This window comes from Nitrospira sp. (genome assembly GCA_024998565.1).
Taxonomy (GTDB): domain Bacteria; phylum Nitrospirota; class Nitrospiria; order Nitrospirales; family Nitrospiraceae; genus Nitrospira_A.
Map to the genome: position 1 here is coordinate 57672 of JACOEM010000013.1, position 57671 is coordinate 115342.

Below are 57671 nucleotides of genomic sequence, written 5' to 3' on the forward strand. Positions count from 1 at the left end.
GGCCGGCACGCGATGAGTCTGGCGCACGGACTCATCGGTCGTTGGAGGAACCCCGACAGCCATGTCGGACCGTCTTGCGCCGGACGGGACGGGAAACGCGGGCCCGGACGCCTCGACCGCTTGAGGAGTCGCCATCGTTTCAAACGGAATGAGGGCGATTGTGCGGACCGGATACTTTTCCAACTGCGACGAGGCTTTGGACGTCACTTTCGTCCCGCTGCAGCCCGCCAGAAGCAGCAACGCCATCGGAATCCATAGCGCCCGCACAGACCAGCCTCTCACGTCCAGGCCCCGAAGTTCTTGATCACTTGAAGTCCGACCGCTTGGCTTTTTTCAGGATGAAACTGACAGGCGACGACATTGTCTTTCCACACGGCAGATGCAAAGGACCGCCCGTACTCGGTCACGGTGGCGATCACCGAGGACTCAACCGGCTCAACGTAGTAGGAATGTACAAAATAACAATAGCTACCGGTCGCGATGCCTGCAAACGGAGGGGCGGATTGCACGATTTGAATCTCGTTCCACCCCATATGCGGCACTTTCAGCGGGGGCTCCAGCACAATTTTTTTCACCCGCCCCGGTATGATGCCGAGACCTTTGTGCACCCCGAACTCTTCACTCTCCGTGAACAGCAATTGCAGTCCCAGGCAGATGCCCAGAAAAGGTTTTCCGGATTGAACGGCGGCATGAATCGGCGCGATCAATTCATACCGTTCCAGATTCGCCATGCAATCCCCGAAGGCTCCCACGCCGGGCAATACCACGTGACTGGCATCCGCAATGACGCGAGCCTCGCGCGTGACCACCGCCTGATGTCCCATCGCCTCAAAGGCCTTGGAGACACTCCGCAAATTACCCATGCCGTAATCGATGATGGCAATCATATATCGCGTTCGGAGACGGCCCGTGGGGACTCGGTGGACGACGGATAGGCCGGCAGACACTGCCCCGCTCGCACCACCGCTGTTACCTAGAGGCTTCCCTTCGTGGAGAGGACGGCCCCAGACAAACGCTCTTCCAACGCGGTGGCTTGATCCAACGCTCGGGCCAACGCCTTGAAGATAGCTTCCATAATGTGGTGCGGATTGCGTCCGTACTGGAGATTCACATGCAGATTCAGCCCACCGTGGGTCACAAAGGCCTGGAAAAAATCCTCAAAGAGGCCCAGGTCGAATGTCTTGATCTTTCGATCCGGCAAATTGACGTTGTACACCAGATAAGGGCGCCCGCTGAGATCCACCGTCACCTGGGCGAGGGTTTCATCCAGCGGGACCGAGGCGAATCCGAATCGCTTGATCCCCGCCTTTTCACCCAAGGCCTGATTCAGCGCCTTGCCCATGACGATCCCGACGTCTTCTACCGTATGATGTTCGTCGATGTCGATATCGCCCTTGGCCTGGACCGTCAGGTCAAAGAACCCATGCTTGGCAAGCAGATCCAGCATGTGGTCGAAGAACCGGATGGAGGTCTCGACCTTGCCCTGGCCGGTGCCGTCCAGAGTCCATTCGACGCGGATGTCCGTTTCCTTCGTAGCACGGTGAAGCGAGGCCTGCCTGGGAACACCGTTCTTTTTCATGCGAACCTGCTTTGGGCTGATTTGGCGTGCGCATCGAAGCCCTCGATATGCGCCAGTCGGACGATATGATCCTTGGCTTTCGTCAACTCTTCCTTGGTGTAATGCACGATGTTGCTCACCTTCACGTAATCGTTGACCGACAACGGCGAAAAGAAGCGGGCCGTCGCCCCGGTCGGCAACACATGGTTCGGACCGGCGACGTAATCCGCCACCGCAGGCGGTGTATACCGGCCCAGAAACAGGGCCCCGGCGTGCCGAACCTGTTCCAAATAATCGAACGGCCGGTCGACCGAGAGGGTAAGATGCTCGGGCGCGATCGCATTCGCCACCTCAATGGCTTCATCCATGGTAGGAACGACGAATGCCACAAAATGTCGGGCAATCGACTTCGCCGCAATTTTCTCTCGTTGCAAGCCTTTCAACTGCACCTGAATCAGGCGCACCACTTCTTTGGCCAACGACGCGGAGGTCGTCACGAGGTAGACCTGCGCATCTTCGTCATGCTCCGCCTCGCAGAGCAGATCCGCCGCCACATGTGCCGGCTTGGCGTCATCATCCGCCACCACGAGCAACTCACTGGGACCGGCCACCATATCGATACCGACGGTGCCATAGAGCAGTCGCTTGGCCGTAGCGACGAAAATATTGCCGGGCCCCACAATTTTATCGACTTTGGCGATGGTCTTCGTCCCGAACGCCATCGCGCCGATGGCCTGCACACCGCCGACGCGGTAGATTTCATCCACACCGGCAATATCCGCGGCTACCAACAGATAGGGATTGATCTCGCCTTTTGGGGTCGGGGTACACATCACGATACGCCGAACACCCGCCACTTTTGCAGGAATCGCGCACATCAATACCGACGAGGGATACACGGCCTTGCCGCCCGGCACATACACGCCGACGGCGTCCAGGGACGTGACCATCTGACCGAGTGTGGCGTTCTGTTCCTGGTACATCCAGGTTTTGGTGCGCTGACGCTCATGGAATTGCCGGACACGTTCCGCGGCATAGCGGAGGGAATCCCCCTCATCCTTGCGAATGTGGTAGTAGGCCTCTTTGATGTCTTCGGGAGCGACACGCATGTGATCGAGCTTCAAGGACAGCCGATCGAACTTTTTCGTATACCGGAGGACTGCACGATCCCCGCCCCGCTCCACGGCCTTCAGAATCGTGCGCACGCTCTTCTCCACGCCTGCGCCTTGACTGCGCGAGCGGGTTACGATTTTTCGCAACGCCTTGTCATACGCCCGATCGGTGCTCGCCAGAATGGTCATATCATCTGTCCCGCCGCTTCGACACCGGCCACGAACTGAGAGACTTACGTTTATGCGCGCACTGCAGCCCCGCGGCCATCTTCCACCGCTACAGCAGCGCGCAGCCGCTCGATCAACACCTTGAGCGGCTCATGTTTCAATTTGAGGCTGGCCCGGTTCACAATCAACCTGGCGGTCGAGTGCGTGATCACCTCAACCTCCGCCAAGTCATGCGCCTTAAGCGTACTGCCCGTTTCAACCAAATCGACAATTCGATCGGCTAATCCGACAATCGGCGCGAGTTCGATAGAACCGTACAGTTTCACAATTTCGACCGGCACCCCACGCTGATTGAAATACCGTTCGGTGACGTTGGGGTACTTCGTCGCCACACGAATCTTCGACGACCACCGGTCCGGCGAGGGCTGCCCCTGCAGTGCGGCGACCGAGATTCTACACGCTCCGACCTTCAAATCCAACGGCTCATAGACGTCGCTCCCCTGCTCCAGCAACACATCTTTACCGACCACCCCGACATCCGCCGCTCCGTGCTCGACATAGGTGGGCACATCGGTCGGCCTGACGATCAGGAAAGTGGCATCGTTGGACGAACAGGCAAACACCAACTTACGACTCTCCGTCGACAGGCCGGGACTGTAGTAGCCGGCTTGTTTCAGCAGATGCAGCACCGGCCCCAACAACTTGCCCTTGGACAGCGCAATGGTCAGGCCCTGCGACTTCTTGCTGCGTGATTTCGTCGCCCCCACGGTCACTTCCCCTTTCTTCGCTCCACGCTGGCGCCTAATGCTCTGAACTTCTCCTCGAGACGCTCGTAGCCTCGATCGAGATGGTAGACTCGCGAGACTTCCGTCGTGCCCTCGGCGGCGAGCCCGGCCACGATCAATCCGGCGCTGGCGCGAAGGTCCGAGGCCATGACCGGTGCGCCCGTCAACCGCTCTTTCCCTGTAATGACGACCCGGTTTCCTTCGACTCGAATATCCGCGCCCATACGGCGCAACTCCTCCACATGCATGAACCGGCTTTCGAAAATCGTTTCTGTGACGACGCTGGTCCCTTCGGCCACAGACATGAGCGCGACAAACTGCGCCTGCATATCGGTGGGAAATCCAGGATGCGGACTGGTCCGGACATTCGTCCCCTTCAGCCGTCCGGTGACCTTGAGGCGAATCCGTTCCTTTTCCTCGATCAACTCCACGCCACTTTCCCGCAGTTTGACCAACAGCGGCTCCATGTGCTTAGGTCGACAGCAATCCACCACCACCTCACCACCGGTAATGGCTCCGGCGACAAGATAGGTACCCGCCTCAATCCGGTCGGGAATCACGGCATGATCCGCGCCGTGCAGCTCCGTCACACCATCAATCGTAATCATGTCCGTGCCCGCCCCGCTGATGCGCGCGCCACGCTTGACGAGAAAGGCGGCCAGATCGGTAATTTCAGGTTCTTTCGCCGCGTTTTCGAGCACTGTAGTTCCCTCGGCCAGGACGGCTGCCATCATGAGGTTCTCAGTGCCGGTCACGCTGGGCGTATCGAAGTAGATGCGAGCTCCTCTCAAACGACGCGCCGTCGCCTTGATATAGCCGTGCTCGATTTCGACGGTCGCGCCCATTTTTTCCAAGCCCGCGAGGTGGAAGTTGACCGGGCGAGACCCTATCGCACAACCGCCAGGGAGCGACACCTTCGCTTCACCCAATCTGGCCACGAGGGGGCCCAGCACTAAAACAGACGCCCGCATGGTTCGAACAAGATCGTACGGCGCTTCGGTGGAAGCAATCGCCTGAGCCTCCACAATCGTATGATTCGCCTCTTGCGCGACGGAAATGCCCAGCATGCCGAGCAACTTTCCCATCGTAAGCACATCGACGACCCGAGGCATATTCGAGAGCACACATTCGCCGCCTCCAAGAATGGTCGATGCGAGAATGGGCAATGCCGCGTTTTTCGCCCCGCTAGTGCGGACTTCTCCTCGTAGCGGCCTGCCGCCCTGGATGATGATCTGGTCCATGAGAATTACGAAGACGATCCGCCCGTTGCCGCTAGCATGCCTAGTTGACGATCAAGGGACTCGACCTCTCCTCCTTCTTCTCGAAGCAAACCACGCGGTCAATGCCACCTTCGTCCCGCAGAACATCGTAGGTGCGAAACCATCCGCTTTTCTCGGCTTCGCGACAGACCGACGCCGCCTGACCGAGGCCCACTTCCATCAGCAGCACCCCCCCGGACTTCAAATAGACGGGCGCTTGCTGCAGAAGCCGACGATGTACATCCATTCCATCAGGCCCGCCGGCTAACGCCAAACGCGGCTCGAAACATCGTACCTCCGGCTGGAGCGTCACCAGATCGAAGTCGGCGATATAGGGCGGATTCGACACAACCACGTCCACCTGACTCGCCCACCCACGTTCGGCCAACGGTGCCAGCAGATCTCCCTGTACACATTCAATTCGCGCATCGAGTCCGTGTTGTTCCATATTGGCCCGCGCCACAGCCAACGCGTCACCCGAGGCATCGATCGCCAGCACTCGCGCATCAGCTAGGGCCGAGGCCACAGACACAGCCAGGCAACCGGACCCGGTTCCCACATCTACCACAACCGCCGCGGGATTCTGCCTGCATCGACGGATCGTCCCCTGAACCAATAAGACACTCTCTGGCCGCGGGATAAGGACAGCGGAGGTGACACGAAACTCCCGGCCGCAAAACTCCTGCGTGCCCAGCAGATACTGCAGCGGCTCACGGTTGGCGCGCCGTGCAACCAACTCTTGCACGTTCGCATAATCCACGGCCGACACAGGACGCTCACCCTGTACCCTTTGCATGAGCGGGGAAAGATGCAGCACATGCTCCAGCAGCCAGGCTGCCTCCAATGCAGGCTCCTCGATACCGGCCACGTGCAGACTCCGCTGAGCTTCAGCCAGCGCAGAACGGATGCTTCCTGCGGGGCTAGCGGCGATGCCGAGTTGATCCATACTCATTTCGTTTCCAGGGAAGCCAAATGTTCATAGTGTGCGCGTAGCGCCTGAACAATCTCTTCCAGATCCCCGGCCAAGACTTGATCGAGTTTGTGCACCGTCAGTCCGATGCGATGATCCGTCACACGGTTTTGAGGGAAATTGTACGTGCGGATCTTTTCGCTTCGGTCGCCCGTTCCCACCTGCGATTTACGGTTTTGTGCGATTTCCGCTTCCTGTTTTTCACGCTCGGCTTCGACAATCCGCGCCCGCAAATTCCGCATGGCTTTCGTTCGATTCTTGAGCTGCGACCGCTCATCCTGGCAGCTGACGACCACGCCGGTCGGGATGTGGGTAATCCGGACCGCCGAATAGGTCGTATTGACACTCTGCCCGCCCGCTCCCGACGAACAAAACGTGTCGATACGCAAATCCTTCGGGTCGATATGCACGTCGACCTCATCCACCTCCGGCATGACCGCCACCGTCACCGTCGAGGTATGAATTCTTCCGCTGGCTTCAGTGGTCGGCACGCGCTGCACGCGGTGCACTCCACTTTCGTACCGGAGTCGACCGTACGCACCCTTTCCTTCGAGTAGCGCAATCACTTCTCGATACCCACCGATGCCGGTCTCAGACGCATCCACGACTTCTAATTTGAGCCGGTTGCGCTCAGCATACTTCAGGTACATCCGGAACAAATCTCCGGCAAACAGTGCCGCCTCGTCCCCGCCCGTTCCCGCCCGGATTTCCAGAAACATGTTCTTCTCATCACGGGGATCCTTCGGAGTGAGAAAATCTTTGGCGCGATGTTCGAAATCCAGCACCTGCTGCTTCAGATGGTCGCTCTCCTCCGCAAATAGCTGCTTCATGTCTGCCCCTGTTGAGGCGTCCTGGAGCATGGCGGATACGTCCTCCAACTGCTTCTTTGCCTCGCAATAGGCGACAAATTGCAGCGCTGGCTCTTCCAACTCTGTCCGTTCCTTGTTCAGCTTGTGGATCATCCCAGGCTGATTCAGGACAGACGGATCCATGAGCTGATTAGTCAGCTCTTGGAAGCGCGCAGCCATGCCTTCCCACTTCTTGATCAGCCCGTCTTCCATATCCCGCCCATTCCGGCCGTAGCCCGCTTGACCCCAAAAAACAAGAGACCCTGCCCCAAAAGGAAGCAGGGTCTCCATGATGTCCTGACTGAGGCCTACTTATCTTTCTTGGCGTACTTCTTCTTGAACCGTTCGACCCGTCCTTCGGTATCGACGATTTTCTGGGTTCCCGTAAAGAAGGGATGGCACCCGGCACAGATGTCGACCTTGATGTCCCCAATGGTGGATCGCGTCTTGAACGTGTTCCCGCAAGCACAATGCACAGTCGCTTCACGGTAGACTGGATGAATTCCCTTTTGCATGCGTGCTCCTCTACTACCCTTGATTCGTTGACTCGCCCGGTCCTGCTCGCCAGGGTGCACGACTTTACACTGGAGTGGCCCGCACTGGCAAGCGGAAGCCTAACGATTCATGGATTGCAAGAATTCCTGATTGGTTTTGGTCCCGCCGATCTTGTCCATTAAGAACTCCATCGCTTCCATCGTCCCTAATGGGCTCAGCACCTTTCGCAGGATCCACATCTTGTTCAAGCGGTCGCGGTCGACCAGCAACTCTTCCTTGCGGGTCCCGGACTGACTGATATCAATCGCCGGGAACAAGCGCTTGTCGGCCAGGCGACGATCCAAGTGCACTTCCATATTACCAGTTCCCTTGAATTCTTCGAAAATCACGTCGTCCATGCGACTGCCGGTATCAATCAGCGCGGTCGCCATGATCGTTAAGCTTCCGCCGTTTTCAATATTTCTGGCGGCACCGAAGAATCGTTTCGGACGCTGCAATGCATTCGAATCCAAACCGCCCGAGAGCACCTTTCCGCTGGGAGGAGCAATCGTATTATATGCTCTGGCCAACCGGGTGATGCTATCGAGGAGGATGACGACATCCTTCTTGTGCTCGACCAGCCGCTTCGCCTTTTCCAGCACCATTTCCGCAACCTGAGCATGGCGCTGTGCCGGTTCGTCGAATGTAGAGCTGATCACTTCGGCTTTCACCTGCCGCTGCCAATCTGTGACTTCTTCAGGTCGCTCATCAATTAACAGGACGATCAGCGTGACTTCCTTATGATTCTTCAGAATCGCGCGGGCGATCGCCTGCAGTAACATGGTTTTTCCGGTGCGCGGCGCGGCGACAATCAGACCACGCTGCCCCTTGCCGATCGGGGTCGTGAGATCCATGACACGCGTGCAATACTCTTCCCGGTCGAATTCGAGATTGAGGCGCTCTTCAGGATAGAGGGGGGTCAGGTTATCGAACAGGATCTTGTCACGCGCAACTTCAGGATCTTCATAATTAACCTTCTCAACCTTGAGCAAGGCAAAATAACGCTCGCTCTCCTTGGGCGGACGTATTTGCCCCGACACAATATCTCCCGTCCGGAGGTTGAATCGGCGAATCTGCGAAGGGGAGATATAGATATCGTCAGGCCCCGGGAGATAGTTCGAGTCAGGTGCGCGCAGAAACCCAAACCCATCCGGCAGGGTCTCCAGCACTCCTTCACCAAACACCACACCGTTTTTCTCAGTCTGTGCTTGGAGAATGGCAAATATGAGCTCCTGCTTTCGCAGGTTTGCCGCCCCCTCAATCTTCAGATCCCGCGCCACCTCATTCAGGTCGGCAATCGACTTCTGTTTGAGTTCCGCGAGATGCATAACTTCCCCTTTAACCTGTGTCATACCTCTTCCCTATCGGGCTCTCAACCCGACAGCTCCCCAAAATGAGAAAAACGATTTAATGGTCATGAACGAATTCACGGAAGTGATTGTCTAGATGTCGACCTGCTGGTTGTCTGCGGCAGGATAATTCGATGAAGGTGTTGTCGATTTAGATTTTGCGGAAATGAAAACAACCCACTATTGCACAACTGATGCTGCACTACCCTTGGGAATTTATGATTGAGATGGGTCTCGGAAGCTGATGCACAGAAGGTAAAGCAATTTGTACAAATCGCGAAGTTGAAGTGATTCTAGCGCCGACACCGAACATTGTCAATACATTAACGCCTGATCCGTCGTTCGTCGAACAACAACACACCTTCTTGCTCACTCCGCAACGCCCCGATCGCCACATACAGGTCTTCTCATACGTCAAACCGAAGTGTGGTTGGGCACCTCGGTTGCAGGCCGTGGAGTGATATGTTAAAGATCGCGCGGAGAAATTTTCATGGCCAAATCAGACAACGACACACCGGATCGCATATTCACGCTGGCCGAAGCCAACGAACTCCTTCCTCAACTCAATCAGCGATTTGCCGCCGTACGTCGAGCCAAGACCGTTATTGCGAGCACCAAGGAAGAGGTCAGTAAGGCCAGCGCGCAGGCCGCCTCAGGGGGCGGAAGCCCCGTTGGAGCGCTTTACATTCGAGCCCTCCACGAGATCAGCGGAAGCCTACAGGCGATTCACGAACTCGGCGTGGTCATCAAAGACGTCGACCTCGGACTATGTGACTTTCCATATAAGCTCGAAGGTCGTGTAGTCTATCTGTGCTGGAAGTTCGGTGAAGATGAAATTCGATGGTGGCACGAAACTTCCTGTGGATACAAAGATCGCCACCCGCTTGACGAAAGCTCTAGATAGCAAAGGACAGCACACTCCATGACATTCGTTATCCTTGGCTTCGATGGGCCCGACGGCCAAGCAAAACGCAAAATTCACCGCACCGCTCATCTGGCCGGACTGGAGCCATTGAACCGCGCAGGGCGAGTGCTCTTAGCGGGCCCGTTCACTGATCAGGCAGGGAGTCTGATCATCATAGAGGCAGATTCTCTCGAAGAAGCCAAGCGGATCGCCCAAGAAGACCCCTACACAGTGCACGGAATTTTCGAACGCGTGGAAGTCCATCCCTTCCAACAGGTACTTCCCGCTTCACAATCGCACACGTAATCAACGTTCTTCAGGAACGCGAGGTCAGTTACTCGCAGCAAAAGTAAGCACCTACGTCCCACTAACACTGGGTAGCGTCCTGCATATTCCTCAGATTGACAACCCGAAAGATCGCCACCTATAATGCGCACTTAGCGCCGTTTGTGAAGGCCGAATCACTCTAGTTCAAAAGACCTAACGGCCGTCTCCCGCGCTGGCCCTAAATTTTCCCAAAGTGGGCCTTCTGCCGTGTTGCAGAGAAACATCGAGAAAGCATAGAGTGACTTGACCCCACGCTTTAACCGAGGGTGCCCCTTCTCCAAGTTGTTAACCCCAAAAAAGAGAGCAGGTTCGAATGACTCAGTATCGCGTGTTACCAGGCCCAGAGCACTTCTTGCCACCAGCAGCAGCCTCCATGGGGATCTATCTCCCCAACCCAGGCGAGGCCCATATCAACGGTGTCATCGTTCCTGAAGAAAAAGCCTATGAAGAAGCGGCTCGCCAGTTCCTGATGGCGCAGGTACCGACCATTTTCCCGGGTCCATTAGTCTTGTGGGCCTGGAACGAAAAGGCCGCCAAGAAGGCCGCTGCCGTCAGAAAGCTATATGAAATTTTAAAGGAATGCGTTCAGCCCGGACAGAAACCGATGCTGATCCCGATGCCGGACTATCGCCCCAAGTATCCGAAAATCAATCCCGAAGTAGAAATTAATCCCAACCACCCGAACCTGACCATCTGGCATAACAAGATCGACTGCTGCATGTTCATCGGGGTGCACTGCCATCAGGCGAATCTGTCGCTAAAGATCATTCGGGGCGGAACGTCCTGCTATACCGTCGCAATGTGCGCTCAAGCGGGGCATGAAGATGCGATGCTCTCCTTTAGGGATGCTTCTGTGGAGAAAATCCTCAAGCTCGGCGAGTGGATCCGAAAACTCAAGGGCACGGTCAAACCAAGGCTGACCACAGCAAAGACCAGCGCGTCAAACTAAGTGGCTTCAAGCACTTCTAACGATTAAAAGGAGGCCGAGTCCATGGCGGAAATAAAATCCCACATCGGGACACAAAATAAGAAGGGCCAGACATATACAGATGCGTGGAAGATGATGCACGAGGCCCCGCGAAACCCGTCTTTTTACACCGGTAGCGAGGTCATTAAAGAGGCTCTGCGTCGCGCAAGCTGCGACGTCATGATTGCCTACCCCATCACCCCTCAAAGTGAAGCTGCTGCCTTGATCGGTGAATTGTTTGCCGAAGGCTACATCGGGGACTATTTCCGAGGAGAGAGCGAGTTTGCCGTTATGTCCCAATGCGCCGGCGCGGCCTTTGGCGGCGCACGGGTGTTCACTACGACCGCGGGACCCGGCACCATGCGTGCGATGGAAAACTTTCCAATGTGGGCAGGTGCTCGTCTGCCGATTCAAATGATCGTCACGTGTCGTGGCATCAACTCCCCGTTGTCGATTCAGCCAGATACCATTGAGATTTCCTACCTCTTAAATACGGGCATGCTGGTTTGGCACGCGGAAACGGCACAAGATTTTTTCGATTGGATCCTTAAAGGCTTCATGGTATCGGAAGAGCCGGAAGTGCATTTGCCTCTGGCGCTATGCTGTGACGGCTTCTTTGTGACCCACACGAAAGACGTCGTGAACCTCACCCCAGCTGATATGTGCCTGCCACCTTACGATCCTTACCGCTCACCCGTGCCTTGCATGGACATGGAATGTCCTCCGGTCCGGATGATGCGCGATCCGTTCATCATGAAAAGCAACTACATCAGCTATGCCACCCATGCTTCCTGGCAGCAGGAAATCTGGGCAGCAGTGGAACGTTCGCGCAAACATACCATCAAATGGATCAATGGCCTGATTGACACGGAAAACACTGATGCAGAGGTCGTGATTGTTGCGTCAGGCACGGCCGTCTCGCAGGGGCGGGAAGCCATTCGCCTGCTTGAGGACGAGGGTGTGCGTTGCGGATTAGTGAAGGTCAAGTCACTCCGTCCCTGGCCCGGCGAGGAAATTCGCGAAGCCACCAAGAATGCGAAACACATTTTTGTCCCAGAGTTTAACGTGACAGGCTGGTTGGCGAAAGAAATCAAGGCCACCATCCCCAACAGCGAGCGTGTTCATGCCGGCCCGCATGTGTGTGGCGGAATGACGATGCCACCTGAAATCATTGCCTCAGAGATCAAAACGGCTCTAGGCTTGCGCTCCGAGTCACTCGCCGGAAGAGGTAGCTGATAGTAACTGAGCTGCGTAACCGTCCATTAAGCCATTATTACGGAATAGACAAGCCTTGAGGAGGTATACATGAGCAAAGAGCGAATCAAAATTTCGCCGGACCTATATGACATCATGCCGTCGGACTATCAGGACCTCGTTCAAAGCGCGACCTATGGGAAAGAGGATCGTGGCTGGAAAGATATTGGAACATCGAAGGAACTGATTGAGCAGCATTCATTGTGCGCCGGCTGCCCTGAATCCATGGCCTTCCGCTATATCTTGGCCTCGCTCCCCAATCCTGAGGATACAGTGATGGTTGGCTCCACAGGCTGTACCAGCCTCGTGTTCCCCATGGTGGCTGTGCACAACATCCACTCACTCTTTGGCAATCAGAATGCCATTGCATCGGGACTCAAGCGAGCACTGAGTGTGCGATTCCCGGATCGTGTGAAAGACGTGGTTGTTTTAGCAGGCGATGGCGCGACGGTGGATATCGGCCTCGACATGACATTGCAGGCCTGGTTTCGCCAGGAAAAGTTCACCACCATCTGTTTTGACAACGAACTATATGCCAATACCGGTGGACAAGAGAGCGGCCTGATGCAAAAGGGCTTCGTTGCCAAGATGGCCCCGGTTGGAAAACTGTTCGACAAAGTCCGTTTGCCTGAAATTGCCAGAGAGTCCGGCTGTCACTATGTCGTCAACTGCACAGTGAGCAAACCGTCGCTTGTGGAAAAGGTGATCCGGAATTCCGTCCTTATCGCGCGTGAGATTGGCCCCACGTACATCCAGCTGTACACGCCGTGCATCCTTGAAATCGGCAAGAACAGCATGGAAGGTCTCCAGGAAATGCGTGACTCTGAAAAGCCAACTGAGCGATTTGCTTATAAAGAGTATGTCAGCGAGCCGGCGAAGCAGTTCCTGGCTGAACTGGCCGCTAAAGACAAGGAACGCAAAGCCGCCGCAAAACAGTTAGCGGGAAAAGCTTAAGGAATCGGAGGTCGCTCATGATCAAGAAGAGACTCAATATTCGCATGTCCGGGTTGGGTGGGCAGGGCGCCGTGACGGCAGCCCACGTAATGGCCATGGCCGCCAACCGAGACGGAAAGTTTTCCATTTCGAATCCATTTTTTGGCGCCGAGAAACGAATGGCTCCCGCTGAAAGTTACTGTCGGATCGGCATTGAGCGGATCTATGACCGCGGTGAGTTGGTATTTCCCGACGTCATTGAAGTGTTTCATCCTCAGGTTATTACAATGGGCAAGAGCTACACCATGCCCTTCTACTCCGGGGTCAAAGAGGGGGGGGTCGTCATCATCAACTCAGCCCAGCCTCTCTTGTCAGAAGAAGATATCAATCGCCTCAAGGACCTGAACGTGGCCTTGTTCTACATTGCGGGAACCGAGCTCGCGATCGAAGTCGCTGGCACCGAGCTCTCGACCAATATGTCGATGATCGGTTCGGTCGCAGGTATTACCAAATGCGTCTCCATGGAAGCTCTCGACGGCGCCTTGCAGGAACGCTTTGGCAAGAAGTTCGTGGCATCCGGTGGTACCGCCTCCCTGGACGAAGCGATCAAAAAGAAGTTTGCCAAGAAAGAAATGCTATTAGCGAAGAACCTGGCAACCGTCAAGCGAGCCTACGAAATCGCAAGCGAATGGGCTGACAAGAACAAGGTCGAGTTGCGGGTTGGCAATCCTGCCGTTGCAGCTTAACGAGAGAGAAGGAACCACGTCGCATGTATAACGTAGCGCAAGTGATCGACGAGAAGTGCGTGGCCAAGAAGGGCTGCCGCCTCTGCATCATGTATTGCCCGGAAGCCAACTGCTTGGACCTTAACTCGACAAAAATGGTGGCAGAAGTCACCATCGATCGTTGTAAGGGATGCGAACTCTGCGTCGTTGTCTGTAACGCCGCCAAACACGAGGCAATCGAGATGCAGGCAGTCAGCGCCACTGGGCAGCTGATGAGCCACAAGGGCGAGTCCGCAGGCCTCGGACAAGCCTACCAAGGGTAGCGAGTCGCGTTGTTACAAGGCCCCATAGCGTTCCACGCTATGGGGCTTTTTCTTGAACTGAGCACTGAGAGGATCGATCCCATGGAACAAGAAGACAATGTGCTCGATGAACTGCTACGTGATATCGCCGGCCTACTGAATGAATATCCCAAGGCAATTGAGCGGCAAGCCGCAGCCATTCACGCCGGAGGGAAAGACCCTGAACTAGCTGAAAAGCTCATTAAGGCCGCCGATACGATGCGGGATAGCGGGAATCTCTACCTCACCTGGGCAAAACATTTTGCTGCACTGGCTGAAGGAAATACGGATGCCTCATCAGACGAAGACGAGACTGATGATTTCGGCATCTAAAAAAGTCTCCCCCTTCTCTCTTTAGTTTTGCTAGAATGCCGACGATTATTTTGAGTCTCTTTGTTCCCCGGTAGCTCAGTTGGTAGAGCAGCCGGCTGTTAACCGGCTGGTCGCAGGTTCGAGTCCTGCCCGGGGAGCCAACCTTTACGCTCCTGCGAACTCGTTCCCACCTCGGCAAGTTCAAAGATATTAAAGACGAGCTTGTCGGGGTAAACGATGATATCCCGCACCAAACACCGCAGCACTTCCATCTGCTCTTTCGGAAGTAACGCCGCAAAGATCTTTTGAAAATTCTTCAGGTTCCGTAGCACAACCTCTGAATCATATTCTCTTGCCGTATGCTCCTGGATCTGCCGTTGCACGGCCTGGTACTGAGTTTCTAGGCTGTGCTGTTCCTGCTGCTGCCGGCGCATCTCATCTTCCAGGCGTTGGACGGATACCGTCCCCTGCCCTACCCCTCGCACTAATCGATCTATTTCGCGTTCAAGCCGATTCAGGCTTGCCTTCAGCCGGATACCCTCCTGTTCCAATGGTCGCACTTGCTCTTTCTGGTCCCGGTTTAATTCTTCTACGGTCACTTTCACCCATTCCGCCTGCTGACTTAGCGTGGATAGGTATTCAATCACCTGTCGTTCTACCGTATCGGCATTCAGGGCCTTAATCGTACAGACCGTATTGTTGTGCTGCATGGTCTTCGTACAGCGATAGTAGGCAATCCGGTTAATCGACTGATCCTTACGGCGCTTCTGCGTGTAATGCGGCGTCATGAAAGATTGGCAGACACTGCATCTGAGCAGCCCCTTGAGGAGAAATGTCCGCTGGATCTTTGTTTCCGCTCGGCTATGTTCGCGAGGAAGCGATTGAACCTTGTGATACAACCCCTCCTCAATCAACGCCTCGTGTTCGCCTGGAAAAAGTTGGTCATTGAACTGGATGCGTCCGCAATAAATCGGATTCGTCAGGATATAGTCGAGCGTCATCTTCCCCCAGGGCTTCCCAGTCCTGGGAAACCATCCTCTGCGTTGTAGCTCGGCTCTGAGTCGGGTCAGTGAGGGATCTTGGGCAAAGTATTGAAACATGAATTGGACGCTGGCCGCTTCCTCTGGATGCTTCACCAGGCGCTTGTCCTCATTGCGATAGCCAAAGGGAACATTCCCGCCGTTCCACAAGCCCTTGGTGGCCCGTTGCTGCATTTTGTCTCGGGTGCGGTCCGCCGTCATCTCCCGTTCGAACTGGGCAAAGTCGAGCAGGATGTTTCGTAGCAATCGTCCCATCGGATGGTGTGTATCGAGGCTTTGAGTAATCGACACGAACTTCGCGCCGTGGCGGTCGAACAAATCCATCAGGACATGAAAATCTTTTACGGATCTAGTCAATCGATCAATTTTGTACGCCAGCACGCAAGATATCCGTCCAGTTCGAATATCCTGCAGCATTTCCTTCAAGGCCGGTCGATTCATCGTATCCGCCGAGAAACCAGCGTCTTCATAGACTCGATAAATGACGTATTGGTCCTGGCTCTTGCAGTAGGCCTCCAGCTTTTCGCGCTGGGTTTCGAGGGAACTGTATTCGGTATCGGCCTGATTTCGCGTCGAGACGCGCGTATAGAGCCCGCAAATGGTCGGGACGGGGGTAGCTGCCATCATGCCGTTCCTTTCTCTTGTAGGGCCAAGCAGGCGCGTTCCAGCCAGTTCGCCAAACGGATGCGCTGGTGATACCACGCCACATAGCCAATCACGCGCAGTGCGCGCCAGGCCATTTCTCGATTATTGAGCACGTACAGGAAGACCTCTCGCTCCAGTCGCTCCTTCGGTAAGGACCCCATCAGCCAGACGAGGGCGAAGGCATCGGCCTCGATGTCTCGATGATCGTGCGGAGTGAGTAAGGCTGGCTCGTCCGTGTCTTTCATGTCGGCGAGATGCAAATGGACATGCCCCAATTCGTGGGCGATGACAAACTGCCGATTCAGCGGACTGAGGCCCCGGCGAATCACAATCATGACCTGGCCTTCGTCCCTGGTCGTCATGCCCTCAATCTTCGGACTGAACGTCGTTTCCAGAAGCTCGACACCCTGTTGGGCAGCGGCATCTTCTTGATTGTGGAAAGGGAGAGTTTGGCAGTGGGGATAGATGGCTTGCAGTTTCTGAATAAAGCGTTCCGGTCGTCGCAACCACTGGATGAATGAGGGGAGCAGACCGGATACCGTCTTCATCGTCGGCTTCTCCTCTTTCGTTGCTGGAGAATCACCGCCTTTAACTGCTTCATCGCCTCCTTCAGTTCTGCTGTCGACACGGCTTGGTGAGCACTCAAGAGGGCCGGGAGCAACAGATCCGGCACCCGCTTCGCTTCCACAAGCAGCCGTTCCGGCGGATCGATGCGCAGGACCTCGGCCAGTCTCAGAATCATCTCATCGTCTGGTGGGAGTCCCCGTTCGCCCGATAACAAACGAGATAGATAAGCCGGGGATATACCGGTTTCGCTGGCTACGGTCCGGAGACTGAGGTTGACCTCTTCCATTCGCTTTTTGACCAAGGCGCGAAAACCCTGCGGGGCTTGGGGAGTCTCTCGATTGAGCTCTGGAGTATTCATGGGGGCAGTCTATAGCTGAATTGTTGTCACACAGTCAACACAAAATCTTTCCATCATATTGACCATGAGGCAACGAGCATCTATAGTGCGCTTCACGGAGGCTGCACATGATCAAGAATCACCTAAAAGAATGGCGGGCGCGGCAAGCGCAACGCGGCATTTCCAAGGCTACCTTGGCTCGCCGAATACGCGTTAACCGTTCTTATGTCACCAAACTGGAGCAGGGCAAGGCGGTCCCCAGCCTGCAGGTCGCCCTTCAACTCGCTGAGTACTTCGGCTGCACCGTAGATGACCTGTTTGAGTTGCACGTTGAAACGACGCTTGATCTTTCCCATGACGATATGTTGCCCAATGGGCACTCCGATGAAGATTGAAGTTCATTTCATCCCGATCAATCCACAGACCCGAGAGGAGCGCACCTCACGCCTGCAGGCCCTTCTGCTCCAGGGTGCGCGACGACTCACGACCTTGCCTGCCGGTACTTCTACTAGTTCCCAGGATTCGCCTCTCCCGGCTTTCTCGCCACCTCCACCATCTCAGGAGACCTTTCATGGCTGAGGCCTATTCATCCAGGTTCGAATCAGCCCCTCAAGGCCCTGAATCAGGCGGGCGCCCTGTCAGGTCGGAATGGTCGCGTAAACAAAAGCGTGGCTATCAACGAGTCCGCTCGCTGTTGTGGTTTTGGGAGGCCCATCACTTTCAAGTGTTATGGGTCACCCTGTCTACCGCAGAAGGCGGTCAGGCCGAAAAGCTGACCTATCACCACAAGCAATTACGTCAGCGGATCGAGCGACAGCTCGGCTTTCGAGGATTGGAATATTACCAAGTTCGCACGGAAGAAGGTCACGGCGTGCTGCATATCTTTTGGGCTTGGCGAGTCCCAGATGGTGAACGCGCTCGCCGGTTTTGGATCTCACAAGAATGGCTCTCTGCACAATGGCAAGGCCTCCACGGGGCTCCGGTGGTATGGATCAAGGCCTACCAGCCTGGAAATCGCTCCCGGAACCGCCTCAGCCGATATGTCATCAGCCAATACGTTCAGGATCAATCGGGCTACGTGAATATGTGCTGGTCCTGGAAACGGTCGCTCGGTTTCCCCATGAGCGCTCTCTGGGAAGACATGCGCAATCAATGGTCGAGCAGGAATGCCTTTCGCCGGATTCGAGGGGAGATCGAAATCCCTCGCGTCGTGCTCTTTAAGACCTGGGAAGACCTGCTCGCCGGGCACGCCATCTGGCTCGACGGATTCATTCTGCAATTGGTTCTCGGAAAAGGCCTCACCTTTTCTAAAGCATGACTGCTCATACCTGTGTTCGGAAAATTGACTCCCTGTTTGGGCCAATGTGTTGCGGTCAGCCCGGTCTTGTCTATGATCGAGCCCGCAAGGGCTGGCTCTGCACTGCACACAGCCACGAACGGTTGTGTGAGTTCTGTCAGGCAGATCGGATGTGGGGACGCGTCTACTATCAGAGTGAAGGCGTCGCCAGAGAAATCCTACTCTGCTGCACCTGCGCTGGCCTCACCTTTCGCAAATCCCGCTACTAACCGCTCAAATCCTTCAAACCTGAACCTATAGGCCCTGTCACCCCCTTGCGTCTTCCAAGGGGTGAGAGGGCCTTGCTTCAACCACAGTTATCAAATGGACGACGGCGATGCGTCAGCTTGGCCGCCCCCTTGGAAAGTCTTCTAAAGGCGAGATGAGCAAGATAAGGACTTACGGAGCTACGGAGATTAATCGAAGAAGAATTCCGCCCAACGAGGCCGCCCGGCCGTTCCGGACCGATGGACCGGACGGCCGGGGGGATCGGGGGCGCAGCCCCCGCTTCACTTGATCTATATAGTCAAAGTAGGACGCAGCGGGTCATCATAATACCTCTTGGCTCGCTACAGTATGGAGATTGGAGTATTCTCGATTAGCTCGAAGTGTGCTGGCGGGCAAGTGTGCTAGCCCACTTCGCATCTCAAGGGGATGTCCTGACTTTGTGGTTCCTGAAAAGAGTTGCCTTTGCATACTTCGGCGCAGTTCTGCTGCCGCTGCTACTCTTACCGTTAGCATTCGTTGAAACAGTGGGAGGCCATTCAGTACTATTTCTTGGGATTTTTGCCTCGCCTGCGGGAAGTCTTGCTGGGTGTGCATATTCCGATGTAAGAAGGCATTTTCAGCTAGGAGCAATTGTTGCTCGGACGGCAGCGGCTTCCATAGTTTTGTTAGTTTTATATTTCGTTTTGTTTCAAATTGAGGACGTACTACCATTTTTCAAGAACGATGGCTGGATACTTATTCCTTTAGCTGGTCCATTGTTTGCCGGTGGGGTAAGCGAATTTATTCTTTTAAGAGCAGAGGGACAAAAATTCGTTCGGTCGAGGGTTTGAGTTACGCCAAACTTGATCTGTAGATCTCAAGCTTTAGGGGTCGTGCAGCGTAAGGCTCGTGGAATCGATTTGAAGCCGTAATATCTAAACCGCTGTTTCTTTTGACGGATAGATTCTCTTAGGTTACTCTTTTTTTCAGCATTCCCCCGTAAATTGTCGTTTTCCCGTCATCGAATTTCGTCACAACTCCGCCGAGGAGGTCCGAAGTGAAGACTTTGCTGATGGTTCTAGCGCTCGCCGTGCTAACTGGATGTGCTGCGAGCAAAGGGTTTGATCGTGGTGCGCTGAGGAGCTCTGCTGGTCCAGTCACGACGGACCAAGCAATTGAGGATGTCCTCGCCCTCAAACCTCAACTGCCAGCTCCATTCAAACTGGGGGTGTACCTGAACAGTCATTCATGGATCTATAAGAAACGCTTCTGGACCGATGAGGAACAAAACCAATTGTTGGCTTTCGGTAGCCAACTCAAGGCTGCAGGGATCATTTCAGATATTTACTTGATCTCCGAAGACACCGTTCCAGGAAGCAATCACTGGACGTTTGGGAGCACGGCAAATCGGGAGCTCAAAGACCTGCGTTTAGCGGCAGCTCGATATGGAGCGGATGCCGTGCTTCTCATCACCGATGTTTCGGCGGTCGATCGTTATAATAACCCTGCAGCATTCTTGTACTGGACCATTATCGGAGCATATGTGGCCCCTGGCACGCATAGTGACGCACTGGTTATGCTCAGGTCTTCTCTATGGGATGTTCGAAACGGGTATCTTTACGCAACGCAAGATGCCGAGGGTGTGGCAAAAAAGATCGGACCGGCACTTCTTTTGGAAGATACTGCTTCTATCGATGAAGCGAAGAAAGTGGCGATCGCCGACTTTGGGGGAAAGCTTACTGAACGCCTGATGCGGCTCAATGCAGCAAAGCCGTCTCCCTAACCGTGTCCCAGTGCTTGATTGTTGCAACTGAAGAAACTCGATATTAGACCGATTAGTAATTGAGAGTTGCCTTACGTTGTAAGGCAAACTGAATCGTACGACTGGGATACAGTCCGTGGAGCCACAATACGAAGGGGGTTGACTGTGTTGTCCGTCAGCCCCCTTCTCTTTTCCCCAAATCCTCCTTACCTCTTCACTAAGACGACTGTTTGCCCACAGGCTTCGAAGCAACTCCACTCTTCAAAACGATCTCACAGATATGGTCGAGTCGCTCGATGTGTTCATAGGCGGCCCACGGGTCCGTCGCGACAGCGCACACACCGTGATTCATCTGTCCGACAATGTCAAACTCCAGTGTCCCATCCTTCTTCAGCCCCAAGCATTCTGCCGTCACATCGGCAAGATCACGTGACAAAGCCGGCAATGCAGGGACCGTATGGCCGACACGTGTATAGCGTGAGATCTCGGGAAACTCCGCACTCATCGCCTGCAAATCGATTCCAGCATAGATCGCAGCCACGATGTGGGTCGCATGGACGTGGACGACTGTCCTCGTCTTCTTCGTGTCCCGCTGAAGGTTCCAGTGCATCCACAGCTCCCCGGATGGCTGTTGCCCGTCACGCACCTTTGGAACAAGTTGGCCGGTCACTGGATCAGTCAGAACCTCCAAGCGCACAATGTGTTCTGGGTGGACAATCGTCTTACGCCATCCGGACGGTGTAATATACAGATACTTGCCCGCCCGCTTCCGCATGCTGATGTTACCGTCTCGCGTCGTAATCCACCCTCGTTCGTACACTCGCCTCATCACATCGCCGATTGCAGTCAACATACCCGCCTCCTTAAAGAACCAACTTTCCAACTTCTGTTATCGGTTCCTCACCCGCAACCCTTGAGGGGAGAAGGCACCGGCCCGACAGAAAATGAACAGTGCGCAGGGAGCGGCATTTCTTTATGATGAGCCGAATATGATTTCGCTGGACGGATTCATTCCCGCATTCCTGCTTCGCAATCCGCATCTCATGACCCTGGTACCTCGCTACTGGCCTCGGGAGGCGATAGGAGCACCCCTCCCTCAGGTCACACGGCGATTCACCACCGAACCGGGAACCCAGCTGCAGGGCTTCTGTCACTGGCAGCCTCACCCCACGAGCTCCCCGACCCTCATCCTGCTCCACGGGCTTGAGGGCTCCGCAGATTCCCACTACATGCGTGGGATGACGACCAAAGCCTACCGCGCTGGATTTAACGTCATCCGTATGAACCAACGTACCTGCGGCGGCACCGACCACCTGACTCCGACTCTGTACAACAGCGGGCTCAGTAACGATTATCGAACCATCATCCAGGAATTGCAGGAACGCGATCGTCTGTCTCGGATATGGCTTGTGGGATATTCAATGGGCGGGAATCTCGTCTTGAAAGCAGCAGGAGAGATGGGCCGGTCGAATCAGGCATTGGCAGGCGTGGTAGCCGTCAGTCCGAATATTGATCCCACACAGTGCGTGGCAGCCCTCGAGCAACCCAGGAATTGGCTCTACCACTGGCACTTCCTGTCGAGCTTAAAGGCGAGAATGCGAAGAAAGGCAGCACTGTTTCCCGACACATGGGATGTGTCGTCATTGGGTTCGATGAACACGATCACTCAGTTTGACGAGACCTATACCGCCCGCGACGGAGGCTATCGAGATGTCGCCGATTATTACGACCGGGCAGGAGCCCATCACGTGCTCCACCAGATCGCCGTTCCAACACTGATCATCACGGCGCAAGACGACCCATTCATTCCCGCTACGATGTTCGATACCCCGGCGATCCGACACAATTCCAATATTACACTGATGCTGCTGCGCTACGGAGGACACTGTGGATTCTTTCAACGACGGTGCCGGCGGGAGGATCGGTTTTGGGCGGAAAATAGAACCCTCGAATGGATACGTCGAATGGTCACGGCATAGACAAAGCAGTCTTCCGAGATCTGCTGCATGCCTCCACACCCATTTGGAAGAGGACAGATTCTGTCGGATTGCAATGCCCCACCGCCAGCTACTCTTCGGCGTCAGGTACTCGCTTTGATGGGCGCAGGCGGCTTGCCGAACTGTTCATCCAACCCGAGGTGAGGCCGGGCAAGAAAGGCTCCGGCAAGCTTTCTTCCGTCATCGAAGGCAGGCTGCGCAGCCTGCCACTCTGCGATAGGTGGGTTCACGGGAAGATTGACCATGAATCTCGTCCCATGGCCCACCTCACTGGCTACCTCCACATAACCCCCATGCTCCTGAACGATCTGGTGCGCAATGGTCAAGCCGAGCCCGGTCCCCTCACGCTCTCCGCTTTCGTGCTTCGTGGTATAGAACGGATCGAAGATATGGTCTAAATCCTGGGGGTCGATTCCCGGCCCACTATCCTCCACTTCAATCTGAACCCACGGCTCATTCACGGGCTTGACAAGTTTGCGGGTGCGAACGGAGAGGCGGCCGCCCTGGTCACCACCGATGGCTTCCATCGCATTGATGAATAAGTTCAACAAGACCTGCTTGATCTGTTGACGGTCCAGCTTCACGTAAGGCAGGTCGCTCGCCAGTTCTTTCTGAATCGTGATGGCCTTGCTGCTCGCCTTCACCTCGATAAAGTAGAGGCAGGAGGACACCACGTCATTCAAGCTTTCCTGGGTAAGCTTCGGCGTCATATACCGCGCGTAATCCAGAATCTCATGCACCAGCCGCTCGATCCGCTCAACGTCTTCACACACGACCTGGCTGAACTGCTCCATAAACTCCACATCGTCACGGCGATCAGGGGCCAGCTGAACGAACGTCTTGATGGACGTCAACGGGTTTCGAATCTCATGGGCAAACCCGCCGGCCATGGTTTCAAGCGATCGTAACCGGTCGGTACGACGCATCAACAATTGTGACCGGCGGAGATCTTCATACAAGAGCGCGTTGTCGATTGCGATCGCCGCATGCTGCGCCAGCGTCTTGAGGAGGGCCAACTCTTCCGTCGAATACATGCCATGATTGGCCCGGCGTCCTAAGTTGCAAAAACCAACCAGCCGGTCTTTGCTGATCAACGGGATGCAGACCTCGGACGCCAACGCTTTGAGGGTGTCGAGCAATCGCAGATGTTCCGTATCGGCCTTGTCGTATTCGATTTCCTCGCGGACAAGGGCGGTCTCTGTTCGCAACAACGTCTTGGGAAACTCTCCCTCCATCTTAATCGGAGGCACCACGACCTCACGCGTGACGAACCCGTAAGAGGCGGTCAGACTGTAGATCCCTTGCTCCTTGTCCAGCACATAGACGGAGGCCGTTTTAATGTTCATTACTCGCGCGAGCGTTTGCACAATTTCTTTGGTGAGGGATTTCAGTTCCAGGATCGCCACAAGAGACTTCGAAAACTGCACCAGCGTATCGTAGGCATCGTAGCGCTCTCGAAAGAGCGTCTGCCCGATCGCCCGCTCAACCCCCTTCTGAAGGTTCGCCAAACCGCTCGATACGATCACAAATAGACCGAACAGCACCCCGGCCAGAAGATAATGGAACGTCCCGGTAAAGATCCGGATGACCAGCAAGATCATCATGTAAGCCGGAATCAGCCCCATCAACTTGATCGACAACATCACCTTCGGCCGACTCGGGACGAACGACACATCCATCAACTCGTATCGAGCGATGGCATAGGCCACGACGGTGACCGAGAGGCCGGCCAGTAAGTACCCGACCGGATAGAATCCCACGCCGTAATTCTGGAGGAAATCGAGCGAGGCAAGGAATCCCAGTGCGAGGGCCACAACCGTGTATTTCAGCTGGGCGCCAAGCAGCGGGGAGGAACTGAGGTGGAGCCGATACCCTTGATACAGCCGATACACCGTCAGCCCCCCGCCCGCCACCACATATGCGACCAACCAGGGATGGAGCACCCCGGCCTTAGGGTATCGGCCCCAATAGTAGACATACTGGCCATCAACCAGATACGGCGTGAACAACAGGCTCCAAAAAAACGCGCCGACGGCATAATTCCACACAATGAGGCGATCGTGCGCAGCCCCTCCGGAGAGACTTTGCGCAAAGTGATAGGTCAGCGCAGGCAAGAAGACCACTCCCGTGTAAATCACCTGCACCCAGAAGAGCGCCTCATCCTCGCGTGACGCGGAGAACAGCATGAAACAGCCGAATAACCAGAGACAGGCGGCCCCGCACACCGCGCTGAAGATCGTATTCGACGTGGAACGGGGATTGTTGCTGAGCACCCAGAGCGCACAAATCAGGAACAGCGTTCCGGCCAACAACGGAGGCGTGGAATGTCCGGTCGCGCGATTACTGAGTACCGCGCCGATGGACGTCGCCACGACAATAATCGCCAGCACGATGGCATACCCGAGCCCTTTGTTCAGGACGACACTGATATTCATCAGCCGGTACCGAACAATCGTGTAGGCCATCAATGCCGTATACATCGTGATGAGCACCGTGCCGTAGGGCAACAGCGGCACGCCATACCAGAGAGGGAAATTCGTGGCCCCGCCCGCATACCCGATGATGCTGGCGGCCAGCATGTACGCATATTGATGGCGCCGAATGCCGTTCGCATCCCGAAGGGCGACCCCGACGAGCGAGGTCGCATAGACGACATACCAGAGGAAATACAGCAGGAAGGGATGGAAGAAGAGGCCGGGAACCGGCCAAAAAGAGAACGACATCGCAGGGTGCACCCCGGCCACGAACCAGGGCGTCGTATCGGCCAGCAGAAATAGTGCCGCCAGACCATAGCCGATCTTCAGGGCTTTGGCGTGACGCGCCGCAATGTCAAGAAATGTGACGGTGTGGTGAAAATACAGAATCGGGATGAGCGATGCGCCGGCCATCACCAAGCGCAGCAGACTCAGCGCAAGATCTTTGGATTCCGTGAGCTGCCAGCCGCAGTAGAAGACGCTCCAAAAGGCAATGCTCAGACAGTACAGCCCGTAAATCCGGTTGCGTGCAGCGGTAGGATCCCGGAAGTAGACGAACATTCCGAGCCCGGTCGCAGCTAACGCATTCACCAGGGCGCTGAACGCGAGCACTTTCATCTCAGGTACTCTGGTAAAGCCGAGGCCGTGTCATCATGCCGCCACCGTGACGTTCGCCAAACCCTTATCGGCCACGGCAATGAGTGCTTGGTTTCCGAACGTAGAATAGACCCGCGGATGCGTGACGCCGGCGGCGCGCAACAAACTTTCTAGTTCCGCCTGGTAATGGAAATGAAAAATGCCTTCGCCTTCGCGCTCTTTGATTCTACCAGAATTGTCCAGGAGACGACGCCCTTCTTCAATTTGGTCCGGCGTCTGAGCCGTCTCAACAAAGCTGCGATAAATCGCCGAGAGATCGGCATACGGCTTCAGGTTGGAAATCACCAACCGTCCATTGGGAGCCAACACGCGCAGATATTCCCGGAGCGTGAACAGCGGGTCGCGCACGTACCCGATCACAAGATTACACACGACCCGGTCGAAGGAACGATCGGGAAACGGCAGCGGAGACTCCAGGTCGGCCCGGCAGACGCGCATCGACATCGGCACATAGGCTCGCAGCCCTTCATAAAACTGCCCCTGTAGCGCCGCCCCCACCTGCTCGAAGTTGGTCATGGCCTGTGTCAGCGCCGTCGGGACAAAATCCACCCCGACATAGTCGGGCGAGCGAAAATCTCCGCGCCGGGCATAGCGCTGGCGAAACGCCTGATTGAGCTGCAGAAACACACCGAGGTTCCCGTTGCCGCACCCGGCATCCAGAATCCGTTCCCCGTGATGGCAGTCGCCCATCAGGCGATAGACATGATCCATGAGCCGCCAAAAATCGGCCACGTTCGGAATCGTCTGGAAATTATGTAAGTACTCCTGCCAGAACGCCACATGATCCGACTTGCCCATCGGCCGACGTTTCTTGCTGCGTTCGCGTTCCGCGCGGTTCTGCACGCCGATTTCTCGATGCGATGGTTCGACCATCCGCGCCATCGACCGTGCCGGCCACAACGCCTCCTGACAGCACAGGGCAATTTGGCGGTAGACGGTGCGGGCTTTCCGGGGGCTCTCTTGAAGTCGATGCAAGGCGCCCGGCACCACATAGGAGTGGCGGAGATTCGCACCCATCGCTGCACCGACGGCCTCGATGGAGGACGGATCGACCCAGGCATCCTGCTCGGCATGAAACAGGACGACGGGAGCATGAAGGCGCTCGGCGTCCTGCTCGGTGCTGCGGAGGTCGGCATAACCTCCCTGAACAGCATGCTCCAGCCAACGATCCGCATCGATGGTCAGGCCGAGTATGTTGACCACTCCTTTTCGCACACCGGCCAGATGTTCGCTGATCAGATCCTCTTGATGGACGGCCTGCAACGTATGCTGAACATCCATGATTCCATTAATCAGCGCCAGCAGCCCCAGGTGAGGAACTCGCCCGGCCACCTTAAGCGCGACACGACCGGCCAGGCTGGTCGCCACAAGACCGATGGATCGACCCGGCCATTGGGAGGCCACGTAATCCAGCACGGTCTCCAGATCGGCCTCCATATCCTCCAGGCGAAACTGTGTGACCAACCCATCGCTCTCTCCGACATGATTGACATTGTCGAAGCGCACGACATGAAACCCATTGCCGGCCAGGTAATAGGCCAACGGCACATAATCGCGTTTGCTCTCCCCATACCCCGGAGCCAACACCACAATCGGTGCATCGTCCGACACATCGGTTCGGGGCCGATCGTGACAGAGCGCGATACGATGACCGGACGGGCGGACACACTCCGAGAATTCACTGATGACGGAAGGCCCTTCCGCCCTGGCCGTGCCCCCCTCGCCCTGCTGCTGCCCGAGCAGGTGCTCAATGATGTCCTCTGTCTCTTTCGCAACCGGGAGAAATCGCACACCCGCCAACACCGTCCGCCCCCCAGCCTGCCGATAACCGGAAAGGGTACCGGTCTCTCCCGGTCTTGTCCATACCACTTCGCCCACCACGGAGCAGCCGGAGGACGGCGTCGAAGCAGAAGATCCTCGCCGCGCGACACCCGGTGACACCCATCTCAGTTCCAACTCTGAACCCAGCAAATCCTCTTCGGCCGACAAACACAAACAAGCCCCGTTTGACGTCAAATCGGTCGTCAACGCCCCCGGCAACACTCGACCACCGCTTCCCAGCCGGAGACTGACCTCGGTGCTCAATCCAACCGTGATCCGCTGATGACGCCGCCGCTCCTGCCGTGGACGCTCAGGCGCCAGAGCTACGCGCGTGCGTGCGGTATGAGAAACGACCGGCTGCCTGGCCTCGGTGTCGATAAGGGTATCCTCACTCTCCTGGGTGATTAATGCGGCGACGAGATGCACCCTGTTCGGCCGTGCGCGGCCTTCGCTCATCCACATGGCGACCACCTGCTCATCACCTGGGCTCAACCGCACAAACTGAACGGCGAGTGTCACCCCTCGTTTCGTCCGACCTGAACCAAGGACACATTCGGAAACACGGATTCCGCACACAATCCCCGCACTCTCCGGCTGCTCGGTCCCGGGCTTCAGACTGAACACAATCTGCTGATTCAAGATGGCGGGGATGTCCTCGGCAAATTCCATCGAGAGCCCGCCTAAGCTCAGGCTTTTCGTCTGACCTCTCCACGCATGCTCCTGAAAGTGAAGGAGGGTGGAGATCCGAGTATCGAGGCGCCGGGAAGCCCGCCGCTCCGCCACAGAGAGGGACCAGGCATCGCTGGTTTTCTTCCGATCCGGAACCGAAGATTGCCGGCTGCTCTCCTGGCCAAGCAGGCCGATCACAGACACACTCTCTTTGCGCACAGCGATGTACTTCGACATACATTCCCTCCCGCCGTATTGAGTGCTGCGCGTTGCACAGCATCGAATTGAATACCGTGTGGACGTCGTCGCCCGCTCACAGAGCCCGCTCCGGGCGAGGCTGGACTCTTGCAAGCGCACGAACGATTCCAAAGATGCGGGAGGGGGTCGGCTGATCCAACAAGGGAGGGATTAACGACACGCACGGCCTCAGAGTTGGCACACAGCGGCTGTCATAACAACCTCATGTTCGAAGCTTATTCTAGGGAATTAGACATAATTGTCAACTCATCCGCAGGAAAAAATGCAGTTACCTACAAAAATTAACTTAGATGATAGCAACAGGCCGAACCACTCGCTTCGTCATGCCTCTCGGCACGCCGGAGGTACCACAGCAAGTCAGAACGATGACGACCGTCATGATCCTGACGCCGATTCCTCACTTTACGCAACGGCCCCGCACGGATCCGGCGAGACGCTCGTCTCCGCATCACAGCCAGAGCCATTAAGGAATTTCACGCGGCAGAATTTGCCATGTCCACGGGCATCGGTTCGCCGATGACGGTTGACGCCGCCCTCCTCAGGGACCGACATCGTGGCCCAGCGCAAGCTGGTTCGACAACGAGGCAGCCATCGGAGAATCGGTCCGGGTTGGTTGCTTTGACCCGGCAGGTATGCTACTCACAGTCCACGATAAGTCAGCCTGAGTACTCCCCGATGCGCGCACCTCATAGTCGTCCTCACGGCGGTATGTTGATCATCATCCTGGCCGGAATCATGCTTGGCTGTCAGAGCACACCGCCTATCACCGAGGGCTATCCTCATCAGCAGGCGCTACGAGGACAAACCAAGGAACAGGTGCTGGCCTGTGCCGGTCCACCCCTCCAAGAACGGGAGGAGGGAGCGGTGACCATGCTCCGGTATTATCGAGAAGCCCCCCTGCTGGAAGAATCCATGGTGTCCTCGAAGAGCAGCCGACCCACCGTGCATCACGGCTGCTGGGCAACGGTCGTGATCCAACACCAACGAGTCGACCAGGTGCGGTATCGCTTCGTACCGAGTTCCGTCGATGCCTCCAACGACTGCGAAGAGATCTTCGCCAACTGCCCGGAATGACGGCCCGGCAATACAGGAGTCCTGCTCTAGCTTGGCTGGTACTGCTCACCGGCTTGCTGACGGTGATTGCGCCCTGGCCGGAACCGGCCTTCGGGCTGGAAAAATACGGGCGCCCGCTCCCCTCCATGGATGAGCCGGAACATGAAGCGCGCGAGGAAGAGGAGACGCTGTTCGGCGGCTACCTGCTGACCGGAGCCTTTGTAAAAAATCCCACGTTCGCCGCCAGGCCTGACAATACCGGACTCGTCGGCATGCGCCACATGCTGCACTTGGAAACGGACCTCTATAAGCAATATCTCACGTTTTACACCGATCAGAACTTTTTCTCCGACCGCACCGACGGATGGATCGAGTTGACGGAATGGGACGGCACCTTTGCCTTCACCGGCGTGCTCGATCGCTTCAATTGGCGGCTGCAGTACGAACGAGATGCCCCGCTGGACCGTCGTGGCCTGAAACAGGCCTACGCCGATGCGCTCGTCACAGCCCGGTTTCAAGCGATTCAGGACTCCACCTGGTGGCGGCGTACCTTCCCGAACCAGAATCTCACGGCCTACGCCGGCGCGGGATGGCTCTTCCACAACAGTCAATACTTCGCGCGCCCCAACAACACGGGCCGGGCGTTGTTCCGATATGTCGCCCATGCCGATCTGGACGTCTACAAAAACAAGGTCGTCCTGTACGGAGACATGAATCTCTTCACCGACCGTGAAGCGAGCAACACCCTGAACCCTTCCGAGCTCGATTGGATCGTCGGCATCGCCGTCCGCTGGAAGGATACGGAACTGGCCTTCTACCGCGAAGAAGACCGGCCACTGGACCAGTCCGGCCTGGTTCAAAAGTATTACGCAGTCCAATTGCGCTTCGCGTTCGACGTGTCGAAGGGAGCCCTGGAACGGATGGGATTGAAGCGGTAGGAGGGAGACTATCGAGCGGCGAGGTGGCTACGCACATCCTGCACGTAGGTTTTAAACGGGTCTGCCATAAAGAAGGGCGCCGTTCCACGCAGTTTGAAATTCGACCAATTGATGATGTACTCGCAGGCCATTTGTTCCTCGAAATCGAGCGGTGCATCCGGCACGACTCCGGCCGCTCCGCTATCGAGCAGATGCCTGACCAACTCACCGCGTCCGAACGCCCGTGTGTTGCGAGGCGGATGCTCCTGCGCAAGGGCAACGATCTTATCGGTCGTCAGGCGCGGTCCTCGCCCCTCCTCCTCGAGACCGTAGCAGAGTCCCCGCTCAGGATGCAGATTGTGATATTCGAGGTCGAGACTCTTCAACATGGGATCGTCCCACGCACACTGCTCGGCCTCCCGATACGTCTCTAAGAGCCACAGCTTCGAGGCCCAATCGATACGACCGACCAGTTTTTCGTAGCCGCCGCGCAAGTCGGTCAACACCGACTCCCATTGCTCCAGCACCCAATCCGTCTCCTCGTCCTGGCCTTTGCAATGACGCCGGGCCGCGGCCAGAAACTGCTCCTGAATATCGACGGCCGACATCGACTGTCCCGACTCCAAGCCGACGATCCATTGGCGATCCGGGTCGCGAGAAATATCCTGCAGCGCCTCGACCGGCTCCTGGATCCCCAGACCGCGCGGGGCCTGACCGGCCTCAATCAGTTGCAACACCAGCCCAGTCGTCCCCATCTTGAGCGCCGTGGCGTATTCGGCCATATTCGAATCTCCGCACAAGAGATGAATCCGGCGGTATTGATTCGGATCGGCCAACGGCTCGTCACGTGTATTGACGATCGCACGGTTGTGTTGCACCCACTCGAAGAAATCGTTGACGATGTAGTCGGCCCGTTGAGAAATCTGGAACGGCACGATCGATCGATCCTGCGCATCCCGCAGCCCCGGCCGATGCAGGATGAGTCCTCCGACTTGCACCCATTCGTTGGGGTCGCTCGCGCAGCCGATGCGGCCCGCCCCGGTGAAAATCTGGCGGGTGACAAGGAAGGTGACCAGCGGCGCCAGGCCGCGCCGGGAAAAAGGAAATTGTCGCGTGACGAGGTAGTTTTCGTGCGAGCCGAACGTTGCATCGGTCTCGTGATCGATATTGTTCTTGATGAGCGACACCGTCTCGTCCAGCCCCAGCGCCGTCACCGCATCTTGAATAATGCGATCTCCGGCACGATCCGATGCCACCAGATCCGCCAGGGTCGTACACTCCGGAGAGGCGTATTCCAGATGCCCCATGTCGATGTAGATGCGCCCGGCATTCGTCAAGAACCCGCCATTTCCAGGTGGCTCATCGTGTCCACGATGGTGCAGGTCGAGGACCCCTCGCCGTTCGATTTGAAAAATGTGGTCGCGAATCCGCTGCGCCACCCAGGAGGGGGAATGGTCGGGCCGATCCTGGTTCACAAGGAGGCCGTATTCCGTTTCAAGCCCGAAGATACGGTTCAACATGTTAGGTGGCGGCCGGTGCGCTGACAGCCGGCGGTAGCAGACCGCCCAGTTCAGCGGGACGAAGCGCGCGATATTTGGCCGATCCAGGCCCGCGGCGCTCCAACAGGACACATTCTAGTGCTTTCTCGGCAACGGTCTGACGCACATGCGCCAGCAACGCCGCCTTGTCAGGGAGGCTCGAACCGTCGCCCTCCGTCTGTTCTTCCGATACCCGGGTTGAGGAAGACTCCGCAGCCGGGGACTCGGACGCCGCTTGAGCTAACGAGCCGACGGCCCAGGTACACAGGGCGAGTTCCACGGCCTGCGCCAGCGAGGCCTGCGCAAACGCCGGTTGCGATTCGACATACCGTCGCATCCGGCCCTGCACGGAAGCCTTCGCGCCCAATGCCGCCCAGCCCCGGCTTTCCTCGAAATTTCCGTCGTAGTTGATCGAGAGAAACAGGTCTCGCTCGGGTTTCACGCCCAATTCAGCAAGGAGAATTTTGGCAATGAAGGGCGCTTTATAAATTTCTTCAAAGGCCTGCTTGATGGTCGGTGCCAGCCCATACTTCATGAGCCTGGCGCCGGTGACATCGGAGGGCGATCGATTGAATCCCTCCACATGGGCCATCTCCAGGAGGGAGAAGCGCAGCTTTTCCAGATCTGCCGGGTGCCCCATTCCGCCCAGCGCAATACGATCGTAAATCTCATACAGCTTGGGCGTTCCACGGCTGACGGTCAGCATCAATATCCCGTCGGCACAGGCCAATGCGACGACCGGTGAGCCCTTCGCAAACTGCTCATCGAGATACTGGCGTCGATTGCCGACCGCCTCAATCCACCGATAGGGTTCTTCATACATAACGTGCCACCTTCACCATAGGGATCAATAACCAGCACCATAGGGATCAATAACCAGCCGTTTATCTGTTAGCGTCCGCGCAGCACTTCGCTCTCGTACAATCGTTTCAATTCCGCATCCGGAAGGGTCTGCACACCGGACGCCTTGATGAGTTTCACCACCGGATAGAGATTCAGCTCCCGATTCACCCCGCCCGTGGCTGAATCGAATTCCGCTGCACTGGACAGCAACCGGAGCGCCTGGATCGTGGCCTGCTCCTCAGGGAGGGTGGCCAAGGGCTGCGGGCCCCAGGTGTTCACATAATGCAGGATCCCGCGAATCGTCGGCGAACCGGAACCGGACACCGCATACTCCACCGCTTCGAACTCGGCCCCAAGAATGTCGTAGAAATAAATTTTGGCAGACTCCTGCTCCTGGTCATATCCGGCAAAGACGGGAACCACCGCCCCGGTCCCTGCCAACGCCGCCGGCACGTTCTCCTTGAGCAACTTGGAGACCGCCCGCAGCTTGCCTTCGAAACTCAACTCCTGCAATTGCGTGCGCCGGTAATATTTGAATGAGTGCTCCAACACGCGCACCATCTCATACGCCGTCGCCGGCACCCCTGCGATGGCCATCACGCTATGGCGATCGATCTCCAGCACCTTGTCGGTGCGGTCGTACATCACCATGTTGCCCGCCGTCGCCCGGCGATCGCCTGCGACCAAGACACCATCGCGATACTTCAAGGCCAGAATTGTGGTGGCAGTCGGAACCTCCATCCCGGCCGCCGCGGCCACAGGATTCCCGAACTGATACCCCTGCTCCTTCAAGAGCTGAAAAAAGTCCCCTTGCATCCCCATTGCTTACCTCGTTAGACGTGAAACGTCAAAGGTGGACCAACGATCGCTTCAATCCTCAGACCCGCGACCTTTCACGTTTCACTTTTTACCTTTCACGTTTATTGGCCCGTACGTTGCCGGTAACGCTCTGCTTGCTTCGGATCGACCTTCCGCATCCGCTTCAGCAGATTGTCCTTATCCGGCGAGCCCGTTTCAGGCCGGCGAGGCCCCCCGCCTTCTTCCGACGGCCCCGACGGTTTCGGCATGGGATCGCCCGGTGCCTCACGACGTTCCGGCATCAACATATATCGCATGGTTACCCGTCCTTTCGTCTCGACCACGCCGCCAGCGCATCGGCTGGAGACGCCGCAGCTTCCAACAACGCGGCACAGGCCTGCACCGCATCCGGCTCGAAGAGGTCACCCATCTCAAGTGTCCGCGCACGCAGCCCCCCGGAAAACTGCACCCGCTCCCATTGCATCCCCGTGATCTGCTCCGGGAACCGTCTCACACACAATCCGCGAAGCCCGCCTCTGGTATCTGAGGGTCCCGCCACCAGAGCCTGCGCGATGTCACGCTCGCTCGTCATGCGCCAGGTCTTCCCTTCCATTTCGAGACCCAGAAACAGGCCGCGGTCGGGGTTCACATTGTGGTATTCCAGGTCCAAGCTGGCGAGCCATGGATCTTCCCACACCAGCCGCTCTTCCCGCATGAATGTCTCGAGCAGCCACTGCTTGGTCACCCAGTCGAGTTTGCCGACTAATTGCGTGCGATTCTGACGAAGCGCACCGAGAGTCTCCTGCCATTCCCGCAATACCCAGTCGGCGTCCGGATCACTGCCCGCACAGCATCGACTCGCCACGTTCCAGTATTCTTCCTGAATCGCCAGTCCCGATATCGTCCGGCCATCCTTCAATCGCACCGTCGTTTTCAACTCAGGGTCTCTGGAGAGCTGCTTGATCGCCGCCACCGGCTGTTCCAATTCCAGGCCTGGGTCCTCTCCACGCTGGAGCAGGTCCAGCACCAGCCTGGTGGTGCCGACCTTGAGCGCCGTCGCGTATTCGCACATGTTCGCGTCGCCGAGAATCAGGTGCAGCCGCCGGTACTTCGTCCGGTCGGCATGCGGCTCATCTCGCGTATTCAGGATGGGCCGGTTGTGCATCGTGTCGACGCCTAATTCAGCCTCCATGAAGTCGGCCCGCTGCGAAATCTGAAAGGGACCGGGCACAAACCCGGACTCTTGCGCCTCCATCCCCACCTTCCCGGCTCCGGCCACCAGTTGCCGGCTCACCAGAAACGGCAACAGGCCACTGACCAATTGAGCAAAGGGCAGGGAACGCGACACCAGAAAGTTGTCGTGGCAACCGTAACTGTGGCCGTGAAAGTCGGTGTTATTTTTATAGAGTTGGACATGCGCACCGCCGAGCTGCTGATTCCGTCGATCCGCCGCGCGCTGCACAATACGTTCTCCGGCCCGGTCATGGGCCAGCAGATCTTTGAGCGTGCGACATTCCGGCGTGGAATATTCGGGATGCGTATGGTCGTTGTAAAACCGCGCGCCGTTCGGCAGGACCAGATCGCTCTTCATCTCGTGAAAGGAAAATGGTCGATGCGCATCGACCTTGGCGAAGTCGTCCTCTTCCTTGTCCTGTTGCAGACCCGAGACCCGGAAACCGCGCGCATCCTCGTGCGGATCTTCACCCCGATAGTCCCAGCGCCGTTCAAACTTGCCGGGCAAGTGAGCACGGACCAGTTCCATCGATTCCTCGACGGGATCGACAGCATCCAGATCCTCACGGGTGATGCCATATTCCGTTTCAATACCGAAGAGATGCATAGGCTGTGTCAAATAATCTGGTTGACCAATCGCTCTTCCGTCGGCCGCCCGCGGCGGAACGACGACACACCGACAACCTGCTCGGGATGGTGATCCAGCAGTTTGAGCCATTCTTCGGCCGCATCGTCCGGCGGCAACATCTCGCCTTCGCGATATTCCTCCTGCACCGCATCGAGCAGATCTTGCGCGCGGATTCCGTCCCCGGCAGGCGCTCCGGCCTCTGCCACCACCCGCTCGATCGCCTTCTCCTTCGCCCGCTGGACGATAGAGGACAGGATCGCACCGCTGACGAGATCGCCTCGATACAGCACCTTGTTCTGGCCGTTCCGTAGCCGAATCGATAACACGCGGTTCTGATCGGTCCGCGCGAACAGACTCTCGACCACCTGCTCAATGACGGCGCGGCGGGCGGCTTCATGGTCCTGCCCGTTCCGTTCCAGCAACTCGCGGTCGAGCGGCAACGACGGCGTGAGGTACACCGCGAGAATCTCCACGGCCGCCTCCCGACTCGGCCGCGCGACCTTGATCTTCCGATCGATTCGACCTGGCCTGAGGATCGCCGGATCGATCAGATCCGGCCGGTTGGACGCCAGAATGATCACCACATCCTGGAGCGACTCGATGCCGTCCATTTCGGCGCAGAACATCGGCACCAGCGTATTGTTGATGTTGAACGATCGCATCGACCGCCTGGTCCCCAATACGGACTCGGCTTCGTCGATGAAAATGAACGGCAGAGCCCCCTCTTTCCGTCTGGCGCGCGCCTTGGCAAACAAGTCCCGGACGATCCGCTCGGATTCGCCCAGCCACATGTTCAGAATCTCCGGCCCCTTGATGTGCAGGAACGCGCCGCTCGTGACCGGCGGGTTCTTCGATTTGCCATCCGCAGAAGCCTGTCCCTGTGATTCACGGACGAGCTGAGCCAGGCTGGCAGCTGCGGCCTGCCCGATCAAGGTCTTGCCGCAGCCCGGCGGGCCATAGAGCAGGAAGCCCTTCGGCTGCGTGAATTGATATTTCGTGAAGGTGTCGGCGTGGAGCAGCGGATATTCGATGGCTTTCCGGATGGCTTCGATCGCCTGATGCTGTCCGCCGATTTGCTCCCACGTCACGCTGGGCACTTCATCGAGCAAGTGCGTCCGCGCCTGGCGATTTTCAAATTTCTCGATGGCGATCCGGTGTGTCGGCTCGATCCGGACTTCGTCGCCGGCTTTGAGATCGGCCCCCAGCAAATCGCTGGACCGCTGCAGGATCAACGCCTGCCGGCCCATATCCTGCTCGAAACGGATGCGGCCATCCGGCAACACTTCGGCCACCTTCAGCACCGGCCCGTTGCGGTCATACCCCAGGGCCTTGATCACCGTATAGGCTTCATTCACCAGAATTTGCGTGCCGATCTTGAGCTCCTCGACCGGGAGGCGCGGGTCGATGTTGGCGTAATACTCCGCCCCTCCGACAACGATGCGCGCCACCGCGTCCGCCGGCACGTCGAGCAACAGGCCGACTCGATTGGCAGGCGCCGTCAGTTTGGCCACCACCTCGTTGAGTTTCTTCAGTTCGGTATCGCGCCGGTCCTGGGCAACCGACTGGGCCGTGATCACATGTCGCAATTTATAGAGCAGCTTCTGGCGCGGGTCGCCGTCCGGAAACGCGGCCAGACATTCTTCTATCAGTTCGATCGGATCAGACGAGGCAGAGGCCTCACGGCGCGGCGGCTGCTGCCCGCCCGACTCTGGCTGATCCGGATTTCGATGGTCGCTCATATCAATTCCTCCGGCTGGTCCAACTCCGGTCATCCTAACACAGAGCACAACCGCACTGTCGCTTCGACAGGATGCTGAAAAAGCCCGTCAGCGTCGTTCTCGCCGCGTTCAGATCCTCAACGTACCCCAAGGGTACGCCTGCGGATCTTCACTTGCTGAGGCCTCGCTGAACGGCCTTTTTGAGCATCCTGCGGGGACAGTCTACCTGTCCTCCACACATGCAGGCCATGAATATGGCCGCCGATAGAATAATTTTTCGGCGGTCTGTCGAAGCTCACCGACTCAACACCTGCCTTGGCTAATTGACCGCCTGCAGCGGCGCTATCACCTGGAGCCGGCGTTTGCCCCGGACGTAGTCGATCGTCACCTCGTCGCCGACTTTGTGTTTTTCCATCAGATCCATCAAATCGTCGATGGTTTCGACCGGCTGGCCATCCACCGCCACGATAATATCGCCCAGTTCGATCCGGCCGCCGACGGTCTCACGCGCCCCGTGCAGCCCGATCCGTTCGGCGATGCTCCCCCGGCCCACCTTGCCGATGATCACGCCTTTGACACCCCAACGACGGGCCATGGCATCCGGCACTAAAGAGATGCCCAGTCCGGGCCGGATCAGCTTTCCATGCTTGATCAACTCCGGCACGATCCGGCTGACCGTATCGACGGGCACCGCGAACCCGATGCCCGCAAACGCGCCGCTCGGGCTCATGATCTGGGTATTCACGCCGATCAACCGGCCGCCGCTGTCCAGCAGCGGCCCCCCGGAGTTGCCCGGGTTGATCGCCGCATCGGTTTGGATCACGCCTTCGATCGTCCGGTTGCTCATCGACTTGATCGTGCGGCCGAGGGCGCTCACGACTCCGGTGGTCAGGGTATGGTCGAGCCCGAAGGGATTGCCGATGGCCAGCACCTTCTGCCCGACACGCAGCGACTGGGAATTGCCGATGATCACCGGCTGGAGCGCGGTTTCTGGAGCCTGAATCTGCAAGACCGCAAGATCGTGATCCGGATCGGCGCCGACGACTTTCGCCTTGTATTCGGTGCGATCGGCCAAGGTCACCGTGATCGCATCCGCGCCGTATATGACATGATAGTTGGTGACGATGTGGCCCTGCCGGCTCCACACGAAGCCCGTCCCCGAGCCTTGCGGCACTTCGAACAGATTAAACGACCAGGGATCGCGCTGCATCGCCGTGTTGGCGATGAACACCACCGACCTGGTGGCGCGTTCAAACACGGCGATGGTCGCCTGTTCCTCCGGGCTGAGCTCGGTCGGCGCGGCCGATTGCGCAATCAACAGCCCGTTCATGCCCTCTGCAGCCGGAAGCCAGCCCGGCGATGACACAACCATCGTCAGCACCGCCACCAACGCAGCCCTCAACCGCTGTCCACTCCGCCTCTCCCGGCCCGGCCGCATCCTATTCACCGATGACCTGCAGCACCAGGTCCCTCGTTCGTGCGCGCGTATCGAAATCCAGCACGACGATCTGTTGCCAGGTGCCCAGCGTCATCGCCCCGTCGTTGAAGGGAATGGTGAGCGACTGGCCCTGCAATTGGCCACGCAGGTGGCTGTGGCCGTTGTCCTCTCCCGCGTTGCGCACATTGTGCTGCCAGCCAGGATCGGCTGGAATCAACCGTTCCCACAGCGCTTTTGTATCGGCGCGGATACCCGGCTCATCCTCGATGATCAATACCGACGCGGTCGTGTGTTTGATAAAAATCGTGAGAATGCCGGCATGTAATTGCGTCTGTTTCAAGGCCGCCTGGACCCGCCCGGTAATATTCTCCACCCGGCAATCGCCCTGCATCTTCACCTGCATCGAAAGACTTCTAACCGGCATGTAGTGACTCCTGACCCGCCCGGCGCAGGAACGTACGCTCGCGCCTGGACAACGACCGCCCCCTGGCCTCTTCCAATACGCGATCGAATACCCCTTCCGCCGCAAGCGCCCGCAAGGCCTGCACCACGGGACGACTGATGATCCCTTCACCTTGCAGAGCATCCAGATAGGCGAAGGCTTCCGACACATCTTCACGCTGCCGCACATAATAGTCTCGCCCGCGACGCTGATTGCTATAGGCCTCGAACTGTTCGCAAGCCACCAGGATTTCCGCCAACTCCCGAACCCAGGGCTGCGCGCCTTTCAGCTTCTCAGGATAGTAGTAATACAGCATGATCCGGCTCATCCATGGCGACCAGGTCACCGCCAACTCACGCAGGCGCGGTTTCACGGCACGCAAGCGGGCGGCCAGTCTGCGGGCGTACCCCAGCCGCATTTCCACCTGCTCGCAGGCCCAGGCATTCAGTTCGATACCTGCCGCTTCCATTGCGCTTCGATACCGCGAAACAAAGGCCTCGGTTTCCCGCCCGTAACGGGTCTCCGGGTGAAGAGCGCGCCATTCACGCGGCCTGGTGGGAATGCCCTGCGCGCGGGCCCAAGACCAGATCCGGCCGAAGAGCCGTCGATCCAACCCGGCCCGACCTAGATCATGCAGAATGCAGGCGATCTGATACTGTGTGGCTCGCGCCGGCGGGTGTCCCATGCGCTGAGCCACCGCGGCGCACATCCGGGCCGTCCGGAGAGCATGCGGGCAATCGTAGCCCTTGATCAGCCGTCCGGGTCGGCGCGGGTCGGGATAGTCATAGAGATGCAGCAGTTGAGAAACGAGTGTCCGCGGAACAAGCAGCGGAGGGGACGTCATACGTGTAGGTGCCATGCAGGGGTGACGAGTCGCAGTCGATGATCGAACGGCAGAATATCGTCCGTGAAAAGAACGTGTCAAGCAAACCACGACCCGGGCAGAGGATTTCCTCGCACTCACTGCGGGGCTTTGTTATTCTGAGAGCGATGCTGACCGACAACCGGGAGGGGATCATGGCGAAGACGCGGTCCATGCACATTGTTGTGGGAAGCGCCTGCCTCCTACTGGCCCAAGCCTTCACTCCCCTGTTCGCCGCTGCAGCCGAACTGGTCGATTTGAGCGGCAAAGCCGCCGCCTTCGTCACCCTGCGCAGTCGGGATAATTTTTCGAGCGAATACCGGTACGATGTGACGGTCCGCAACAATTCCGCCGATCTCTTCATCGCCGACTCCCTCATCATCGTCCTGGATCGCATTACCAATATCGGCGGGCAGGATCGTGAGAACCTGACCGGCGAATCCCTCCTGAACCGAATGGAAATCATCGGCCAGGACGGCACCACTGAGGACGGAAGACCGTTCTTTCGCGTCCCGCAAGGATCGGGGCCTGACCTCACCCCGAACAGCGAGAGCCTCCCTGTGACCGTCCGCATCCGGAACCGGGACTATGTCGCGGTCTTTACCCCGTCTTTCCGGGTCATGGGGCAAAAACGGGACGCACCTAAACAGAAAAACACGGCGGCGGCCGCTGCCGCCGCGGCCGCACCGCACAAGGCCACCACGGACAAGCTGATTCAACTCCTGATCAAGAAGGGCCTGATCACGCCGCAGGAAGCCCAGTCTCTGAGCCAACCATGAGCCCCCCAGTCTGCAAGGCCTGTGTCGGCACCTGGCCCAGCCGGGAACAGTTCATCGCCGATTGCGGACTCACCCGGGCCTACCTGCATGACGATCAGTTCTTCCCAGGCTGGACCGTGCTCGTCCTGAAACGCCACGCCACGGAACTCTTCCACCTCTCTCGCGACGAACGCAGTCGGCTCATAGATGAAGTGTCCGGGGTCGCGGCCCTGCTCGCGCAAGAGTGGCAGGCGGTGAAGATCAATTATGAATTGCTCGGTAACCAGCTCCCGCATATCCATTGGCATCTGATTCCGCGCCTTCCTCGGGATCCCGCGCCGCTCGAACCGGTGTGGCGTATTGCACACGAACCGGTTCGACTTGAACCGACCGCACTCGCTTCGGAAATCGACCGTCTCAGAAACATCTGGCCGTTTCATCCAAACCAGTCCGCCCTAAACCCCTGAGGTCCTCGACTGGTCGCGATGTCGAATCAACCTGCCCTACCAAGCGCAAGGAGGCCCCGCACATTCCTTGGGGCCCTGCTCTGGTCTCTGCCGCTGCACGTGCTTGCCTCGATCGCCGTCGTCGGAGGGGCTGCCGCCTATTACAGCAGCACGGTATCCTCCCATGGCACCTGGGCCATAGTCGGAAGCTGGTCGCTGACGGCCCTCTACGTTGTCGGTGCCCTGATCGGCGGCGCCCTTGCGGGGGTGTTGAGCGCAGCCCAACAGACGGTAGAGCGGCTGGAACTCACGCTCCGGGACTGGCTCCATGCCTTGCCTGCCATGCAGTCGGCGTCCACTTCGCCAGGACGAAGTCTTGCCGCGGCTCGCCAGGAATACGAAGCCATGGTCGACCGATGCGTGACTCAGACCGCCGGCCGTCTGAGACTTCCGCGCTGGCTCGAAAGGCTGATTCGCGCAGCGCTGCAGGGCGTGGTTGTGGATCGGTTCATGACCTCCTGCGCGGACCGGGGACTCAACCTGGTCGCCCCGCAGGAATTCAGAAACTGGTTGCTGGCGGAAGGCGTCAGCCTGGGGTTCATGCCGGTTCAGGATCAATTGTCCTGGTGGCGCTACCTGATACTGGGCCTCCTGGCTCTGCTGGTCGCGATGGTCCTCGCGCTCGCATTCCTCAACCATTGAATGCTCCCCGCACCTCATCCACGACACAGGTTCCATGCGAGATTCCGTGGAATTTCCGCTTCGTCTATGTGTATAAAGGAACGTCTCTTTTCATGCGGAGGATTGTCGGCGCCTATGTTTCTGCTCCACGCCACCAAGGGAGGGTGGCCTTTGATCCTGGCCCTGGCGTTGCTCATTCACCCGGCTTGGGCCGGCGCGCAAGAAGACCCTACCGCGATCCCCGCGCCGGAACCGATTCGAGAAGAACCGCTTCCCTCTGAATCCGTCGCGCAGCCGGCATTGCCGACGCCGATTCCAGCGCCCGTGCCACTCAGCCTGTTGGAGACCCTGACCCAGGCCCGCCAAGCCCTACACCTCGAACCCGATGCCCAGGAGCCACGCCTCACGCTGGGCAGAACCCTTTTCCAGCTGGGCGATACCGATGGCGCCATCGACGAATACCGGACCGCCCTGCGATTCCATCCGACCGTTGCGCAGGCTCATCTCGATTTGGGCACGGCGCTCATGGCCAAGCAAGACTGGCGCAACGCCATGACGGAACTCCAGGAAGCCGTCCGCCTCGATCCGACCCTCGTGCAGGCGCACTACAGCATGGGGACGATCCATTACACCCGCGGCAATGTACAATCGGCCATCAAGGCCTATCAGGAAGCCCTGCGGCTCAAAGCGGACTTTGCCGAAGCCCACTACCGCCTCGGACTGGTCTTGAAAGTGGCGGGACGGGACAAGGACGCGGCGCAGGAACTGGAAGCCGCCGCGCTGGCAGGATTGACCAAAGCCCAATACTTTCTCGGTAACGCCTACCGCTCAGGCCAGGGCGTGGAGAAGAGCCAGATCATGGCCATCACCTGGTGGGCGCGGGCCTTTGAGCAGGGTTTGCCGGAAGCAGCGCAGGCCCTGACCCAACTCCGGCGGCTGGCAGCGGTCAAAGGCACCCTGCAGACAAAACAATCCAAGGCGGCGGCTGAGGCCTTCAAAAATTATTGCGATCAGCTCTGGCTGGATTTCCCCGATCTGGATCGGGGGGACCAGGCCACGGAAACCGTCGGCACCACACTCCTCAAACAAGGGCGCACAGGCGAAGCCCTGCCGGTGCTGCTGCGGGAAGCCTATGCGCTCAACGACATCTCGCACGCGGCACTGGTCCAACTCTACGAGCAGGGACTCGACGGACAACTTCCCCCCCACGGCCAATGGATTCTGAGTTATCTGGAATCCACCGCAGCCGATGGCGCGATTCCTTCACGCACAGCCCTGGCTCGCATCTACGCCAAAGGGCTCGGCCTGGCACCGGACCTCGCCAAGGCCAAAAGTTATCTGAAGGGGATGCCGCGGGAAGAGGTCAAACGTATTCTTGACGAAATCACCCCTGAGACTCCAAAACCGTAGTAAGCTGTTGGACATGATTTCAATGGCCTCGACATGCCGGACGGTATGTCTCACGGGCAGGAGCAGAACCGCTCGCAGGATGTTCACACAGTCCGCTCGACCCAACCCACTGCCCCATGCGGGCGATGGATGCGGGCACCGACGAACCTGTTCATCATCCCGCTAGTCGCCACGACCCATGCAAATAGCCACTCGCCTGTTCGTCAGGAATGTCTGGCTGCAAGCCGTCGTCATGGCGCTGGCTTCCGTCGCCCTCACCGAAATCCTATGGGCGCCGGCGCCCGTGACTTACCACGCGCTCGAATGGGCCCCCTACGACACGTGGATGGGGCTCCGCGCACAACCGACCCCCGACTCGCACCTGCTGCTGGTCGTGAGAGATCAGGCCAGCGAACAACAGTTCGGCACCGGTCTGTGGGATCGCAGTCTTCCGGCCAGGCTCATTGCGGGTTTGCACGATGCGGGAGCGGCAGCGATCGGGATCGATATTCCGCTCGACCTCCCGAGCCCTCCCAACCTCGGCGGCGCCGTCAGTGACGCCTTACTGACCGAAGCAGTGACATCCGCCGGAACCGTCTCCTATCCCGCATTGTCGACGGCTCCGGGCGAACAGGAGACGGCCCTCTCCGCCGTCCCCGCACACAGCCTCACGCCGCGCCGAAGCGCCATACAGCCGGCTCTGGACCCTGATCGCATTGTGCGACGGGCCGGGCTCTTTCGCGGCGCCGGGACGGACGAACTCCCCGCCCTGGGCTTCTCCTTAGCGGCCACATTCTGGCAAGTGCCCCTCGATCAGGTGGAACGCCGCACCGGACAGGTTCGGGTGCAGAACGCACGGTGGCCCGGTGGGAGGACGAGTACCCTGTCGATGCCGCTCGACCGCCAGGGCCGGCTCCTGCTCAATTTCTCCGGACAGCTACTTCCCGCCGCTTTCGACACCGTCACCGTGCTGGAACTTTCCCACCTCCTCGACCGGAAGGATAATGAAACGCTCGGCACGCTGGTCAACGGCAAGGTCGTCTTCTTACTGACGCAACCGCACACTCAAGCGGAGCGTACCCTTCCTTCCGGCGAGGATGCTTCAGACATGCTCATTCAGGCGCACCTACTCCACACACTACTCACGCAAGACTGGATACGTGAGTTTTCTCCGATACAACGACTCCTGTTGACCATTGCCCTCTGTCTCTGTGTCGCCTGGATGGTCCTCCGGTGGCCTGATGGGAAGGGACTCCTCCTAGGCACCGGCAGCCTCCTGCTCTATCTGGCCATCAGTCTGGCTTCGCTCACCGAGACCCATTGGGTCCTGCCGTTTGTGATGCCTGTCACCGCCGCTCTCACTGTGCTGGTGGCGACCAGCTTACTGGGGCAGATCGTCGCAACCCGACGCCTGGCATTATTGGAACAGGACATGCTGCAGGTTCAGCAGAATCTGGTGGCGGTTCGCGAAGCACTGATTTACCGGGAGACAGCAGTGGAATCCCTGGAAGAAGACCTGGAATCGGCCCGCGCCGGCATGTCTCATTCGGCCTCCAGGGAAGCTGAATCGACGAGACTCGCCGCCGAGCTGCAGCTCAAAATCGCCGATGCCCAGGCGCAAGAAGAAGCTACGCGGGAGCGGATGGAAGAGCTCGAACGGCAGCTTCAGGGCATGCGAGCCGCGACGATCGCTTCAGCGCCTCTGGGAAATGCAGAACAGGAACTCCTGCGCCGGGAATGCGGGCAGTTGGGCATCATCACCAGAACCGCTGCCATCCTGGCCATGTTTCGCGATCTCAAGAAAGGCGCCCGCTCCACCGTCACGGTCCTCATCACCGGCGAGCCGGGAACAGGCAAAGAGTTGTTCGCGCGCGCCGTGCACCGTCTGAGCCCGCGGGCACCGAAGCCGTTCATCGCCGTCAACATGGCGGCGATCTCCCCGGAACTCTTCGAGAGTGAACTCTTCGGCCACGTGCGAGGTAGCTTCACCGGCGCACTGACGGATCGCAAGGGCTATTTCGAACTCGCGCATCACGGCACCATCTTTCTGGACGAAATCGGCGATCTTCGCCTCGACCATCAAAGCAAACTGCTGCGTGTGCTGCAGGATCGGACCTTCTATCGCGTCGGCGCGACGACTCCGACCACGGTCGATGTCCGTATCGTGGCGGCGACCAACAAAGATCTTCAACGCGGGGTGTCGGAAGGCTGGTTCCGCGAGGACCTGTATTTTCGGCTCAAAGGCCTCGTCCTGCACCTGCCGCCGCTGCGGGACCGGCCCGATGACATTCCGCCCCTCGCAGAAGCCTGTGTGCAAGAAGCGGCCAAGCAGCCGGCCCACGCGAACCTCCGGCTCTCGGAAGACGCGATGGCGACGCTCCGGCAGCACGCCTGGAAAGGCAACGTGCGGGAGCTCCTCCAGTGTCTCGAACAGGCGATCGCGCTCACCGACGGACCGATCATCACCACAGCCGACCTCCGCCTCTCGGGGCAGCCCTCGCCCACCGCCGTCGTGACCGGAGCCGAACCGCTCCTCCCCGATCCGGCCGGCGACGTCGCCGTGCTGAACCAGCTGCGCCAACACCGGTTCGATATGCAGGCGACAGCCAAGGCCCTGGGATGGGATCGCAGCACCGTCACACAGCGGCTGAAGGGCCTCTGTTTTCAGGCACTCGTGGAATCGGGAAGAGATCAGGCAAAAGCAGCTTCGGCCCTGGCAGGCGATCCATCGTTACTCCGCACCGTCGAACTCAAGCTGATGGACTATTACGGACATCTGCTGGAAACGATCACACCGTTCACCACTGCGGAAGAAGCCCTGCTCGATTGTAAGCGTCGCTTCAAGAACCTCCCCGAACGGCATTTCAAATCCGTCGAAGCCCTGGTCCGTCAACATTTCGGGTAGAATGCCTCGACGCGCCGACGCTCATTCCCAACCAGAACCCTCTTGAGGAGACACCACTTGTCAGACATTCGTTTAAGCGGACGACGCACCGCGAACAAGGTCCTGTCGTGAGCGCACTTCCGCTGGTACGCTGGACCGAAGCAGGGCAGGCCTGCTCCGCACGCTGGCGCTCGGAATGGGGAGCTCCGCCGCCCGCACGCCTAACTATTGCGGACGACAGCATGACCGCCGACGCGGCCCACCGCCTGGCCTGCGAAGGAACCGCGCTGCTCTGGCGGGGCGATTTCCAGAATGCCCGACAGATCCTCAACGCCATGGCACGAAGAGCCGACCGCCATCCTCCCAAACCTGGCACCTCGCCGGCAGAGTCCTTCCATTTTCATCGACAGACCCAGTCCCGTCGGGCGCGCATCCTCGGCATGCTCCTGGTGCCGCTTGAAGAGGACTACGCAATTCCGCTCCGCCGCGCTCCCGATCTCCGACTCGCCTGCACGGAGGCCTACGGTCCCGGTGAAGGGCAGGCCTTGGTGTCGCTGCGAGAACTCCTGGGACTGGTGGGTGCGCATGAATGGCGTAAGAACGGGATTGTCGTCCCTGCCCTCGGCGATCGCATCCATCCCCACTATGGCGTGTTTTCACCGATTCGCAGCGAGTATGTAGACCTGGTGGCCGATGCGCCGCTGCCTTCCAATGCCCTCGCCTTCGACATCGGAACCGGCACCGGCGTGTTGGCGGCGATCCTCGCCCGGCGAGGGATCGCGCGGATTGTTGCTACCGACCAGGATCCTCGCGCATTGACCTGTGCCCGCGCGAATCTTGAGCGATTGGGGCTCATGGATCGGGTGGAAGTGGTGCAAGCGGATCTCTTTCCCGAGGGCAGGGCGCCACTCGTGGTCTGCAACCCGCCTTGGGTGCCGGCACGGCCGACCTCCCCGATCGAACAGGCGATCTACGATCCTGAGAGTCGCATGTTGACCGGATTTCTCAACGAGCTGGCCGCTCACCTGGAACCGGGAGGAGAAGGCTGGCTCCTGCTGTCCGACCTGGCCGAACATCTGGAGTTGAGAACCAGGGCGGAGTTGCTCGCCATGTTCGATCAGGCCGGGCTCGTCGTCCTCGGCAAGACCGATATCCGGCCGCATCATCCCCGCGCCTCCGATCAGGCCGACCCGCTCCGCGCCGCCCGCGCGGCGGAGATCACATCGCTCTGGAGACTGGCGATTCGATGAGCGAAGTTCGCTCAGGAGGAATGGCGACAGTCGGCTGAATCAGGGGGTGAGACTCACGGGAAACGGCTTCGCCGGGGGACAGTGGCGGAATGCGCAGGGCTTGCCGGGCGACCACCTTCGCACCTGTACTTCCTTCATTTGGCACAGTGTTCGAGTGGTGCCCCCCTTTGCTTCATAAATACTCAGGGTAACGCTCTCGCGCTCGTCTCCACTGTCCGCGTCGTTCCAACGATCGAAATACGTTTCCCCCTTGTAGCTGAAGACGCCATACAGCTGGTAATTGGTCGTACCGGCCACCCTTCCATCGTGGCGCGGGTTCTGAACCACGAGGTCGGTCAGCGCGCGATCGATGCCACTGAGATTCTCATTGAGCACCACAATGGGAGCAGAATAGGGTTGACCGACGGAACTCCCATTCCTCAGCTTGCAGAGCGCCGAATGGAGCTTCAGCACCGGCTCCGCCTTCCCGTCGTTGTTGATATCAACCTGGGCCCAATAGGCCCAGGGTTCCTCCCTTGTACCGATTCTTCGTACCGGATCCGCGTATTGATCGTCACCCGAAGTGTATCTGTCCGCGGAGAACTCGTCACCGGTTGCCAGATACCGTAGCACTCGTTCCATCGCACCGATATGGCCCCCCACATCGAACGGCTTCCACTCGGGAGCCTCCAGTCCAAGTTGATCGCTATAATCCCGCTCACAAGCCGGATGCACGGTCATCCGTTCCAGATTGCGTTTGCACGTTTCGCATACGTCCACCTGCTCGCCGAGGATCAACTGGTAATCCCCCGCCTGTGCCAAGGGGAACATCGCAGCCCACATCAGCAACAACAGTAAAAGAGACTTTTTCACTCAACGACTCCTCGCGCCCTATCCCTGTTCCGAACAGGTGTCGGCGGCTTTCCGGGCCATGTTACCGCAGCAGCGGACACTCGCAAAACATTTCCAACAACGACGCCATGGCCGGATAGCTTCCCTTCGCGAGAAGTACCCGGTCGATTTTTTCTTCCATCTCATCTACCAGGCTTCCTGATGCGGGGCTATCCCCGCATCCCCGCTGATCCCCGCATGAGACGCTGCTTTCTCGCATCGGCAGCGTTTTCGCAACTCTTTGTTTTAAATACTTTTTCCATTCATCAGCCGGATTGGATCAGCTGGCCTTCGCCTTGCTCTACGCACCGGCCAACGGCGGGTAGCCCGGCAGGAAGGAGGTGAGCATCAACAAGCCGGCCCCGCAGGAACAGACAGCCGATTCATCGATCAGTCACCTGGGGCCGGGGGCATCCCGGCCCACAACACAAGGAGCAGGCGATCATGCAGAAATCACCCACAGCCAGCGTCAGTGCAGGACCAGTCACTCCCACAATCATCGGACCCGACCGGGACATGAAGGATGTCTATATCCTGAGCGGGCTGGTGTTCTTCCTCGCCGTCGTCGTATCCGCATTCTGGTACTACTCCCAGGCCGACGAGGCAGCCCATAGCAACCCGTCGGCAGAAGCCCTCAACAGTACGCAGGTCTCGCAAGTCCTGAAACACTCCACGGACCACACGCCGGTCTCAGCCTCGATTCCGACGACCCATGTGGACACAGCCCCCTTGGCAACCCGCAGCACCGACATCCTGCACGACGATATTCACTTTGAAATCGGCCGGAAGGGATTGAGCGACGACGGCAAGGCCGCCTTGCAACGCCACGCGGAATTCCTCACGAGCGAGCGGGACTGGGGAATCCTGCTCCAAGGCTACACCGATCAACAGGGTTCAATGAGCTTCAACAAGATCCTGGGCATGAAGCGCGCCGAGACCGTTAAACAACACTTGATCGCGCTGGGTGTGCCGGAATCGTCGATCCGCACCGTGAGCCTGGGTGAAGAAGGCGCCCTCTGCATCGACAACAGCGACGTCTGCAAGCGGATGAATCGGCGGGTACACGTGGAGATGCGAAAGATCGGCCAAGAACACATGGTGGTTTCTCCCGTCGCCCCTGAAACGGCGGCCGATCCGTTCTCGAACACCCTCGACCTCTCGATTGAAGCCGGGCAGAGCGACGCGAGCAACGGGAACCTTCCGCTCACAACCTCCGAACCGGCAGAACGTACTTCCGAGCCGACTGACGGCAACTGACCGGCTGCCGGTGACGTCCCTGGGAACGACACCAGGTCCTTCCCGGGGACACCCGCCGTCACTCCACCATCCACGACTATGACGAAACGAGGATTCTATGCTGACTGACCGCTTCTGCCCTCTACGGCAACGCGCAAGAACCTCTGCCGCGCACCTCACACTCTGGGCGTTCTTTCTATCACTGGCCCTGGGCTCTCCCTTTCCAGCCACCTCCTGCGCCGAACCGGGCGAACCCCTCCATACCGGCATCGTTCCCACCATGGGCCTCAACGAGGTGACGGAAGGCACGTTCATGTTCAGGACCGACCAGGCCGGACGCTATACCCCGGCCCCCATCCTCAAGACGGATGTGCACATCGCTGTCACCGGGACGATAGCTCGCGCGACCGTCCGGCAGGAGTTCACCAATCCGAGCAGGAAGAAAGGCAACTGGCTGGAAGGTGTCTACGTGTTCCCGCTGCCCGAGACGGCCGCGGTGGATCATCTCCGCATGAAAATCGGAGAGCGGATCATTGAAGGCCGGATCAAGGAACGGGCGGAGGCGAAAACAGTCTACGACCAGGCCAAGCGGGAAGGGAAACGGACCGGCCTGGTCGAGCAGGAACGTCCGAATCTGTTTACCACGTCAATCGCGAATATCGGACCCGGAGAACATGTGACGATCGAACTCGAATATCAGGACACCGTCCGCTACGAACATGACCAGTTTCAACTCCGCTTTCCCATGGCCGTCGGGCCGCGATACATCCCCGGCGCCCCGGTGATCGTCGAAGGGCAGGGTCCTCGAGGATCGGGCACCAGTCCGGACACCGATCGTGTCCCCGATGCCTCACGGATTACGCCGCCCATACAGTCGCCCGAGGACGGCGCGATCAACCCCCTGAGCCTCTCGCTCTCGCTCAACCCGGGAGTTCCTCTTGCCAAGGTGGAGTCGCCATTTCACCCGATCATCAGCATTCAGGATCAGGACGGCGGATATCAGATCAGTCTCCGGAAGGATGCGGTACCGGCAGATCGGGATTTTCTACTCATCTGGCACCCGGCGCCGCGCACCGAACCCATGGCCACCGTCTTTACCGAACAGAAAGACGGCGCGACCTATGCCATGCTCATGCTTGTCCCTCCGACACAGCACAATGAGAAAGCGCCCAGGATTCCGCGAGACCTCACCTTCATCATCGACCGATCGGGCTCCATGGCCGGCGCGTCGATCGAACAGGCCAAGGGGTCATTAGCGTCCGCCCTCTCACGGCTGACCACACAGGATCGCTTCAACATCATTCAATTCAATCATACGGTCCGGTCGCTCTTCCCCATACCGCAACCCGTGACGACCACAGCGATGCAGCAAGCCATCCGGTACACCGAACAGCTCACGGCCGACGGGGGAACGGAAATACTTCCGGCTTTGAGGCAGGCCCTCAAGAGCCCGCAGGACAGCGCACGGCTCCAGCAGATCATTCTCATCACCGACGGACAGGTCGGCAACGAAGAGGAGCTCTTCGAACTGCTGCACCAGCGCGTGGGCAGCAGACGCCTGTTCACCATCGGAATCGGCTCCACGCCCAACAGTCATTTGATGCGGAAGGCTGCCGAATCAGGCCGCGGTACCTTCACCTACATCGGCAACGTGAACGAGGTGAAGGAGAAGTTGGATGGTCTGTTCAAGAAGCTTGAGCACCCGGTACTGAATAACATCACGATCGATGCAGCCGGATGGTCGGGACTCGAACAATTCCCGACAACCATCACCGACCTCTATGAAGGCGAACCCATCGTGCTCGCACTCAAGGCCGACTCGCTGCCATCCAAAAGCGTGTTGCGCGGACAGGTTGGAAGCGCAGCCTGGTCGCTCCCGATCTCGTTCAACAATGCCCCCACTCATGGAGGACTCTCGGTCTTCTGGGCCAGGCAAAAGATTGCGGCGCTCACGGACGAGACCTACAAGGGCGGCGCTGAAGAAACGATCCGAAAGGCCGTGCTGGACGTGGCGCTGGCCCATCACCTGATCAGCCGATACACCAGCCTGGTCGCGGTCGATGTGACGCCGGCCAGACCGGCAGATTCACCCGCCGCGGAGCGCGACCACACGACCGATCCGGCGCGTGCGCAGGACCTCACCGCCCTCGCGAACCTCCCGAGGACTGCGACCGACGGACAAGTACACATTCTGATGGGGGCAGCGGCACTTCTGTTGTCCTGCTTGCTGTGGCAATTCCGCCGGGCGGTCGTATGATTCGATCCAGACCAGGCTCCCGCCTGCTGACGATATTGGTAGCAGGACTTCTCGCCATCGGCGGCTGGCAGGTCTGGGAAGGATCGTGGATCTATGCCAAGGCCGGGCTCGCGCAGTTTCTGCTGCAGCGGGCCTGGTCTCTCGCCCTGGCCGGCGAGGCGATGCCGAAACCCTGGCCCTGGGCCGATACCTGGCCGGTTGCGCGGCTCCGCATGCAACACCGGTCGGTCGATCTGATCGTCCTCGCCGGCGCGTCTGGCCGAACCCTGGCATTCGGTCCAGGCCACGTCACGTCCAGCGCCCTGCCAGGGCAGGAAGGCACAATGGTGTTGACCGGTCACCGGGACACGCATTTTCGTTTTTTGAGAGACGTACACCCGAACGATCAGCTCGACCTGACGGCAAGCGACGGGACCACGCTGCACTATCGAATCATCGAACAGCGAGTCATGGATTCGCGACGGGAGAGCATCTCGACGGGGCAAGGCCCGCAGGAACTGGTGCTGGTGACCTGTTTTCCCTTCGATGCAATCCAAGCCGGCGGGCCGCTACGCTACGTGGTGCGGGCCGAACGGGCCCTAGACCATGACCATTCCTGAATGTCGTGGGGAGACAGACTCGATCGCAGCGGAACGTCTCGCTGGCGAAACCAAGGCAGGCTTGTTTACAGTTCGTCGAGAATGCTGAAGGGGAAACGATCTGCGGAGCGAGAAAATCAGGCCACTTGGAAAAGACTTAGGAATGGGCCTGGTCAGGCAGATCGTGCTTCCGGCACGTCGGACTCTCGCAGTCGATCTGCCCTGACCGGAGCAGGCGGCCCTGAACCTGCAGCCACCAGCCGTAGACGGCTGACATTCGACACAGACCAACGGGCGTACCCGCACAGCCCCCACAAGAGGATAGCTCCGATCACATAATGGGAGAGAACCAACGTCGCGATCTGGCTGCCGGCCGCTTGATCCGGCCCCGAAAACGTTACCGGAGGAGAGATGAGCAACAGGCACAGCGTCATCCCCACCGCCCAGCCGCCATGAGTTGCAACCGGCAGGCGGTTGCCCACATACAACGACAACGGCAGCAACAGCAGCAGATAATAGTGGGTCCATGAAATCGGGCTGATGATCAGAGAGAGACAGAGCACCATCGACAACTCAAGATTCGTCGTCTCTCGAACCTGCAGACCGGGACTCCGAAGAAACAGCCAACCGGATAACCCGACGAACAAGGCCGCACAGGCCTGCCCTGCCGTTCCGACATCCCAGGGCACGGCCACAGGCTTCCAATCGTACAACCGGACACCATCCTGCAGTCGCAGCAGCAGCCCCTGCACCGATTGCACATTAAACGCGGCAATTCCCTTGTCGGACAGCGGCAGGATCACCTCCCGATACCAGGCCACGTGGCTGGCCCACCCGGCGTACCAGATCGACAGACCCGTCACGGCCAGCAGGGTCAGGCCATAGCCGAGCACCGCCGCCCAACGCCGCTTACCGAAGAAATACACCGCAAACAGCAACAGCGGGAGCTTGATGATCGCCGCCAGCGCAAAACAGCTCCCCGCGCTTCGATCCCACGTTTTCTCCAGGCAGACGACCCCGGCAATCAACAGCAACAGGGCGAAGTGAGTCAGATTGCCCTCTTTGAGGCTGTAGACGAGCGGCCCGTTCATCGCGAACAGGAGGAGCATGGCCCACCTTCTGGACCAGGTTCGATCCGTAAGCGACCAGAGAAGAGCGAGGCTCATCACCAGGCTCACCGCCGAAAGGCCCATCAACAACCACTGCGCATGCTGAAGCGTCAGAAATGAGAAGGGGGTAAAGAGAAAGGCGACAATGGGAATGTTCACAAACCCGCACACCGGCGTATCCCAACAACGCACGAACAGATGGGGAATGTCTTCAAGAATGGCCCGTCCCGCCGGGTAGTAGGCGACGTTAAAATCCGAGAACAGGACGGATGGCTCAGAAACTTGCCAGGCCCAAAGCACAAGACCGCCCAGGACTGCGCCCAGGATTGCGAGAAAGGGCGCTCGTGCTGAACCATATCGAAACGTGAGACACCACACCACCACTGCCAGAGCCGCCGCTCCATAAAAGATCGCATACTGATGCATGGAATGAACCGCCTATCTCGCCCGCCCTGTCGCAGCGCCACAGAGGAGGGATTTGTCTACATTGTCGGCCTGAGGGGTTGCAGCAACCAGGCCGGTTCCCGATCCAGGCCCCAGCATGTCGCTCCCGGAGGAGTCGGTGTAGCCGGGTTCATCTGATTAAAAGTATACACAACGTCCCATCGGACCCCCTGACGCTCCAACTCACGGACAGGACAGAGAGGCGCCCGATCCCGAACCTGCTGCGGCATCTCCCTGTTTCGTACCCGATCCGCGACTCCTCCCTGCTTCAGTCCGCAACCCAATCGACCGATTTCTTACTGTCGGGATTGGGCCCGATCGTACCCCCGTTCTAACCACCTGAATAGACATGGGTTTCGTGAGAGACGGCAATACAGCGCGCGCGCTTCCCTATCCCGAGCCGGAGTTCCCGGACAAGGGCCTCGAGGTTTCGCCCTCCCCTGCCCCGGAACAACCGCATCACACCGTACGGCTGCAGCGAACGGACTGGGTGATTGCCGCGGTCCTGACCCTCTCGGCCGGCATGGCCTGTCTCTTCATTGCTGATATGATCCCTGCCTTCCTGCTGCAATCGATGGATTTTTGGTTTGAATCGGACACGGTACGTGAAGTCTCGAACATGACCTCCACCACCGACGACCATTCACGGACCTCCGTGCATCCCCTGTTCTCCATCCTGAGTTTCGTTCCCGTCTACCTGGTGAAACATGCGCTGGCGATCCCCCCGCTGCAAGCGGTCTTGTACCTGACCAGCATCCTCGGGGGCCTATGGATGGGGACGTTGTACCTCCTGCTGCGCCTGCTTGGCTGCCGAACGCTCGACGCCTCCGTCTTCACGGCACTCGGGCTCTCCAGTGCCTCGGCGATCTTCTGGCTTCCTGTGCCCAACTCCTATACCTGGGGCTCCTGGTCGATCATGCTCTCGCTCGCTCTGCTCTTGCTCGCCGAACAGCATCGAGTCGGCGCCCTGTCCTATGTGCTCGCCAGCGCCTTCACCCTCAGCATCACCGTCACCAACTGGATGGCCGGTCTCCTGACGACGCTGGCGCGCTGGCCGTTCAAACAGGCGGTACAACTCTCCATAAATGCCTTCTGCCTGGTGGTGCTCTTGTGGGGAGCGCAAAAGTTCATCTTCCCGTCCGCGGAATTTTTCATCGGCAGCCGCAAGGAAGCGAACTGGATCAATCATCCTCAGTCCGGAGAAGCGAGCAATATTGCCTCGTCGTTTGCCTTCCACACCCTCATCGCTCCGGCGATACGGTTCATCGATGACGATGGGTACATTCAGGTCGGCGACGACTCCGTTCGCCTGGCGCAACGCCTGGCCTTTCAATTTTCCACTCCCGGGTCGGCAAGCCCGCTCGGATTGATCGCCGTCTGCCTGTGGTCGGCCTTACTCCTCAACGGGCTCTGGCGGCTGGTGACGATGGATCGCCAGTTGCGGTTCCGCCTCGTGCTGGCGGCCCTGTTGTTGTTCGAACTGTCGCTGCACATGGTCTACGGGGAAGAAACGTTCACCTACAGTTTGAATTTCACCCCCCTTCTCATCGCGCTCGCCGCGCTGGGCACACTCAGCCCGGGACGCCCGGCGGTGCTCGTCCTTGCGGGCCTCCTCGCCCTGTGCGCCGGCATCAACAACTGGCAACAATTCAGGCAGGCCACGGAATCCGCGACCCACCTCACGCCGCAACGCGACGCGATGACCAGCCTGATGCGGAACGATCCGGACCGCCCTTGGCCCCGATCGGTCGGGCATATCCCGATGGCCGTGCCCGGCGCTCCTGAAGCCGAACATGCCTATCACGAGCCCGGTGGGGACTTCAGTCCGCAGGCCCCGAGTTTCGGTGTTTCGCTCTGGCTCTGCGATGCCGACGGACACCCGCTCGTCACCAGCCAGTCGGTGCCGCTCAACGACATTCAGCAGACATTCGAACCGTCCACTCATCCTCATGTTCCCGCCATCGCGACCAGGACGCCCTACTATGACGCCACCTGGACACGACTGGACGCCACCCATTGGGAGCTGCGGTTCAAGAATCATACGTCCCACACCCCGGTGATTGTGATTCGCAGCGTCGGGCCCGCCGGAGGACCGGTCACCGAGCTGGGCTGGGACGGCGCACTGCTCGACATCAATCGTCGTTGGACCGTCCGCGTCACGCCTGCTCCTGCGAAGGTCTCTCTCGGAAACGAGCAGACCCTGAACTGGATGACGTCTGAATCGGCGAACCGGTCCTGGACCAATGCATCCGGCTGGGGGTACGCGCGTCTCGCGCTACCGGAGCACGTCTCAGAGGTGGGAGAGGAATACCGGCTCATCTTGTCCGACTTACGGATTCCCATTCAAATGCAGCAGTGGTATAGAAATGCACCGGAGCAGATCCATCTCGACCTTCCCGACAAACGATTTGAAGCTTCGCTGGCGGCACAGACGACTCACCTGATGATGAGTTTGATCGGCCGGGAAACCAGACCCGGCGACCCCACCTTTTTCTATCGCGCCTGGCAACGGCAGGGGGCCTATATCGCGACCGCCCTCGCGCGCGCGGGTGATCCCCACGTCAGCCGCGTGCTGGCCCAATATCTGGCAACCCACGATTTTGCCGGTGGGAATGGGCCCGAAGCCGATGCGCCAGGCCTGACCCTCTGGGCCCTGACCACATCCGCAGACTATATCGCCGATCATGAGCACGATCAGTGGTTGTGGCCTCATGTGCTCCGCAAGGCACAACGCATTGAAGCCATGCTGACGGCTCGCGCCCCCATCGAAGAATCTTTTGCCGTACCCTCTCCGTACGACCTCCAACACGGCCAACAAATAAAACGAAGTGTGCTGGCCAAACCGTCACGCGACGGGCTGATCGTAGGCCGTGTCGGAGACGAGTGGCCCTCGCTTTACGTGAATGCGGTGAGCTACCGCGGCTTGCTTGCCGCGGCCGAGTTCGCCGAACGGCTGGGCAAGCACCGGTACGCGACAGGCTGGCGAAACCATGCGCACACGTTGCGCAACAATTGGCAACACCAAAACCACTATGGCGCCTCGGATGCCAAGATCTCCACGGTGAGTCTCGAGTCCTCGGCCCCGCCCGCCACTCATCGCAATCAGTTGGACCGACAACCGACGACGTATCGGCCTTCTTCCAATACCGCAACCATCGCGGCCCAACTGAGCGACGCTCATCTGGCCTTGCGACAGGGGCAACCGGACGCCGTCTGGGCTTCGCTGCACCGGCTCTGGGCTCAACAGGCATCGCCCGGGCTGTACACATGGGATATGCCGCGGCCGTCGACCACCGATGTGGCGGACGGCTGGCAATACGTCAGAGGGTGGCGCAATCAGTCCGTCGTTTCTCCCGATTATGAGACGGCGGCGTTGCTCTTGCTGTTGCAGCAAGACATGCTGGCCTATGTGGATGACGGGGCGGCAGAGCCCACCGTCGTAATCGGCGCAGGCGTTCCCCAGGCCTGGATCTCGCACTCGATGATGGTCTCAAATCTCGCGCTTCCCGGCGGCTCAATCGATTGGCGATGGGACGGACATGCGATGCGGGTGCGACTGCGTGGCCCTTCGCGCAAGATCCAGTTAGGTGCGTCCTTCCGGCACGACACGGAGATGTCCGTCACACATGACGACCGAGCCCCTGCTGTCACCGCACGCGCGTCCTGACCCATCGACATTCGAGGGAACGCCCCGACCATCACCCGAGCCGCAGAGTGGCCTCTCACCGCTTCGACTCGATCATTTTTCATTCAGTGCCCTCCCATTGCGATCCTGATGTCGGCCTGAAGGCAGAGGGCATCCTTCAAACGGATGCAGCCTTATCAGCAGGCCGCACCGCCCTTCTGTGCCCGGATTAACGCTGGGATGGGACCGCTCGGCACTGTAGCCGACAGTCATCCGACGCCGATAGCAATTGGAAGAAATCTAATGCTAGCCTAAGAAGTTCCTGTTGACGGACAACCACCATATGCCTCCCGAAATGGAAGCGGAAGGAACGGAGGGCGAGATGGGCGAGAGACATCGCAACCGGCGGCAGACGCTTGCCATACTCTCAACCTCCCCGACCGGAATCATTACGAGCTTCAACGAGGCCTCTGAGCGCCTCTTAGGGTATTGCGCGGAGGAGGTCGTGGGGACGCTTCCCCTCGCGGCATTACATGATCCAAGAGAATTGCAGCAACG

53 protein-coding genes, 1 tRNA gene and 1 pseudogene (2 of these 55 cut by a window edge) are annotated in these 57671 nt (G+C 58.6%); 27 read left to right on the forward strand and 28 right to left on the reverse strand.

From position 1 onward, the window contains the following. From H8K11_17625 to rho, 10 genes are all read right to left on the reverse strand, one after another. Nucleotides 1-246 carry the 5' end (the start) of a hypothetical protein gene (locus tag H8K11_17625; protein MCS6265570.1) on the reverse strand. The gene continues 453 nt to the left of window position 1, outside the view, so the window shows 246 of its 699 coding nt (coding positions 1-246); the start codon lies at nucleotides 244-246; the stop codon falls past the left edge of the window. Between the two features lie 32 nt (nucleotides 247-278). Continuing rightward, a complete protein-coding gene (gene hisH / locus H8K11_17630) occupies nucleotides 279-887 on the reverse strand; it encodes an imidazole glycerol phosphate synthase subunit HisH (GenBank protein MCS6265571.1) in 609 nt (202 codons plus the stop codon). An 86-nt stretch (nucleotides 888-973) separates the two neighbouring features. Next, a complete protein-coding gene (gene hisB / locus H8K11_17635) occupies nucleotides 974-1579 on the reverse strand; it encodes an imidazoleglycerol-phosphate dehydratase HisB (protein MCS6265572.1) in 606 nt (201 codons plus the stop codon). Then, nucleotides 1576-2859: a histidinol dehydrogenase gene (gene hisD / locus H8K11_17640; protein ID MCS6265573.1), complete on the reverse strand. Its 1284-nt coding sequence runs from the start codon at nucleotides 2857-2859 to the stop codon at nucleotides 1576-1578. Before hisD ends, hisB begins: the two co-directional genes overlap by 4 nt. 50 nt (nucleotides 2860-2909) lie before the next feature. Then, entirely contained in the window at nucleotides 2910-3566 is a 657-nt protein-coding gene (locus H8K11_17645) for an ATP phosphoribosyltransferase (protein ID MCS6265574.1), read from the reverse strand. Between the two features lie 41 nt (nucleotides 3567-3607). After that, nucleotides 3608-4864: a UDP-N-acetylglucosamine 1-carboxyvinyltransferase gene (murA, locus tag H8K11_17650; protein MCS6265575.1), complete on the reverse strand. Its 1257-nt coding sequence runs from the start codon at nucleotides 4862-4864 to the stop codon at nucleotides 3608-3610. 40 nt (nucleotides 4865-4904) lie between these two features. Then, a complete protein-coding gene (gene prmC, locus H8K11_17655; protein ID MCS6265576.1) occupies nucleotides 4905-5834 on the reverse strand; it encodes a peptide chain release factor N(5)-glutamine methyltransferase in 930 nt (309 codons plus the stop codon). Beyond that, nucleotides 5831-6913: a peptide chain release factor 1 gene (gene prfA / locus H8K11_17660; GenBank protein MCS6265577.1), complete on the reverse strand. Its 1083-nt coding sequence runs from the start codon at nucleotides 6911-6913 to the stop codon at nucleotides 5831-5833. The genes prmC and prfA overlap by 4 nt, the downstream gene beginning before the upstream one ends. 95 nt (nucleotides 6914-7008) lie before the next feature. Next, nucleotides 7009-7215 carry a 50S ribosomal protein L31 gene (gene rpmE, locus H8K11_17665; protein MCS6265578.1) on the reverse strand — a complete coding sequence of 69 codons (207 nt, stop codon included), beginning with the start codon at nucleotides 7213-7215 and terminating at the stop codon, nucleotides 7009-7011. A 99-nt stretch (nucleotides 7216-7314) separates the two neighbouring features. Beyond that, nucleotides 7315-8562 (reverse strand): transcription termination factor Rho, encoded by a 1248-nt coding sequence (gene rho / locus H8K11_17670; GenBank protein ID MCS6265579.1) that lies wholly within the window; start codon nucleotides 8560-8562, stop codon nucleotides 7315-7317. Between the two features lie 511 nt (nucleotides 8563-9073). Here rho and H8K11_17675 point away from each other — a divergent pair. From H8K11_17675 to H8K11_17715, 9 genes are all read left to right on the forward strand, one after another. Next, nucleotides 9074-9487, forward strand: coding sequence for a DUF2203 domain-containing protein (locus tag H8K11_17675; GenBank protein ID MCS6265580.1), 414 nt, complete (start codon nucleotides 9074-9076; stop codon nucleotides 9485-9487). An 18-nt stretch (nucleotides 9488-9505) separates the two neighbouring features. Continuing rightward, nucleotides 9506-9793, forward strand: a complete 288-nt coding sequence (locus tag H8K11_17680) for a hypothetical protein (protein ID MCS6265581.1) — start codon at nucleotides 9506-9508, stop codon at nucleotides 9791-9793. Between the two features lie 334 nt (nucleotides 9794-10127). Next, nucleotides 10128-10763, forward strand: coding sequence for a carbon monoxide dehydrogenase (locus H8K11_17685; protein MCS6265582.1), 636 nt, complete (start codon nucleotides 10128-10130; stop codon nucleotides 10761-10763). A gap of 42 nt (nucleotides 10764-10805) precedes the next feature. Continuing rightward, nucleotides 10806-12017: a ferredoxin oxidoreductase gene (locus H8K11_17690; GenBank protein ID MCS6265583.1), complete on the forward strand. Its 1212-nt coding sequence runs from the start codon at nucleotides 10806-10808 to the stop codon at nucleotides 12015-12017. A gap of 69 nt (nucleotides 12018-12086) precedes the next feature. After that, nucleotides 12087-12989: a ferredoxin oxidoreductase gene (locus H8K11_17695; protein MCS6265584.1), complete on the forward strand. Its 903-nt coding sequence runs from the start codon at nucleotides 12087-12089 to the stop codon at nucleotides 12987-12989. Nucleotides 12990-13006: 17 nt separating this feature from the next. Beyond that, entirely contained in the window at nucleotides 13007-13714 is a 708-nt protein-coding gene (locus H8K11_17700; GenBank protein MCS6265585.1) for a 2-oxoacid:acceptor oxidoreductase family protein, read from the forward strand. Nucleotides 13715-13737: 23 nt separating this feature from the next. Then, complete coding sequence (locus H8K11_17705) at nucleotides 13738-14016, forward strand: pyruvate ferredoxin oxidoreductase (protein MCS6265586.1); 279 nt, start codon at nucleotides 13738-13740, stop codon at nucleotides 14014-14016. A gap of 81 nt (nucleotides 14017-14097) precedes the next feature. Then, nucleotides 14098-14367 (forward strand): hypothetical protein, encoded by a 270-nt coding sequence (locus H8K11_17710; GenBank protein ID MCS6265587.1) that lies wholly within the window; start codon nucleotides 14098-14100, stop codon nucleotides 14365-14367. A 64-nt stretch (nucleotides 14368-14431) separates the two neighbouring features. Next, nucleotides 14432-14507, forward strand: a tRNA-Asn gene (locus tag H8K11_17715). On the opposite strand, the gene H8K11_17720 is transcribed toward H8K11_17715, so the two are convergent. Continuing rightward, a complete protein-coding gene (locus H8K11_17720; GenBank protein ID MCS6265588.1) occupies nucleotides 14466-15134 on the reverse strand; it encodes a hypothetical protein in 669 nt (222 codons plus the stop codon). The genes H8K11_17715 and H8K11_17720 overlap by 42 nt on opposite strands. Nucleotides 15135-15425: 291 nt before the next feature. Between H8K11_17720 and H8K11_17725 the strand changes: the two genes are divergently transcribed. After that, nucleotides 15426-15629 (forward strand): hypothetical protein, encoded by a 204-nt coding sequence (locus H8K11_17725; protein ID MCS6265589.1) that lies wholly within the window; start codon nucleotides 15426-15428, stop codon nucleotides 15627-15629. Here H8K11_17725 and H8K11_17730 read toward each other — a convergent pair. From H8K11_17730 to H8K11_17740, 3 genes and pseudogenes are all read right to left on the reverse strand, one after another. After that, nucleotides 15537-16013, reverse strand: a pseudogene (locus tag H8K11_17730) (recombinase family protein). The gene H8K11_17725 and the pseudogene H8K11_17730 overlap by 93 nt on opposite strands. Beyond that, nucleotides 16010-16579, reverse strand: a complete 570-nt coding sequence (locus H8K11_17735; GenBank protein ID MCS6265590.1) for an ImmA/IrrE family metallo-endopeptidase — start codon at nucleotides 16577-16579, stop codon at nucleotides 16010-16012. Before H8K11_17735 ends, H8K11_17730 begins: the two are co-directional and overlap by 4 nt. Next, on the reverse strand, nucleotides 16576-16956 hold the full coding sequence (locus H8K11_17740) for a helix-turn-helix transcriptional regulator (GenBank protein MCS6265591.1): 381 nt from the start codon (nucleotides 16954-16956) through the stop codon (nucleotides 16576-16578). Before H8K11_17740 ends, H8K11_17735 begins: the two co-directional genes overlap by 4 nt. A 107-nt stretch (nucleotides 16957-17063) precedes the next feature. Between H8K11_17740 and H8K11_17745 the strand changes: the two genes are divergently transcribed. From H8K11_17745 to H8K11_17755, 3 genes are all read left to right on the forward strand, one after another. Then, complete coding sequence (locus tag H8K11_17745; GenBank protein ID MCS6265592.1) at nucleotides 17064-17330, forward strand: helix-turn-helix transcriptional regulator; 267 nt, start codon at nucleotides 17064-17066, stop codon at nucleotides 17328-17330. Nucleotides 17331-17506: 176 nt separating this feature from the next. After that, nucleotides 17507-18253: a hypothetical protein gene (locus H8K11_17750; GenBank protein ID MCS6265593.1), complete on the forward strand. Its 747-nt coding sequence runs from the start codon at nucleotides 17507-17509 to the stop codon at nucleotides 18251-18253. A gap of 1282 nt (nucleotides 18254-19535) precedes the next feature. Further along, nucleotides 19536-20261, forward strand: a complete 726-nt coding sequence (locus H8K11_17755) for a hypothetical protein (GenBank protein ID MCS6265594.1) — start codon at nucleotides 19536-19538, stop codon at nucleotides 20259-20261. Nucleotides 20262-20457: 196 nt separating this feature from the next. Here the strand turns inward: H8K11_17755 and H8K11_17760 are convergent, their stop codons facing one another. Further along, the gene (locus H8K11_17760; protein MCS6265595.1) at nucleotides 20458-21093 is read right to left on the reverse strand and encodes a class II aldolase/adducin family protein; all 636 of its coding nucleotides are present in this window, start codon (nucleotides 21091-21093) and stop codon (nucleotides 20458-20460) included. 136 nt (nucleotides 21094-21229) lie between these two features. On the opposite strand from H8K11_17760, the gene H8K11_17765 reads away from it, so the two are divergent. Then, nucleotides 21230-22219, forward strand: coding sequence for an alpha/beta fold hydrolase (locus H8K11_17765; protein ID MCS6265596.1), 990 nt, complete (start codon nucleotides 21230-21232; stop codon nucleotides 22217-22219). A 101-nt stretch (nucleotides 22220-22320) separates the two neighbouring features. Here the strand turns inward: H8K11_17765 and H8K11_17770 are convergent, their stop codons facing one another. Both H8K11_17770 and H8K11_17775 read right to left on the reverse strand, forming a co-directional pair. Beyond that, nucleotides 22321-25329: a GAF domain-containing protein gene (locus H8K11_17770; GenBank protein ID MCS6265597.1), complete on the reverse strand. Its 3009-nt coding sequence runs from the start codon at nucleotides 25327-25329 to the stop codon at nucleotides 22321-22323. Between the two features lie 33 nt (nucleotides 25330-25362). Further along, nucleotides 25363-28095, reverse strand: coding sequence for an alpha/beta hydrolase (locus H8K11_17775; protein ID MCS6265598.1), 2733 nt, complete (start codon nucleotides 28093-28095; stop codon nucleotides 25363-25365). A gap of 696 nt (nucleotides 28096-28791) precedes the next feature. Between H8K11_17775 and H8K11_17780 the strand changes: the two genes are divergently transcribed. Next, entirely contained in the window at nucleotides 28792-29190 is a 399-nt protein-coding gene (locus tag H8K11_17780) for a hypothetical protein (protein MCS6265599.1), read from the forward strand. Then, nucleotides 29187-30107 carry a hypothetical protein gene (locus H8K11_17785; GenBank protein MCS6265600.1) on the forward strand — a complete coding sequence of 307 codons (921 nt, stop codon included), beginning with the start codon at nucleotides 29187-29189 and terminating at the stop codon, nucleotides 30105-30107. The genes H8K11_17780 and H8K11_17785 overlap by 4 nt, the downstream gene beginning before the upstream one ends. An 8-nt stretch (nucleotides 30108-30115) precedes the next feature. Here the strand turns inward: H8K11_17785 and H8K11_17790 are convergent, their stop codons facing one another. The 9 genes from H8K11_17790 to H8K11_17830 form a co-directional block, all read right to left on the reverse strand. After that, a complete protein-coding gene (locus tag H8K11_17790; protein ID MCS6265601.1) occupies nucleotides 30116-31606 on the reverse strand; it encodes a proteasome accessory factor PafA2 family protein in 1491 nt (496 codons plus the stop codon). 1 nt (nucleotide 31607) lies between these two features. Next, entirely contained in the window at nucleotides 31608-32447 is an 840-nt protein-coding gene (locus H8K11_17795) for a proteasome subunit alpha (GenBank protein ID MCS6265602.1), read from the reverse strand. 68 nt (nucleotides 32448-32515) lie between these two features. After that, the gene (locus H8K11_17800; GenBank protein ID MCS6265603.1) at nucleotides 32516-33289 is read right to left on the reverse strand and encodes a proteasome subunit alpha; all 774 of its coding nucleotides are present in this window, start codon (nucleotides 33287-33289) and stop codon (nucleotides 32516-32518) included. 98 nt (nucleotides 33290-33387) lie between these two features. Further along, a complete protein-coding gene (locus tag H8K11_17805) occupies nucleotides 33388-33582 on the reverse strand; it encodes a ubiquitin-like protein UBact (GenBank protein MCS6265604.1) in 195 nt (64 codons plus the stop codon). Nucleotides 33583-33584: 2 nt separating this feature from the next. Further along, on the reverse strand, nucleotides 33585-35105 hold the full coding sequence (locus H8K11_17810) for a proteasome accessory factor PafA2 family protein (protein ID MCS6265605.1): 1521 nt from the start codon (nucleotides 35103-35105) through the stop codon (nucleotides 33585-33587). A gap of 8 nt (nucleotides 35106-35113) precedes the next feature. Next, nucleotides 35114-36865: an AAA family ATPase gene (locus tag H8K11_17815; protein MCS6265606.1), complete on the reverse strand. Its 1752-nt coding sequence runs from the start codon at nucleotides 36863-36865 to the stop codon at nucleotides 35114-35116. Nucleotides 36866-37163: 298 nt separating this feature from the next. After that, the gene (locus H8K11_17820; protein ID MCS6265607.1) at nucleotides 37164-38282 is read right to left on the reverse strand and encodes a trypsin-like peptidase domain-containing protein; all 1119 of its coding nucleotides are present in this window, start codon (nucleotides 38280-38282) and stop codon (nucleotides 37164-37166) included. 1 nt (nucleotide 38283) lies between these two features. After that, a complete protein-coding gene (locus tag H8K11_17825) occupies nucleotides 38284-38685 on the reverse strand; it encodes a YjbQ family protein (GenBank protein MCS6265608.1) in 402 nt (133 codons plus the stop codon). A gap of 10 nt (nucleotides 38686-38695) precedes the next feature. Beyond that, on the reverse strand, nucleotides 38696-39583 hold the full coding sequence (locus H8K11_17830; protein ID MCS6265609.1) for an HD domain-containing protein: 888 nt from the start codon (nucleotides 39581-39583) through the stop codon (nucleotides 38696-38698). A gap of 158 nt (nucleotides 39584-39741) precedes the next feature. On the opposite strand from H8K11_17830, the gene H8K11_17835 reads away from it, so the two are divergent. From H8K11_17835 to H8K11_17860, 6 genes are all read left to right on the forward strand, one after another. Beyond that, nucleotides 39742-40365, forward strand: coding sequence for a hypothetical protein (locus H8K11_17835; GenBank protein ID MCS6265610.1), 624 nt, complete (start codon nucleotides 39742-39744; stop codon nucleotides 40363-40365). Continuing rightward, nucleotides 40362-40811: an HIT family protein gene (locus H8K11_17840; protein ID MCS6265611.1), complete on the forward strand. Its 450-nt coding sequence runs from the start codon at nucleotides 40362-40364 to the stop codon at nucleotides 40809-40811. Before H8K11_17835 ends, H8K11_17840 begins: the two co-directional genes overlap by 4 nt. Before the next feature lie 18 nt (nucleotides 40812-40829). After that, entirely contained in the window at nucleotides 40830-41492 is a 663-nt protein-coding gene (locus H8K11_17845; GenBank protein ID MCS6265612.1) for a hypothetical protein, read from the forward strand. Nucleotides 41493-41606: 114 nt separating this feature from the next. After that, complete coding sequence (locus tag H8K11_17850) at nucleotides 41607-42881, forward strand: tetratricopeptide repeat protein (protein MCS6265613.1); 1275 nt, start codon at nucleotides 41607-41609, stop codon at nucleotides 42879-42881. Nucleotides 42882-43059: 178 nt separating this feature from the next. Next, the gene (locus H8K11_17855; GenBank protein MCS6265614.1) at nucleotides 43060-45765 is read left to right on the forward strand and encodes a sigma 54-interacting transcriptional regulator; all 2706 of its coding nucleotides are present in this window, start codon (nucleotides 43060-43062) and stop codon (nucleotides 45763-45765) included. Between the two features lie 107 nt (nucleotides 45766-45872). Next, nucleotides 45873-46994 carry a methyltransferase gene (locus tag H8K11_17860; protein MCS6265615.1) on the forward strand — a complete coding sequence of 374 codons (1122 nt, stop codon included), beginning with the start codon at nucleotides 45873-45875 and terminating at the stop codon, nucleotides 46992-46994. Nucleotides 46995-47033: 39 nt separating this feature from the next. Here H8K11_17860 and H8K11_17865 read toward each other — a convergent pair whose 3' ends face one another. Next, nucleotides 47034-47846 (reverse strand): hypothetical protein, encoded by an 813-nt coding sequence (locus tag H8K11_17865; protein ID MCS6265616.1) that lies wholly within the window; start codon nucleotides 47844-47846, stop codon nucleotides 47034-47036. 462 nt (nucleotides 47847-48308) lie between these two features. Between H8K11_17865 and H8K11_17870 the strand changes: the two genes are divergently transcribed. From H8K11_17870 to H8K11_17880, 3 genes are all read left to right on the forward strand, one after another. Beyond that, nucleotides 48309-49121 carry an OmpA family protein gene (locus tag H8K11_17870; protein MCS6265617.1) on the forward strand — a complete coding sequence of 271 codons (813 nt, stop codon included), beginning with the start codon at nucleotides 48309-48311 and terminating at the stop codon, nucleotides 49119-49121. 97 nt (nucleotides 49122-49218) lie between these two features. Next, nucleotides 49219-51357: a marine proteobacterial sortase target protein gene (locus H8K11_17875; protein ID MCS6265618.1), complete on the forward strand. Its 2139-nt coding sequence runs from the start codon at nucleotides 49219-49221 to the stop codon at nucleotides 51355-51357. Next, a complete protein-coding gene (locus H8K11_17880; GenBank protein ID MCS6265619.1) occupies nucleotides 51354-51956 on the forward strand; it encodes a class GN sortase in 603 nt (200 codons plus the stop codon). Before H8K11_17875 ends, H8K11_17880 begins: the two co-directional genes overlap by 4 nt. A gap of 152 nt (nucleotides 51957-52108) precedes the next feature. Here H8K11_17880 and H8K11_17885 read toward each other — a convergent pair whose 3' ends face one another. Further along, nucleotides 52109-53470, reverse strand: a complete 1362-nt coding sequence (locus H8K11_17885; protein MCS6265620.1) for a DUF2029 domain-containing protein — start codon at nucleotides 53468-53470, stop codon at nucleotides 52109-52111. Between the two features lie 367 nt (nucleotides 53471-53837). Here H8K11_17885 and H8K11_17890 point away from each other — a divergent pair, with 367 nt between their 5' ends. Both H8K11_17890 and H8K11_17895 read left to right on the forward strand, forming a co-directional pair. Then, nucleotides 53838-57155 carry a hypothetical protein gene (locus tag H8K11_17890; protein ID MCS6265621.1) on the forward strand — a complete coding sequence of 1106 codons (3318 nt, stop codon included), beginning with the start codon at nucleotides 53838-53840 and terminating at the stop codon, nucleotides 57153-57155. A 340-nt stretch (nucleotides 57156-57495) separates the two neighbouring features. Next, a protein-coding gene (locus H8K11_17895) for a PAS domain S-box protein (protein MCS6265622.1) crosses the window boundary here: on the forward strand, nucleotides 57496-57671 show its 5' end (the start). Its footprint extends 1360 nt past the window's final position; only the first 176 of its 1536 coding nucleotides appear in the window; it begins with the start codon at nucleotides 57496-57498; the stop codon falls past the right edge of the window.

Coding starts and splice junctions, on each gene's coding strand:
- hisH (MCS6265571.1), bottom strand. CDS start 887: ATGATTGCCATCATCGATTACGGCATGGGTAATTTGCGGAGTGTCTCC.
- hisB (MCS6265572.1), bottom strand. CDS start 1,579: ATGAAAAAGAACGGTGTTCCCAGGCAGGCCTCGCTTCACCGTGCTACG.
- hisD (MCS6265573.1), bottom strand. CDS start 2,859: ATGACCATTCTGGCGAGCACCGATCGGGCGTATGACAAGGCGTTGCGA.
- murA (MCS6265575.1), bottom strand. CDS start 4,864: ATGGACCAGATCATCATCCAGGGCGGCAGGCCGCTACGAGGAGAAGTC.
- prmC (MCS6265576.1), bottom strand. CDS start 5,834: ATGAGTATGGATCAACTCGGCATCGCCGCTAGCCCCGCAGGAAGCATC.
- prfA (MCS6265577.1), bottom strand. CDS start 6,913: ATGGAAGACGGGCTGATCAAGAAGTGGGAAGGCATGGCTGCGCGCTTC.
- rpmE (MCS6265578.1), bottom strand. CDS start 7,215: ATGCAAAAGGGAATTCATCCAGTCTACCGTGAAGCGACTGTGCATTGT.
- rho (MCS6265579.1), bottom strand. CDS start 8,562: ATGCATCTCGCGGAACTCAAACAGAAGTCGATTGCCGACCTGAATGAG.
- H8K11_17675 (MCS6265580.1), top strand. CDS start 9,074: ATGGCCAAATCAGACAACGACACACCGGATCGCATATTCACGCTGGCC.
- H8K11_17680 (MCS6265581.1), top strand. CDS start 9,506: ATGACATTCGTTATCCTTGGCTTCGATGGGCCCGACGGCCAAGCAAAA.
- H8K11_17685 (MCS6265582.1), top strand. CDS start 10,128: ATGACTCAGTATCGCGTGTTACCAGGCCCAGAGCACTTCTTGCCACCA.
- H8K11_17690 (MCS6265583.1), top strand. CDS start 10,806: ATGGCGGAAATAAAATCCCACATCGGGACACAAAATAAGAAGGGCCAG.
- H8K11_17695 (MCS6265584.1), top strand. CDS start 12,087: ATGAGCAAAGAGCGAATCAAAATTTCGCCGGACCTATATGACATCATG.
- H8K11_17700 (MCS6265585.1), top strand. CDS start 13,007: ATGATCAAGAAGAGACTCAATATTCGCATGTCCGGGTTGGGTGGGCAG.
- H8K11_17705 (MCS6265586.1), top strand. CDS start 13,738: ATGTATAACGTAGCGCAAGTGATCGACGAGAAGTGCGTGGCCAAGAAG.
- H8K11_17710 (MCS6265587.1), top strand. CDS start 14,098: ATGGAACAAGAAGACAATGTGCTCGATGAACTGCTACGTGATATCGCC.
- H8K11_17720 (MCS6265588.1), bottom strand. CDS start 15,134: ATGACGCCGCATTACACGCAGAAGCGCCGTAAGGATCAGTCGATTAAC.
- H8K11_17735 (MCS6265590.1), bottom strand. CDS start 16,579: ATGAAGACGGTATCCGGTCTGCTCCCCTCATTCATCCAGTGGTTGCGA.
- H8K11_17740 (MCS6265591.1), bottom strand. CDS start 16,956: ATGAATACTCCAGAGCTCAATCGAGAGACTCCCCAAGCCCCGCAGGGT.
- H8K11_17745 (MCS6265592.1), top strand. CDS start 17,064: ATGATCAAGAATCACCTAAAAGAATGGCGGGCGCGGCAAGCGCAACGC.
- H8K11_17750 (MCS6265593.1), top strand. CDS start 17,507: ATGGCTGAGGCCTATTCATCCAGGTTCGAATCAGCCCCTCAAGGCCCT.
- H8K11_17760 (MCS6265595.1), bottom strand. CDS start 21,093: ATGTTGACTGCAATCGGCGATGTGATGAGGCGAGTGTACGAACGAGGG.
- H8K11_17765 (MCS6265596.1), top strand. CDS start 21,230: ATGATTTCGCTGGACGGATTCATTCCCGCATTCCTGCTTCGCAATCCG.
- H8K11_17770 (MCS6265597.1), bottom strand. CDS start 25,329: ATGAAAGTGCTCGCGTTCAGCGCCCTGGTGAATGCGTTAGCTGCGACC.
- H8K11_17775 (MCS6265598.1), bottom strand. CDS start 28,095: ATGTCGAAGTACATCGCTGTGCGCAAAGAGAGTGTGTCTGTGATCGGC.
- H8K11_17780 (MCS6265599.1), top strand. CDS start 28,792: ATGCGCGCACCTCATAGTCGTCCTCACGGCGGTATGTTGATCATCATC.
- H8K11_17785 (MCS6265600.1), top strand. CDS start 29,187: ATGACGGCCCGGCAATACAGGAGTCCTGCTCTAGCTTGGCTGGTACTG.
- H8K11_17790 (MCS6265601.1), bottom strand. CDS start 31,606: ATGTTGAACCGTATCTTCGGGCTTGAAACGGAATACGGCCTCCTTGTG.
- H8K11_17795 (MCS6265602.1), bottom strand. CDS start 32,447: ATGTATGAAGAACCCTATCGGTGGATTGAGGCGGTCGGCAATCGACGC.
- H8K11_17800 (MCS6265603.1), bottom strand. CDS start 33,289: ATGGGGATGCAAGGGGACTTTTTTCAGCTCTTGAAGGAGCAGGGGTAT.
- H8K11_17805 (MCS6265604.1), bottom strand. CDS start 33,582: ATGCGATATATGTTGATGCCGGAACGTCGTGAGGCACCGGGCGATCCC.
- H8K11_17810 (MCS6265605.1), bottom strand. CDS start 35,105: ATGCATCTCTTCGGTATTGAAACGGAATATGGCATCACCCGTGAGGAT.
- H8K11_17815 (MCS6265606.1), bottom strand. CDS start 36,865: ATGAGCGACCATCGAAATCCGGATCAGCCAGAGTCGGGCGGGCAGCAG.
- H8K11_17820 (MCS6265607.1), bottom strand. CDS start 38,282: ATGCGGCCGGGCCGGGAGAGGCGGAGTGGACAGCGGTTGAGGGCTGCG.
- H8K11_17825 (MCS6265608.1), bottom strand. CDS start 38,685: ATGCAGGTGAAGATGCAGGGCGATTGCCGGGTGGAGAATATTACCGGG.
- H8K11_17830 (MCS6265609.1), bottom strand. CDS start 39,583: ATGGCACCTACACGTATGACGTCCCCTCCGCTGCTTGTTCCGCGGACA.
- H8K11_17835 (MCS6265610.1), top strand. CDS start 39,742: ATGGCGAAGACGCGGTCCATGCACATTGTTGTGGGAAGCGCCTGCCTC.
- H8K11_17840 (MCS6265611.1), top strand. CDS start 40,362: ATGAGCCCCCCAGTCTGCAAGGCCTGTGTCGGCACCTGGCCCAGCCGG.
- H8K11_17845 (MCS6265612.1), top strand. CDS start 40,830: ATGTCGAATCAACCTGCCCTACCAAGCGCAAGGAGGCCCCGCACATTC.
- H8K11_17850 (MCS6265613.1), top strand. CDS start 41,607: ATGTTTCTGCTCCACGCCACCAAGGGAGGGTGGCCTTTGATCCTGGCC.
- H8K11_17855 (MCS6265614.1), top strand. CDS start 43,060: ATGCAAATAGCCACTCGCCTGTTCGTCAGGAATGTCTGGCTGCAAGCC.
- H8K11_17870 (MCS6265617.1), top strand. CDS start 48,309: ATGCAGAAATCACCCACAGCCAGCGTCAGTGCAGGACCAGTCACTCCC.
- H8K11_17875 (MCS6265618.1), top strand. CDS start 49,219: ATGCTGACTGACCGCTTCTGCCCTCTACGGCAACGCGCAAGAACCTCT.
- H8K11_17880 (MCS6265619.1), top strand. CDS start 51,354: ATGATTCGATCCAGACCAGGCTCCCGCCTGCTGACGATATTGGTAGCA.
- H8K11_17885 (MCS6265620.1), bottom strand. CDS start 53,470: ATGCATCAGTATGCGATCTTTTATGGAGCGGCGGCTCTGGCAGTGGTG.
- H8K11_17890 (MCS6265621.1), top strand. CDS start 53,838: ATGGGTTTCGTGAGAGACGGCAATACAGCGCGCGCGCTTCCCTATCCC.